Origin of the sequence: Robiginitalea biformata HTCC2501, from assembly GCF_000024125.1 — a bacterium.
GTDB lineage: Bacteria > Bacteroidota > Bacteroidia > Flavobacteriales > Flavobacteriaceae > Robiginitalea > Robiginitalea biformata.
The window spans coordinates 1,209,868-1,267,538 of record NC_013222.1; the positions used below are offsets into that span (position 1 = coordinate 1,209,868).

Below are 57,671 nucleotides of genomic sequence, written 5' to 3' on the forward strand. Positions count from 1 at the left end.
CGGAACAATTTCCCCAGGTACAAATTGTGTTTCATAATCATATAGTGTTCCCGTAAAAGCATTATGGAAATCCCGGCAGGTGTTCAGGCTGCGGGTCCCGGTAACCTAGTCAAAGGGGAATCCCGTCCAGAGGCGGAATAAAAAGGCATATAGGACCACGAGGAACATGGCGAAACTGAACCAGGCAAAAATCCGGAAATAATTGCGCACGATCATGTTTCCGAGGTTCTTAAAAGCTTCCAGGTATATTTCTTTCAGGAGTAAAACTGTTTTCATAAAATAGGCTATTACGGATTAAAATTTGGTTGAGACAAAGCTTAAAAGTTTTCAGCGGAATTCCCGGCATTCTGGATTTTCGACGGATTTCTCTCGATTAATTGCAGGGAAGTTGTAATTCAACGGGAATTGCCGCAGTTGGCCGGTGCCCTGTCAATGCCCCCTGCTTCGGCCTTTGGAGGATTTCATCGGTGAAATGCAGGATCGCAGCCGGAAAGTGGGATTCTCCGTAAACCATCCGGGCGGACAGAAATTCGGACAAAAATTCGGATAGAATAACGGGCAGAAAAAAACCGATGCCTCCCGGCACCGGTTTAACCAAACTAACTCAATTCTGGCTTAGCAATTGAATGAGACCCAAATATCCCGGTTTTTTGATTGAGGCGTATTACGGGGGCGTGAAACTTAGGTTGTGGAATTGTAAAGGGTTGGGAGGAATTCCCGGGGAATTGCCAACGGATCAGGCGCGCTGGTTTCAAAACCTTAAAGGACCCGAAACTTTTTAATAATCCCTTATTGACATCCTGTTTATGTTAAATTGGGAATATTGAAGTTATCCAAATATGTTCTATGGCTAAAAGAGACGTCGAGCTCGTCGTCATTTCCGATGTACACCTGGGGACGTACGGGTGCCACGCAACCGAGCTGCTCGCCTACATGAAATCCATCCGCCCGTCCCGGGTGATCCTCAATGGGGATATCATCGATATCTGGCAATTCTCCAAGCGGTACTGGCCCCCGGCTCACATGAAGGTAATCCGGCAACTCGTGGACTGGGTTTCCAGGGGGGTTGAGGTGTATTACGTAACGGGTAACCACGACGAGATGCTTCGAAAATTTGCCGGGTCGTCCCTGGGGAACTTCCGGGTAGTCAATAAGGTGGTGCTGGAGTTGGACGGCAGGCGCGCCTGGTTTTTCCACGGGGATGTATTCGATATTACCATGCAACACTCCAAGTGGCTCGCTCGGTTGGGGGCCATTGGGTATGACGCCTTGATCCTGTTGAACCGCGGGGTGAATTATGTGAGCCTGAATATGGGCTACGGAAAACTCTCCATGTCCAAACGAATCAAGAACAGCGTCAAGTCGGCCATTAAATTCATCGATAATTTTGAGCTTACTGCAGCCGAAATCGCCGTAGAGAACGCGTATGACTATGTGGTATGCGGGCATATCCACCAACCGGTTATCCGGCGGATCGAGGCGTCGGAAGGTTCGGTGGTTTACCTGAATTCGGGGGATTGGGTTGAGAACCTGAGCTGCCTGGAATACGACCAGGGTGCCTGGAGGATCTACCGGTACGAAGATGACGTGCGGATGCAGGAACGCGCCCGGGAGGGTTCCGATGCCCCTGCGGCCTTTGAACACCCTCAAACCCATGCCGAACTCCTTCGGGAACTCATGGCAGAATAAGTATTGATGCGCATCCTTTACGCCATACAGGGAACCGGAAATGGCCATTTGAGCCGGGCCCGGGCCATTGTTCCGGAATTGCTGCGCCAGGGGGTATCCCTGGATTTGCTCGTGAGCGGGACCCAGGCAGACATCCCGCTTCCGTACCCGGTTAAATTCCGTTTCCGCGGCCTGAGTTTTATTTTCGGGAAACAGGGTGGAGTGGATTTTTGGCGGACCTACCTCAAGGCCAATTCCATGCGGCTTCAACGGGAAATCCGCCAGTTGCCGGTAGCGGACTACGACCTGGTCCTCAATGACTTTGAGCCGGTATCGGCCTGGGCCTGCAAGCTTCGGGGGGTTCCCTGCTGGGGGGTCAGCCACCAGGCAGCCGTCCTTTCGGCTGCGGCTCCCCAGCCGGAAAAGCCAGACCGCATCGGACGTTTCGTCCTTTCCCGGTATGCACCGGTATCCCGGCAGTTCGGTTTCCATTTCAAGGCCTATGAACCGGATATGTATACCCCGGTCATCCGCAACGGCATCCGCCATGCAACGCTTTCGGATTCCGGCCATTACACGGTTTACCTCCCTGCCTATTCAGACAGCCGGATTCTCCGCGTTCTTTCCGAGATTCCCTCGGTTAGCTGGCAGGTATTTTCCAAACACAGTCACCACGCCTACCGTTTCGGAAACGTTTCGATTCAGCCTGTGTCCAACCAGGCCTTTTTGGAGAGTATTACCTCCTGCCGGGGAGTCTTGAGCGCCGCCGGGTTCGAAACCCCGTCCGAAGCCCTTTTTATGGGAAAAAAACTCTGTGTCATCCCCATGCGGGCGCAGTTGGAACAGCAATGCAATGCCGCTGCCCTGAAAGCCATGGGTGTACCGGTACTCGCCGGCCTGTCGGCCAGGGAACTGCCCCGGTTGCAGGCCTGGGTGATGTCGGACAAACGGCTCCGGATGGATTACCCGGACCAGACCCGGGAACTGGTCCATCGCATCCTGGCTACCCGGACGGCCCCGGTTTGGGCGTAGCGGGGCGCCACCCGGCATCGAGCCCGCAGATTTCCCGCGCCATCGCCTCCAGGTCCATACCCAGTTGATCCCGGCTAAACCGCAGCACGAGTTGGCGTTCCCGCTCCGGCAGCGCTTCAAACCCCAGCTGGGCCCCGAGGATCATCCCTGCAACGGCGGCAACCGTGTCGTTATCCCTGCCGTAGTTGACAATAAACTGCATGGTTTTCATAAAGTCGCCCTGGCCGAATTCCAGGCTGGCGATCAGGATCTGCCAGATTTCCCCGGCGTGGAAGGCGTGGGCCTTCTGGTCGCGTTCTAGGTTGGAATAGATAAATTCCTGCTGCCGCCAGCCCTCCGGGCCCTCCGGATAGCCCGTGGGCACGAGTCTCAGGAGGGAATCCCTGGAAAAGTCTTTCGGCAGGGGCCGCAGCAACCGCGCCCGCTTGACGTAGTTCCGAGCGGAAAGAGCCAGTGTCAGGGAAATCCGCCCCACGAGCCGGCTGTCCTCAAAGCGATACGGGTCAATGAATACCGCGGTGTTTAGCAGGGAATCCGTCTGGCTGGTATTCATCGCCATCCGGGTCATGGCCGCTACCAGGGCCGAGATGTCCCGGGCGTATCCCAGATCGAACAGGGCGTGGTCATAAGCCAGACGGTAGGCAGCTTCCGGGTTTTCCGCCACCAGGCCCAGGGCCGGGGTATAGAGCATGCCGGCGCAGGTCAGGTCGCCCCCGTAAAACCGGTCGCGGGCCAGGTTGTAGGAATCCGGTCCCGCCTGGTAGGCCTGGGCAACGCGGGCCCATTCCCGGATCCAGTCCACGCGTTCCAGGGTGCTGTCGATGGCATCCGTGGACTCCAGCAGGGATTCATCCCCCAGATCCGATACCGCGGCTTCGTAATAATCCGTGAGCATGCGGGCAAATGCCCGGGGGGCCAGTTCGTTGCGGTTTTCCCCGATGTAGCCTGCCATCAGGGCTTTCCACCGGGTGTCGTCCGTGGTGGCCCCTGCCTGGAGGTTGTGGTCCCAGGTCCCTTCGGGCGACTGGGGGCGGATGGCCGGGGTAATCCCCTGTACATAGCCATAGGTCTTTCGGATATCCTCCCGGTGCCACATCTCGGTGGAGGCCCCCATGGCATCGCCAATGGCCGACCCCGCCAGGGCGCCGAGCACCTTGTCGTAATATCCCAGGGAATCCGGCAGGCCTATCGTACTCCCATAGGAAGATTTGATTGGGGACGGGATATCCGTCTCGCGGGAAGGCTCCGTTTTGCAGGCGGCCAGTGCCAGCAGGGCCGTGAGCGTGTATAAGGCCAACCGGGGAGTAGTGCAGGTTTTAGTTTCCATAGAGTACGAGTTTGCGGGCCGTCTCCAGAAGGTTGCGTTTTTCGTCCAGGGAACGTTCCAGGGGAAGCTGGGCCAGGCCGATCAGCCTGCGCAGGATTTCCGTGCCGGCTACCCGCCCCGTGAGCTGGGGGTCAGCGGGGTTCGGATACAAGTCCAGCACCCGGCGCCATGCGTCCGGATCATTGGTGGCCATCACCAGATGGGCTGCCATCACTCCCAGGTCGAATTCGGGGAAGCCCGCAAAGCTGAATTCCGGGTCGATGATGTACGCCTTGCCATCAGCCTGCAGCCAACTGCCGGGGTAGTAGTCGCCGTGGAGCAGCGTGTCGCCCTCGCTGAGGTAGCGCTCGCCGAGTTCAGTAATGTTGCGAATCAGCGCCTGGTCGTTTAGGTAAGGGGCCGCCAGGGCGGCGAGGCCGGGCTGAACGTCGTCCAGGGAAAAGCCGTTATCCTCCCGGAAGGGCAGGACAAAGATATGCTGGTGGTTGAGTTGGCGGAGTTCCAGGTTGTCCGGGTAGTCCGCAGGGAGCGTACAGGCGTGGATCCGGGCCAGGGCTCCGGCCAGGGCCTGCAACGTTTCCGCGTCGGGTTGCCGGGTCCGGTAGAGGAAGGTCATGTCTTCCGCCTTGCCCAGGTCTTCCATCAACAGGAGGTGGGACGGCTCGTGAAAGCCGTATATGGCCGGCAGGTGGTCTTGGATGCCCGCCCCCTGCACTTCCCGGTAAAAGCGGTATTCCGTCCGGATCCGCCCTAAGGGGGCCGGGATGTCCGGGTATTTTTGCACATACGGACGGGACTGCTTTAATATCAGGGACCGGCCGGTGGTGGCAAGCCGCAGGACCACGTTCATATTGCCTTCCCCGGCCCGGGAAACTTCACGGACCGACTCCCCGTCTTCCAGCCAGCCCAGGCCGGACAGGAAGGCGGAGATCTCCTGGGGTTCGGAGTGGATATCGAATGCTTTCAAGGGTGTTGAATTTCCCCGAAAGATAGGAAGAATCCGGCTCCTTCCGGCAGGTGTTTCTGCAGGTTAGTCAAAGGCGAATCCGGTGGCCAGCCTGAAGATAAAGGCGTAAAGCACTACAAAGAACATCGCCAGGCTGAACCAGGCAAACAGCTTCAGGTAGTTGCGTACGATATAGTTTCCCAGGTTGCGGAAGGCTTCCTGGTAGATTTCGCGGATAAGAGATACAGTTTCCATAACGATAGTATTTGAGGGTTTTGATTAGGAAACAATCCAGAGCCGGGCCAAACCTGCCGGGAGGGCGGAATTTTCGATGAAGTGTAGGGGAAATGGGGTGAGAGGGGGGTTTTGGGTGATAAGATGTATTTATATTCGGAAGAATTCAACTTTAATTCAATTTGCATCAAATGGCATTTATCAAAAAGGAAGAAATAAAAGAAAATAGCTAAATGTTAATATCCGGGGTCAGCATTTATATCACCACAATTTACCAGATTTGGTTTTGCTTGATTCCATGATGGGGTATTTGCACTAAATCCAGTACAATTAGTGACCTCCATAACATCCCAACTACTTAAATCTTGATTAAATACTACCGCATTGGCAAACATAGATTGCATGTCTTTGACTTTTGAAACATTCCAACTTGATATATTTTGATCAAAGTTTGAGACATTTTGCCCTGTTGAAATATTATCAAAACCTTGAAACATACCAGCCATACTTGTCACTTGAGAAACATCCCAGTTTGAAATATTCTGGTTGAAAGTACTTGCATAAAACATTCCAGACATATCGGTTACTTTACTAACATTCCATGATGAAATGTCTTGATTAAAATCACTTGCTGAGAACATATTGGACATATCCGTGACGTTGCTTACGTCCCAATTAGAAATGTCCTGATTAAATGGGTTTCGAACCCAGTCGCTACCTCCTATACCACCTGTGTTTCGACTCCCACCAGAAAACATTCCAGACATGTTCGAAACATTGCTGACATCCAGATAAGAAATATTTTGATTGAAATTAGATGCGTGGAACATGTAGGATAAATCAGTTATATTACTTAAATCCCATTGATCAAAGTTTGGAATATTTGAAATTGTTGTGCCATCAAACATATGGGCTAAGCTGCTAATATTGTTTAAGTTGGGTACATCACTAGCCGTTAAGGAAACACGGGGAAAATTGAGGGCTCGCTCCAAGTTTTCCCATTCAATATCTCCCCACTGCTTTATGATATATCCCCCACGATGGGTCAACCCATAAGAAGAAGGTGCGTGGTAATAAAGTCTAGGAAAATCCCCAGTAATTTTTACGTCACGATATTCACCAGGCTCATAAGAATGGCTAATATCCCCTGTTACATTTGTATCTACATGTCCGTCACCCCAATCGACTTTATAATTATAGCTATAATTGGGATCGGTTGGTATTGTAAAAGTATAACCATCTTCATCAGGGCAACAACCCCATACGCCCTCAGGGTCATAATACTGAGGGGAAATTATAAACGGCCTTTGATCCGACCCAACCTCTTCTAAAGTTTTTGTAGAATATTCCGGTGAGAATTCTGTGTTTCCATACTGATCTTCGACATAGATTTGCCAGTAATAGGTGGTGTTAGGATTTAATGGAAATGGGTTGTTTCCTCCGACGGTTTGAATATGCCGGGTGAGGAAGCTGTTTTCAATATTGGTTGATCCTACATAGACCCCGGAGGCTGTCCCAAACCGGATGTATCCTTTGCTTCCTTCATTGAGTCTCCAGTCAACAGTGAAGGATGTTTCGGTAATATTGGTTACCTCGATGGAGGTGATACTGGGCGGGTCATTATCATTTTGGCTAGCCGAGCAGCCATATGCATCAATTGTTGATCCGGGGGCGGTATCTGGACATTGGTCCTGGCTGTTGGGGACGCCATCACCATCATCGTCGATCTGACTTTCTGAGCACCCCTCGGAATTTACTGTTTCCCCAGTTGGTGTTCCGGGGCATTGATCCAGGTCATTGCTAACGCCATCATTGTCTGAGTCCTTTTGACTCTCCGAACAGCCGTTGGCATCCACGGACTCTCCGGCGGGTGTGCCGGAACAATTATCCCGATCATCGGTTACGCCATCGGCATCAGAGTCTTTTTGGCTGTCCGAACATCCATTGGCATCAACTGATTCTCCGTTAGGGGTATTCGGGCAATCATCGTTATTGTCGTTAACCCCATCATTATCACTATCTTTCTGGGAGTCGGCGCATCCATTGGCGTCCACTGTAGCTCCGTTGGGGGTATTGGGGCATAGGTCATCCTGATCCTGAACTCCATCACCGTCGGAATCTTTCTGACTATCGGAACAGCCATTCTCGTCTACACTTTCCCCTTCCGGTGTTCCCGGGCACTGATCCAGGTCATTGGTAATCCCGTCACCATCTCCATCGGTTTCAGATTCTGAGCAACCAAACTCGTCGACTTCTTCACCTGCAGGTGTATCGGCACATTGATCCTGATCATCGGTAACTCCGTCTCCGTCGGTATCTTTTTGACTGGAAGCACACCCATTTTCATCCACATTGGCTCCTGCCGGTGTATCGGAGCATTGATCAAGCTCGTCAATTACCCCATCCGCATCAGAATCGAGCTGGGATGAAGAACACCCAGTTTCATCAACGGTTTCACCATCAGGGGTACCCGGACATTGGTCCAGGCTATTCACCACTCCATCTCCATCAGCATCTTTCTGGCTCTCAGAACAGCCATTGCCGTCCACTGTTTCACCTTCCGGTGTATCGGGGCATTGGTCTAGGCTATTAACAATTCCGTCCCCGTCGTCATCTTTCTGGGACTCAGAACAACCATTCTCATCAGCATTTTCGCTCTCGGGAGTGTCCGGACAAAGATCATCGGCATCACTAACACCATCACCATCGGAATCGACTTGGGATGAGGAACATCCTTTATCATCTACCTGTTCACCTTGTGGGGTATTAGGGCATTCGTCCCGGTCATTGGGGACACCGTCACCGTCCAGGTCGATTAGAACAAATTCTGCAATGAGGTCCACATCAGCTGTAATCCTGAAATTAAGTGGGTTGGAGTTGCCGGTTATATCACCGCTCCATTTGCTGAAACTATACCCTTCGGCAGGGATTGCCGAGATTGAGAGCTGTTCGTCCTCATCGAAAGTCCCGCCGGATGGATTGACCGAGCCAGCACCCTTGGGGGTAATGCTAATGGAGAGTGAATATTTTACAGGATCTTCTTCTTTGGTGCAGCCCAGGTATAAACCAGAAGCTATCACCAAAAGAAAAATGGGCAGGCGTATTTGCTTTCTCATACAAGTTTGGTCGAAAGCAGGAGAAATCCAAGCGAGATACCGCGGAAGAATTAGGGGATCGGAAAGATAGAAAACCTCCCAGAGGAAAGAATAAGGGAATCCGTAAACGGATCGAAATAATATATGAATGGTATAACTTGAATGAAAACCTCAAAGTACTCCGGGAGATACCTCAGTGCGTTCGGTGTTCCTTTGGCCCCCTGCCTGAAGTGCGAAATGGGGTGAGAGGGGGAGGATTTAACGATGACTTAATGATTTTGTGTTTATAACAAGTTAGTTTCAGGGAAAATTATATTGGTATGAAAATCATCACTTACACGCTCGGCTTTTTTGTTCTCAGCCTGGCTGCTATATGCGACCCGAACGAATATGAACGATGCGATTGTACCGTTCAATCTTTTGTGGCTGACCCTGAAGATCCGGATAATTATCTGCTCGATAGAGAGGTTCGCAAGGAGCGGATTTGCATTGAATCCCGGGATACGGTTTATCTCTCGCCTACCGAAAAGGAGGTTACTTTTGATTGCAGATAGGGGATTTGGGGTTTCTGGTTGAAGTGGGGGAAGGAGATACCTCGCTGTCGCTCGGTGTTCCTGACCGGTCCCCCGCCTGAAAATGCCAAAACCCTCCGCTGGCGTGCCAGCGGGTGTTTTTTGATTCCCGATCCCTTATGAAAGCAAGCTTTCAACGGTCTCAGGAAACAAAAAACCCACTCCTTTCGGAGCGGGTTTTGGCGCTTTAAGTGGTACCTCCAGGAATCGAACCAGGGACACACGGATTTTCAGTCCGTTGCTCTACCAACTGAGCTAAGGTACCTCATTTGAGCTGGCCTTTTTTTGGGGTCGCGGAGGACCCTGTAAAGGCGGGGGCAAATATAATTTCAAATCCGGGAATAACCAACAAATTCCGAAAAAAAGCGGGGCGTTTTTTTCGATTTCCCGATCTTTGAAGTATGAATCTGGTCATCGATGCGGGGAATACACAGATCAAGCTGGGCGTCTTCAGCGAGGGGCGGCTTTTGCATGTGGAAACCACGGTGGAGGATTCTTTTACGGACCGGATCAAATCCCTTTTCAACAGCTACCCGGGCATTGGCCATGCCATCCTGGCCTCGGTGGGCCACCTGGAGAAGTGTTATACGGATGCGCTCACGGTGTTCTGCCCGGTGCATGTGGTGGGTGCGCGCACGCGGCTTCCCTACCGGAATTCCTACGCCACCACCCAGACGCTGGGGGCGGACCGCATGGCGCTGGCCACGGCTGCCTTCTACCGCTTCCACAAGGAGAATTGCCTGGTGATCGATGCGGGCAGCTGCATTACCTACGACTTTGTGAACGATTACGGCGAATTCCTGGGCGGGGCCATTTCCCCGGGCCTGAAGATGCGCTACCGGGCCCTGAACGCCTTTACGGCGCGCCTGCCGCTGCTGGAGCCGGAAGAACCCCTGGACCTGGTGGGGAACGCCACGGTGAGCAGCATGCACAGCGGGGTGGTAAACGGCCTGTTGTTCGAGCTGGACGGGGTGATTGACCAATATAAATCGCGCTATTCAGATTTAACAGTTATTTTAACAGGAGGCGATGCGCAATTTTTGTCTAACCGGTTAAAAAATACCATATTTGCCCTTCCTAATTTTCTACTGGAGGGCTTAAACCAGCTGCTGGAATACAACAAAAGTTAGATGGTAAAACGATTGGTTCTCGCAATAATCGGTATTGCGATGTATTCAGCGTCCGCGCAAAACGGCACGCTTTCTCCTTACTCTTCCCTGGGCATTGGCGATTTTCGGTCTGTCAACAGCATCGAGAACCAGATGATGGGAGGACTCGGCGTCTACACGGACAGCATCCACCTGCAGCTAAACAACCCGGCCTCCCTCGGGAAGCTCGGCCTTACTGCCTATGCCGCCGGATTTTCGCACAAGGAGGTTCGCCTGGAGACTTTTGCCGAACAGCAGCGCCCGTCCGTTTCCAATTTCGAATACCTGGGCCTGGCATTCCCGCTTATCGCCCAGAAAGCCGGGGTGGCGCTGGGGATCAAGCCGTATAGTTCGGTGGGATACGACCTGGAGCAACTCCAGACCGTGCAGGGGGTCACCACGGCCAACCAGTTTACGGGCGAGGGGGGTATCAACCAGGCATTCCTCTCCGCGGGGTTCCGCCTCCTTCCCAGGCTGAACATCGGGGCTACGGTGAATTTCCACTTCGGCCGCATCGACCTGACCCGGGTGCAGGTAACCGACGGCATCGCCTACGGGACCCTGGACAGCCGGACCTCGGACATCAGCGGTTTCGACTTCAACTACGGCCTTACCTGGGAACCCATGGTCAGCAGCAAGCACACGCTGTTCACCTCGGTCCGGATCAATACGCAGACCAACCTGGTATCCTCCAACCGGCAGCGCATTTCCTCCTTTGTCCCGCTGACCGGGATTGAAATTGAGGGAATCGACGTAAATCTGGACCGGGACAACCTGCGGTTTACCGAGATCAAGATCCCCACCACCTACACCCTGGGGCTGGGATACGGGGAAGACAAACACTGGTTTGTGGGGGCCGAATACGGCATCCAGCAATTCAGCGATTTTGAGAACCGGTTCCTGGAATCGGCCAATGTGGTCTACGAGAACGCCAGCAGCTTGGCGCTTGGCGGATTCTATGTGCCGGATTACACCTCCATCGATACGTATTTAAACCGGGTTACCTACCGGGCGGGACTGCGCCTGGACAATACCGGGATGGTCATCAATGACAAGGCGCTCGAAAACTTTGGCATAACATTTGGATTAGGTTTACCCCTCGGAGCCGAAAGCGAATTTTCGAATCTGAATCTGGGATTCGAACTCGGAAGGAGGGGCACCACGATGAATGGCCTGGTGAGGGAAAGCTATTTCAAAGTGAGTCTGGGCCTCTCATTCGCGGACAGATGGTTCCGGAAGAGGCAGATTAATTGATAAAAAATTAGTAATTTACCACCCCTCTAATAATGACATATAAAATGAAAAAGGATTTTTACTTGATGATCATTGCGGTTTTCGGGGCCTTCGGAATGGTATTCGGACAAGCCCAGAATCCTGAATGTATGACGAATTTATCCATTTATGCGGAACACGCCAAGGTGAAGAATTACGAGGCGGCCTATACCCCGTGGAAGATGGTTTATGAAAATTGTCCGGGAATCAACAAGGCGAATTTCTCTTATGGGGAGCGCATCCTCGACTATAAGATCGAGAATTCCACCGGGGCTGAAAAAGAGGGTTATATCCAGGACCTTCTGGCGCTTTACGACAAGAGCACCGAATACTTCCCCAAGAACTATTCCCCTGCGGAAATCGCCAGCGATAAGGCCTCCTTGCTGTACGACAACAAAAAGGCCACGGACACAGAGCTCTATGCGATGCTCTCCGATGCTTTTAAAAAGGACCGCGAGAATTTCGACAACCCGAAGGCGCTCTACCTCTATTTCTCTTCCCTGGTAAACCTGCACAATGCGGGCAAGCAGGAATTGCAGGAGGTCTTCAACGTGTACGACGACGTGACGGAAAAAATTGAAGAAGAGAACGAAAAATACCTGGCGCAGATCAACCGGCTGTTGCCGAAGGATTCGCTGGGCACACTGACCTCCAAGGAAAAGCAGCAACTCCGCGCGTACAACAGCTACTCTGAAAACTACGGAAAAATTTCCGGGAGTATCGATTCCAAACTGGGAAGCCTGGCGGATTGCGACAACCTGATCCCGCTCTACGAGAAGAACTTCGCCGAGAAGAAAGACGATATTACCTGGGTGAAACGCGCCGTGGGCCGGATGTTCTCCAAGGAATGTACGGACGACCCGCTCTTCCGGAAACTGTTCGAAGCCCAGCTGGCCCTTGAGCCGTCGGCCAGTGCGTACCTCTACGGGGGTACCCTCAAGGCCAAGGACGGCGACAACCAGGGGGCGATTGCCGATTTCGACAAGGCAGCCGGCCTGGAAACCAATGCCAAGAAAAAGTCCGACATCCTGTATAAGGCGGCTACCATTGCCCGGAAATTCAGCAAGTCACAGGCCCGCAGCTATGCCCAGAAGGCGATCAATGCCTACGGCGCCAACGGGAAGGCCTATCTGTTGATAGCCAACCTGTACGCCTCGAGCGCCAATGACTGCGGAAGTACGACATTTGAAAAGCGCGCCATTTACTGGAAGGCCGCCGACCTGGCCCGCCAGGCAGCACGGGTAGACCCGTCCCTGAGCAGCACCGCTAAACAGGCAGCCGCCAGTTACAGTGCCAAGGCGCCGTCCAAAACGGATATTTTCCAATCCGGCATGGCCGGGAAGACCGTGTCTTTCTCCTGCTGGGTAGGTGGCAGCGTGAAGGTGCCCAATTTGTAAGACTCTATGAAACCGAACATATCCGGTTTGATGTACATTGCCATGGCTTTTGCCGTGGCAATGTTCGTTATGGCCTGCGAAGACCGGTATAAGCGCGTCGGGGACGAGGCGGCGGAGCCCGTCTACCCCCAGGGCGTATCCCACGACTTTTCGCTTACCTATACGGAAGCCCCGGAAGGCATGTCCAACCAGGATACCAGTGCCACCCGGGTTATTGCCGTTTTGCGAAGCCCCTTAAGCGAGGATTTCACCAACCTGCAATTCCAGTACCGCACCTTCCCGGAAGGGTTGCGGGTGGAGCATTACGACGAGCAGGGCCGGCTCAGCACCATCGAGGCGGATTACGCCATCATCTATGCCCAGACGAATGTTTTTGACCTGCAGGGGCACGTGGTGATGGAGACCCACGACGGGAAGCGCCTGGAGGCCGACCAGCTTTTCTGGGACCGGAACAACGACTGGATATTTACCGAGGGCCGGTTTACCCTGACCAACCCGGAAGAGGGGACGCTCCTGAACGGGACCGGAATGGACTTTAACCGGGATTTTAGCTATTTTAACGCTCACCAGACCGGCGGCCAGATGGAAGTGCCGGAAGAAGAAGACCCATCATGATCAAAATCCTCAAGTACACCGAATACATCTACCTGATTATTGCCATAATTGCCACTTACGAGCTTTGGCAATTCTGGAATGTGGACCGCAACCGCGCCTACCTCTTCCTGTTTTTTGCCCTGGTATCCCTGGGGATGTTCCTCTTCAGGCGGCGGTACCGGAAGCGCTTTGAGAGGCGCCGGGATGAGGAGAACTCCTAACGGTTCCGGCCAGGTATGATAGCCATCATCGTCATTTCGCTTATTTGCTCGGCCTTTTTCTCGGGGATGGAGATCGCCTTTGTGTCGGCCAACCGCATCCATATCGAGATAGAGAAAAAGCAGCAGGGGCTGTTGGCGGGGGTCTTGTCGCGGCTCACTGCCAAGCCTTCCAAGTTTATCACCACGATGCTTATCGGGAACAACATCGCCCTGGTGGTGTACGCCTATTATATGGGGGAGTTGCTCATGGGCTGGTTCGGGCAGCTGCTCCCCGCGGACAATGCATTTTTGCAGGCGCTGCTCACCGATTTTGCCCTGATTACCCAGACGGTGATCTCCACGCTGATCATCCTGGTGACCGCCGAATTCCTGCCCAAGGTCCTCTTTCAGATCTACTCGAATTCCCTGCTGAAGCTGCTGGCCGTCCCGGCTTATTTTTTCTATATCCTGTTCTGGCTGCTGTCCGAGGGGGTTATGTTTATATCGGATGTCATCCTCAAGTTGCTGTTCCGGTCGGACGGGGACGAGGTGCAGATGTCGTTCACGAAGCTCGAACTCGGGGACTACATTACCGAGCAGATGGAGACCGTGGAGGAAGAAGACGAGGTGGATTCCGAGATCCAGATCTTCCAGAACGCCCTGGAATTTTCTGAGGTAAAGGCGCGGGAGGTGATGGTGCCCCGGACAGAAATCACCGCCGTGGAACTGCACGAAAGCCCCAAAAACGTCACAAAACTGTTTACCGAAACCGGGTATTCCAAAATCCTGGTCTTCAAGGATACCATCGACAACATCATCGGCTACATCCATTCCTACGAGCTGTTTAAAAGGCCCAAGACCATCAAGAGCATCCTGTTGCCAGTGGAATTCGTACCCGAAACGATGCTTATCCAGAATATCCTGAACGTCCTCACCAAGAAGCGCAAGAGCATGGCGGTGGTCCTGGACGAATACGGCGGCACCTCGGGGATCCTGACCGTGGAGGACATTATCGAGGAACTGTTCGGGGAAATCGAGGACGAACACGATTCCACGGACCTGCTGGAGGAAGTCCTGGGCGACAAGCAGTACAAGTTTTCGGCCCGGCACGAGGTGGGCTACCTCAATGAGCAATACAAACTGGAACTCCCCGAGAGCGACGAATACGGGACCCTGGGGGGGATGATCCTGAACGAAACCGGGGAGATTCCCAAGAAGGATTCCGAGATCCGGCTGGGCCGGTTTGTGTTCCGAATCCTGGAGGTGTCCAACAACAAGATCGACCTGGTGACCCTGGAGGTGCTGGATGCGGATTGACATGCTGCGGTTTACGGTTGTTTTTCCCTTTTATTATTGGTTGGAAAATGGTAATTTCGCCCACTGATTTAAACAACCCATAGCATGGCGATTTTAGAGAATATCCGCAAGCGCACCACCGTGCTCATCCTGATCATCGGGATGGCCCTGTTTGCCTTTGTCGTATCCGACGTACTGACACGGGGTGGCTTCGGTTCGGATAAAATAGGTTCGGCCGTTGGCGAAGTCAACGGGGAGCCGATATCCATAGACGATTTTCGCGCCCGGATGGAAGCGGCCGAAGGCAGTTTTGGCCCCCAGGCTACCTCCACCCAGATCGTGAATTCTATCTGGGACCAGACGGTTCGCACGGCAATCCTCGGGCAGGAATTTGAAAAACTCGGGATCGATATCCAGCAGGACCAGATCATGGACCTGATTCGGAATAACCCGAATTTTACGCAGAACCCGCAGTTCCAGGATGCAAACGGCAACTTTGACGAGGACGCCTTCCGGAATTTTATCACCGAACTGCGCGTCAACCAGCCCCAGCAATACCAAATGTGGCTCCAGACCGAAGACGCGCTTATCCAGGCAGCCAAGGAACAGACCTATTTTGACCTGATCCGGGCCGGGGTGGGGGCAACCCTCAAGGAAGGGGAGCTCGATTACCGCCTGGCCAATGACAAGGTGGATATCCGCTATGTCCGCGTTCCCTATACATCCATCCCGGACAGTACGATCTCCGTATCCAAGGAGGAGATCGCGGCCTATATTAAGGAAAACCCGAGCGAATTCAAGCAGGAAGCCGCCCGCGATTTGCGCTATGTGTATTTTGAGGAAAAAGCGAGTGCCGCGGACGAAACAGCCATTGAGGAATCCCTTCGCGCCCTGTTGGAAGACGAGGAAGAATACCGGGAGGACCTGGATTCTACCGTGGTCAACCCGGGCTTTTTGAATACCGATGACATGCTGGCCTTCCTGGATCGGAATTCGGACACCAAATACGACACTATTTATCGGGCGAAATCCGAACTGCCTACTCAATGGGCGGACACCCTGATGGCCCTGGAAACAGGCGAAACTTTTGGCCCCTACCGCGACGGGAACGCCTTTAAGGTTTCCCGGATGATGGACCGGAAGGAAAACGGCTCCGTGAAGGCGAGTCATATCCTGATTAGCTATGCGGGCGCCGAACGCGCCAACCCTTCGGTTACCCGTACCCAGGAGGAGGCCCGGGAACGCGCCGAGGAGCTCCTGGCAGAAGCCCGCCGTTCCGGCGCGCAGTTTGCCCAGCTGGCCCGCGACAACTCGGATGGGCCCTCCGCACCGAATGGCGGGGACCTGGGGTACTTCCAGGAAGGGGTCATGACCGACGCCTTCAACGATTTTGCCTTCGGGAACGCCGTAGGTACTGTTGGCCTGGTGGAAACCGAATTCGGCTATCACGTGGTTAAAGTGGACGACAAGCGGGACGTAGTCCGCCTGGCAACCCTTACCCGTGCTATTGAGCCGTCGGAAGAAACGATCAATTCGCTGTTCACCGAGGCGACGAGCCTGGAAATGGCCGTAAGCGATAGCCCGGAAACCTTCCGCAGCATCGCCGAGGAAAAAGGCTACCAGGTGCGCCCGGTAAACAAAGTGCGGACCATGGATGAGAACCTGCCCGGGTTGGGCGCCCAGCGCCGGATTGTGCAGTGGGCCTTCAACAGCGATACGGAAATCGGTGATATCCGCCGCTTCGACGTAGCCGGCGGTTATGCCATCGTCCAGCTGACCGGCACGTACAAGGAGGGAACGATGAGCGTGGAGGATGCCTCCGTTCAGGTACTCCCCAAACTCCGCAAGAAGGCGAAAGCCCAACAGATCCTCGCCGCGAACCAGGGAAAAAGCATCGAGGAGATCGCCTCGTCGAATGCGGTTGCCATTTCCACGGCCACTGCACTGAACGTGAAATCGCCCACCATTCCGGGTGCGGGCCGCGAACCCCTGGTAGTGGGGATCGCTACGGTCATGGACCAGGGCGCCACTTCCGATTTGATCGAAGGGGAAACCGGGGTGTTTAAACTGGAGGTGACCGGAAAGACGGAAGCCCCGGAGCTCGACAACTACGCGCCCTATGCGAACACGCTGCGCAGCAGCCTCGGGCCGCGGGTAGCCGCGGAGGTCTACCAGGCCCTTCGCGATAAGGCGGAAATCGAGGACAACCGGTCTATTTACTACTAGGGAGCACCGGAATTTACAAAGGATACAAATCCCGCACCCGAAAAGGCTGCGGGATTTTTTATGTGCGTACCAATTGGGCGTATCCCAGGCAGGTTTCGTAGCCCCTGGCCCGGAAATAAGTTTCGGGCGATGACCCCCCGGCGGCCAGGATAAAATCCCCGCCCCAGGCCCCCAGGCTCTTCACACTTCCGTCAAAATCCGGGAAAAGGCGTTCCCCCACCGGGCGAAGCCCCAGCCAACCGGATACCAATTCCTCATGCCGGTCCACGGCACGGCGGAAGTCTTCCAGGTCCCCGGCCGAGGCCATCGCCGCGGCCAGGCGGGACACCTCTTCCAATTCGGATGAGGGCGGTTTTCCCTGTTCCCGATAGCGGCGGATGCCTTCCCGGCTATCCTGTTTCTGGTTCAGGTAGATAAACTTCAATTGCCCGGCAAAGGGGGGGTGAAATGCAGCGGGTTCCACCAACCGCCCCCCGGGCATCTGCCGGTAAAAAATCGGTCCGTCCGCAGCGGCACAGGCTATGTCATACCCGCTGCCCCCGAAGGTTTTTGCCAGCAGGTCATAGGGGTCGGCCCCGGACCATGCAGCGATGTTTGCAACCAGGGTAGAAGAAGTGCCAAGGCCCCACTCCCTGGGGAATTCCAGGTGCGTCTCCACCCGGCACCCCGCCAGTCGGTTTAAAAAACCGGGTTGCAGCGCCCCGGCTGCCTGCAGCAAATACAACAGGCGTTCCCGGGGGTCGGAAGGGAAGTCCTTTGGGGCCAGGGGTTTCAGGATTTCATCCCGCGTAAAGCGCACTTCCAGCCAAACGGATCCATCCATCTCCCGGCCAATCCATTGGAGGGCGCCCCGCTCCCCGTCACGTATGCTGAGCCGCTGCCCGGGCCCGGTGGGTACTGCCAGGGCCAGTGCGCCGTCCAGGACAGCGTATTCGCCGGACAACAACAATTTCCCGTGGGCCAGGTAGTCGGTTTTCATCCGGGGTTGCGCAATTTTTTCAGGCGTTCGGTAACCGCGCTGTGGCTCACCGTATGCGTTTTAAAGTAATCGATCAGCAGGTCTTTTTCCTCCGGGCTCGCCCCTTGTTCGTTCAGGATATTCAACAGGTGCATTTTCATATGTCCGCGCTGGATGCCCACCGTAACCAGGGAGCTGAGCGCCCCGTAATTCTGTGCCAGGCCGGCCGTGGCGGTGATCTCCATGAGCTCGGGCGCCGTGGGGTTGCCGAGGATTTCCAGGGCCAGGCGGACCATGGGGTGGAGTTTGGTGAGGCCGCCCACAGTTCCCAGGGCCAGGGGCACTTCCAGCCAGAACCGGAATTCCCCCTCCGAAATATCCGCATGGCTCAGGCTCCGGTATTTGCCACTGCGGCACGCATAGGCATGCACCCCGGCTTCCACGGCGCGGAAGTCGTTCCCCGTGGCAATTACCACGGCATCGATGCCGTTCATAATCCCTTTGTTGTGGGTCACGGCCCGGAACGGGTCGGCCTCGGCGATTTTGACGGCCTGGATCATCCGGCGGGCAAAGGTCTCCCCGTCCATCCCGTTGTCCTGACCCAGGTCGGCCACCGGGCAGCTCACCGTTGCCCGCACCCGGCAGTCCGGGACGTAGTTGGAGAGGATACTCATCAGGATTTCCAGAGGGGCCTCCTCCCCTTTGAAGCCGGGATACGTCCGGGCCTCTTTTTCCAGGGTAGTTGCAAATTGTTCCAGGCAGGAATTGATGAAATTGGCCCCCATGGCATCCCGGGTCTCAAATTCACAGTGCAATTGATAGTAGCCCGGGAGTTCCTGGCGTTTGTCCCGGAGGGCAATGGCGTGTATCCCGCCCCCGCGCCGTTCCATGTTGCGGGTCAGCCCTTCGGATTCCTGCATCAGGGCGGGCATGGCCGACTCGATAAAAGCCTTCAGGGTATTCGGGTCCCCGTTATACCGAAAGTGCACCTGCCCGACTTTCCGCGTGCCCAGGACTTGGGTCTTAAACCCGCCCCGGCTGCCCCAGAATTTCGCCGACTTACTGGCCGCAGCTACCACGGAGCTCTCCTCGATGGCCATCGGGATGGCGTACAGCTTTCCATTGATGTTAAAGTTCGGCGCTACCCCCAGGGGCAGGTAAAAATTACTCAGGGTATTTTCGATAAACTCGTCGTGGAGTTGCTGGAGCGCCGGGTCGGCATGCCAGTACGATTGGAGCAGGTCTTCGGTGGCTTCCGGGCGGGCCGTATACCGCCGGGCAATCCAGCGGATTTTTTCTTCTTTGGTAAACCGGGAGAATCCTTGTACGGGATCGGTCATGAAACAGGTGTTCTGGGGCTAAATATACGGAATCACCCTCAAAGAACGGGCGGGTTGCGGGGCGCCCGGCCGGGTTGAGAATTTGGCCCTATTCTTGTGCTTTCTGGCAAAATATTCATAAACTTGAAAGCTTATAAACTATTTGACGTTCCTATGAGATTCCGAACCGGGTTTTTACTGCTTTGGCTCTTGGCGACTCCCGCATTGCAGGCGCAGAAAAAACAAATTACCCTTGAGGACATTTGGGGAGGCACCTTCCGTACAGAGGGCCTTGAAGCGCTCCGCTCCACAAAGGACGGGCAGCACTATACCGTATTGAACCAGGACAGGGACCGGCAGGTGGCTGCCATCGACAAATACGATTACCGCACCCGCCAGCAGGTGGGCACGCTGCTCCGCACGGATCCGGCCCGGGGAATCCCGTATTTTACCGGCTACACCTTCAGTGAGGACGAAAACAAGGTGCTGATTGCCACCCAGGTGGAACCCATCTACCGGCGCTCGCGCCTGGGGGTCTACTACGTCTACGACCTGCAACAGGAACAGCTCACGCAAATCTCGGAGAGGAAAATCCAGGAACCCACCCTTTCGCCGGACGGCAGCAAGGTGGCCTACGTGGACCAAAACAACCTGTATGTCCTGCACCTGGAGTCCGGGGAATTGCTGCAGGTAACCGAAGACGGGCAGCCGAATGCCATCATCAACGGGGTCACCGATTGGGTCTACGAAGAGGAGTTTGCCTTTGTCCGCGCTTTTGAGTGGAATGCGCGGGGCGATAAACTCGCCTACCTCCGGTTTGACGAACGGGACGTCCCCGAATTTTCCATGGACGTGTACGGGAGCGACCTGTACCCGTTCCCGCATCAATTCAAATACCCGAAAGCCGGGGAGGCCAACGCAGTGGTGAGCCTGCATATCCACGACCTGGATTCCGGGCAGACCCGGGACGTGGACCTGGGAGAAGCCTACTACATCCCGAGGCTCCAGTGGATGCACCACCCGGACCACCTGAGCGTACAGACCCTGAACCGCCACCAAAACCGGTTGCGCCTGCATCGCGTGGATGCCGCCAGCCTGGAAACCACCCTGCTGCTGGAGGAGACCGATGCGGCCTACGTGGACGTGACCGACAACCTGACCTTCCTCCCGGACGACCGCTTTATCTGGACCAGCGAAAAGGACGGCTATAACCATATTTACCTGCACGATACGGACGGTGCGGAACTCCGGCAACTCACCAGCGGCCCCTGGGAAGTGACGGCCTACTACGGCTACGACGCGGACGAGGGGCGGATTTACTTCCAGTCCACCGCCGAGGGGTCCATCCTCCGGGATATCTACAGCGTTTCCGATCGGGGCCGGGGCCTGAAAAGGCTCAGCCAGGGCACCGGGACGCACCAGGCCACCTTCAGTGCCGACTTCAGTTATTTCATCGACTCGTTCAGCAATGTGGATACCCCGTCGGTGTATACGCTGCACGACGCTTCGGACGGGGAGCAGCTTGCCGAGCTGCAGAACAACCGGGAGCTCCTGGGCCGCCTGGAAGGGTTTGAAATGGCGCCAAAGGAATTCGGCACCCTCGAGGTCAACGGCTACGAACTCAATATGTATATGATCCGGCCGGCAGACTTTGACCCGGAAAAAAAATACCCGCTTTTCATGTTCCAGTACAGCGGCCCGGGCTCCCAGCAGGTGGCCAACCGCTGGCACGGGAGCAACGACTACTGGCACCAGATGCTCGCGTCCGAAGGGTATATTATCGCTTGTGTGGACGGGCGGGGTACCGGCCTCAAGGGGCGGGACTTCAAAAAAATCACCCAGAAGGAACTCGGGAAGTACGAGGTGGAAGACCAGATTGCCGCGGCAAAGTTGCTGAGCGAGCGGCCATACATCGACCCGGACCGTACGGGGATCTGGGGATGGAGTTACGGCGGGTTTATGTCTTCCAACTGTATCCTGAAGGGCAACGAGACCTTTGAACTGGCCATCGCCGTGGCCCCGGTAACCAGCTGGCGGTTCTACGACACCATCTATACGGAGCGCTACATGCAGACCCCCCAGGAGAACCCGGGCGGGTATGACGAGAATTCCCCCCTGTTTTTTGCAGACCGGCTGAAGGGGGACTACCTGTTGGTGCACGGTTCGGCCGACGACAACGTACACGTGCAGAATACGATGCGTATGATCGAGGCGCTGGTCCAGGCGAACAAGCCATTTGAGTGGGCCATCTATCCGGATAAGAACCACGGGATTTACGGGGGGAATACCCGCCTCCACCTCTATAACAAGATGACTCGATTTGTTTTGGAAAACCTGTAGAAAAACTAACCGATAACCAACCCGCATATGGAAACACGCGCCGAATTCATGGAAGAGAAGCAGCTCTTCGGACACCCCAAGGGCCTATTTTACCTCTTCTTCGCCGAACTTTGGGAACGCTTCAGTTTTTACGGGATGCGCGCCCTGCTCACCCTGTATATGGTCAACGTCATTTTCGAAGCGCTGGCCGAGAGGGACTACGCGGCGGCGGCCGTTTATTCCAGCTACGGATCGCTGGTGTACGCCTCCACGGTCATCGGCGGGCGGATTTCCGATACGATCCTCGGGATGCGACGCTCCATATTCCTGGGGGGTATCCTGATGGCCCTCGGGCATTTTGTACTCGCGGTGGAACACAATGTTGCCTTTTACCTGGCGCTGGCCCTGATCGTCGTGGGGAACGGGTTTTTTAAGCCGAATATTTCCACCTTCGTCGGCTCGCTCTACAAGGACGGGGACCCGCGGAAGGACTCCGGCTTTGTCATTTTTTATATGGGGATCAACATCGGCGGCTTCGTTGCCCCGCTGCTCTGCGGTTGGCTGGGCAGGGAGTTCGGCTGGCACTACGGCTTCGGCCTGGCCGGGATCGGGATGTTGACGGGCCTGATCTTTTTCTGGAGCGGGATCCGGAATAACGTCTTCGGGGACAAGGGGCGCGCCCCGAACCCGGCGGCGCTGGAGAAACGCCTGATTGGCCTGCCCCAGAAAACGATGGTGCCTCTGATCGCAGCCCTCTCGGCCCCGGTCGTGGCCATGTTGCTGGCATTTTACCGGCCCCTTGGGGAGGCGGGGACCCTGCTGGAAGACCAGAACATCGTAAATATCATCTTCAAGGGCATCGCCATTTTTATCCTCGGTTACCTGGGGCTGATCATGTACCGGGCCACCCTGGATGAGCGCAAAAAATTGTTTATGGCCGTGCTGATCACCTTGTTCATGACCATCTTCTGGGGGTTCCATGAGCTCTCCGGCAGCGTGATTACGTTATTCGCGGATCGGAATGTCAACCTATCGGTCATCGACGCGGCCCAGACAAACGCCCTGAATTCCATGTGGATCATTATCCTGTCCATCCCCATATCCATGCTGTTTACCTGGCTGTCCAAACGGAACCTGAATCCGCGGACGCCCTATAAATTCGGTCTCGGCCTCGCCTTTGCCGGAATCAGTTTTTACATCCTGGCCCTGAGCGGGGGCAGTGCGGACGAAAACGGGATGGTGCCCTTTTCCTACCTGCTGATCATGTACTTCCTGATCTCGGTAGGGGAGCTCTTTATGTCGCCCGTAGGCCTATCCAAGATCACCGACCTCTCCCCCAAGCGCATCGTGGCCTTTATGATGGGGGTCTGGTTCCTCTCCTCGGCGTTTGCCTTCCAGGTAGTGGGCTTTATCGGGAAACAACTCGCCATCGAAAGCGACGACCCGGATGTCCGCGGATTGGAAACCCTGGATGTTTACACCGGCGGCTTTGAGCTGATTGCCATGTATGCCCTGGGGGCTGCAGCTATCGTCCTGGTAACCGCCCCGCTGATGAAGCGGTTGATGGGGAACGTCCACTAGCTACTTGCGGTTGATGGGTCACGTCCACTGGGCACCCCAGGGATTGCGGGGTATCGGAATGCAGGACACCGCGTTACCGGATGCTGCCTTACGGGATAGCGCTTCGGTACGCCCCATGCACCGCCGTGTTGTGGAAGGGGATTCCCCGCTTCCTGCAACTCGCTTCCCAGCGATTGATGGTACTCCGGTAATTGCTGCCGTCTGCAATGACCTGGCGGGGTTGTAAGTCGTCCAGGAGCTGCCCCGGGCGGACCGCGGGCGAACCGGTCAGCAGCACGATATGGGGTGGCGCCCCCGTACCCTGGTACCGCCCCGTACTGTCTACCACCCGCAGTCGCAGCCGGCCGATCTGAAACTGCGGGCAGAGGCTGTCCCCGAGTACCTGCCGGAGGCGTTCCCCGGTGGAGAAATCCGAGAGAAACCCCTCCCAGGCCTTTAGGTTGTTCGAAAAGATACGCGCTTGCGCCCCCTGCCGGAGTATCAGGGCGCTTTCCCCGAACCGGTGGGGGATGAGCCATTCCTGTTGTCGCCCGCTATGCCAGCCGGCCCCTACGCTGTAAACCTGCAGGGCCAGCAGCAGGGCCCCTGTTCGCTTCAGCCACCGCAGATCACGGCTGCGGGCCCATGTGCCCAGGGCAACCAGGGCGGCCAGGCTCAGGGCCAGTTGCACCCCGTCCCAGGGAATTTCCGTAATCAGAAAACCTTCCTGACCACCCACCCAGCGGACCACCCCGTTAAAGAGACCGAAGAAGCGGTCTGCACCCCAGGCCACCCAATCGGGCAAAGGGGAGTAGCTGGCCAGCCCCAGCAGGAGGAAACCGCTGGCGAGCACCACGCCCATGACGGGTATAAGCAACAGGTTGGACAACCAGAAAAGTGCGGGGAACTGGTGGAAATAATAGAGGCTCAGGGGGAGTACGCCGAGTTGGGCGGCCCCGCTGACGCAAAGCAGCTGGCCGATCTTCCTTCCCGCGCCGCGTTTCACCGGCCAGGACCTGTAGAGCCACGGGTAGAGGGACAGGATGGCCCAGACGGCCAGGAAACTCATTTGGAACCCGGCCTGGAACAGCCAGAGCGGCTCGATCAGCCCGAGCATCACCAGGGCTGCCAGGGCCAGGAAATGCAGGCTGTCTGCCTGCCGGTTGATCAGAAGTGCATAGGAGACGACGGAGCACATGACCGAGGCCCGAACTACAGAGGGCCCGAAACCGGCGAGGGCGGCATACCCCCACAGCATGCCGAGGCCCAGCAGGAAATGGGGCCGGCGCCCCCCGGGCAATCGGCGCAGCGGCCACAACAGCCAACTGCACAGGGCTGCCACCAGGCCCACATGCAACCCGGAGACGGCCAGCAGGTGAACCGCGCCGGCGCGCTGGTAGGCTCCGTAGAGGTCCTGGTCCAGGCCGGATCGGTCGCCGAGGATCAGGGCGCGGATCAGCCCGGCGACCTCCGGGTGGAAGCCCGCAGCTCCCAGGCTTTCGATCAGGCGGTGGCGGAGGCGGGCAACTGTTCGTCCAAGGCTACCCGCGCCCCGGGGGTTCGCCGGGAGTACACGGCTCCCGGCATCCGGCCGGAACCGCCCGTGGATTCCGCGGGTCCGCAAATAGGCGGCAAAGTCAAATTGGTGCGGGTTGCGGGCCGGAGGTACAGCTTCCGGTTTCCCATAGGCCAGCAGGGTGGCCGCGGGTTCCCACTTCGCGAGCGTGTCGGAAACAGGTACCTGCAAGAGGATCCGGCCGTGACAGGGCTTCCCGTCCCGGGCTACCACAGACCCTTCCCAGCGCTGGTAAAAGGCCGTAGGCCGCAGGGGTTCCCGGAGGCGGATTTTCCAGAGGCCGGGGGTTTCCCAATCGGCATGCACATAGTGCCCGGGTTGTTTTTCCGGCATCCGGCCGGTGGCCACCCACCCGCCAAAGCAGTAAAAGGCCAGGACGGCCAGACCCGGAAAAGCCGGCGGGGGCCAACGGTGTTTCAATATCCAGGCGGTAGATAGCAGGATCAGGGAGGTGCCCAGGAGGGTGGCGAAATCCGGGAGGGAATCGGGCTGAAAAAGCCTAGCAGTGACGATTCCCCCGCACATCCCAAGGGCCAGAGTGACCGATGGGGTGCGCCAGGCGTTCATTTCAGAAGACGCGGGTTGCTTTTACAAAGGCGTAATTCCAGAACCCTTCCCGGAGGGAGGATACAATGACCCCCCTGGAGGAGGTGGAGTGGATGAATTTCACATCGTCCCCTGCCACTTCCACAACAAGGCCCACGTGGTTGATTTTCCCACCCCGGCGGGTCGTTTTAAAAAAGAGCAGGTCGCCCTTTTGCAGCTGGGGTACCCGGACGCGGCGGCCCTGGTCGGCCATATCCCGGGAAACCCGGGGGAGCGGGACGTTGTGTTGCTGGAAGGCTACATAGAGCAGGCCGGAGCAGTCCATGCCCTTGCGGGTGGTGCCGCCATACCGGTACCGGGTTCCCGTATAGGAGAGCGCCGTGCGAACGACGGCTTCGGCGGGTTCCGCAGCCGGGAGGCCGGGTTCCGCTTCGCGGGAGAAATCCCCCGGGGGCTCTTCCTCATGGGCTGTACGCGGGGCGTTTTCCGCAGCGGTTACGGAAACGGAGGGCCGGTCTTCGGCGTAGGTCGTTTTCTTTTTGACTACGCCGCAGCTCCCGAGCAAAAAAGCCAAAAGGCCTGCGGTAACGAATTGCCTCATGCGGAAATAACGGGGTTTGGTACCACTAAATTATATAAAACCGCGGAATGCTTCCACTGCGGGGGGGAATCCGCCGGAAATCTAGGTCTCCCGGCTGAAATTTACAATCAGTTCGGCTGCCTGCACGCTGGCCCCCGGCCCGCCGAGTTTCTCGCGCAGTTGCCCATAGGCCTTTAATTGGCTTTCCCTGCCCGGGCCCTTCAGGATGTTCCTGAGGGCCGCGGCCAGTTTTTGCGGTTCCAGTTCATGCTGGATGAGTTCCGGGACCACTTCCCGGTCCATGATCAGGTTGACCAGGGAGATATATTCCAGTCGGATCAGCCGCCGGGCGATCTGGTAGGAAACCCACCCGCCTTTATAGCAGACCACCTGGGGGACCCCCAGCAAGGCGGTCTCCAGGGTGGCTGTACCGCTGGTGACCAGGGCGGCATGGGCGTGTTGGAGGAGCGGATAGGTCTGATCGCGGATCAGGGTGGCCCCGGTGGTCAGGTAGGGCTCGTATTGTTCCGCCTCCAGGCTCGGCGCCCCGGCAATTACACACTGGTAATCCGGGAATTCGGGAATGACGGCCATCATCACCGGGAGGATCTTCTCTATTTCCTGTTTCCGGCTGCCCGGAAGCAGCGCCAGGATCGGTCGTTCCGGGTCCAGGTTGTTCCGTTTTCGGAAGGCAGCCGGGTCGGGGTCGGGCAGCCCTTCCATCGCATCGATGAGCGGGTGGCCCACAAAATGCACCGGGATCCCGTGCTTCTCCTCGTAAAAGGGTTTTTCAAAAGGCAGGATCGCGTAGATATGGTCGATGTCCCTGCGGATCTTCTTTACCCGGCCTTCCCGGGAGGCCCATACCTGAGGGGCGATGTAGTAGTGCGTCCGGAAGCCGTTTTCCTTGGCCCAGCGTGCAATCCGGAGGTTGAATCCGGAGAAGTCGATGAAGATCAGCGCGTCGGGCCGGAACCGGGCAATGTCCTTTTTGCAGAATGCGATGTTCCGGAAAATGGCCGGCAGGTGCCGGAGCACTTCCAGAAAGCCCATAAAGGAGAGCTCCCGGTAATGGCGGACCAGCGTCCCGCCCGCCTGTTCCATGCGGTCGCCCCCCCAGCACCGGATATCCGCTTCGGGATCCCTGCCGCGGATACCGCGGATGAGGTTGGAACCGTGCAGGTCCCCGGAAGCTTCCCCTGCGATGATGTAATATTTCACGACTAGGATATCTTGTAATAGAGGATCACCAGGGCGGTGATTACCGTTGCCATCAGCACGCCGCGGGCGCGGTAATCGCGCCTCAGGCGCAGGAAGCCGAAAAATGCGGCCAGGTTCAGGATGGCCCCCAGGGCCAGCAGGCTGCCCACGTGCCCCTGTGCTACGGCAGCTTCATAGGTTTCAGTAATCCCGAGGTCCGAGAAGAGCAATATATAGAGCAGGACCCCCAGTACATTGGCGATGATCCCGACGGCAAATCCGATGGCTATTTCCTTGCGTTTATTCATAGAGTTTCCAGTTGCTGATGGGTTGGATGGCATGGTGGGCGGTGAGGTCGAATTGAACGGGGACCACGGAGACCAGGTCGTGGGCCAGGGCCCATTCGTCCGTATCTTCCCCCTTATCGAGCAATTCAAACTCGCCGGTAAGCCAGTAGTAGTCCTTGCCGTTTGGGTTCGTCCGTTTGTCGAAGCGCTCTTTCCAGTTGGCCCGGGCCTGCCGGCAAACCCGAATGCCCCTGGGCGGGACGCCGTTGGTTGCCGGGATATTCACATTGAGCACCACCCCGTCCGGGAGCCCGTTCTTCAGGGTTTCCGCTGCAATGGTTTTAACCGCTTCCGCACAGGGCTTAAAATCGGCTTCCCAGGAGTAATCGCAAAGCGAAAAGCCGATGGCCGGCACCCCTTCGATCCCCGCCTCGATGGCCGCACTCATCGTGCCGGAATAGATGACATTGATGGAACTGTTAGACCCGTGGTTGATCCCGCTGACGCAGAGGTCGGGCCTGCGGGGCAGGATTTCCTGCAGGGCGAGCTTGACGCAATCGGCCGGGGTCCCGCTGCAGCTGAACTCCCTGGGAGCCCCCGCTTCCCGGTCGATCACCACTTTTTTGGAATAGAGCGTATTGTCCAGGGTGATGGCATGCCCCATACCGGATTGCGGGCTGTCCGGGGCTACAACCACTACCTCGCCCAGGCCGCTCATATACCGGATGAGGTGGCGCAGGCCGGGGGCCGTGATTCCATCGTCATTGGTTACTAATATGAGCGGTTTGGGCATGGACTATACTTTATCTGGCAAAAATACGTTTTTCAAACATAGAACTCCCAGCACCCCCGTTAACAAAAAATTAGCGGCGCGCATCCTGACTGGCATGGTTTTTTCTGTATCTTAGGGAGTTCAATGACCGAAAAAACGGGGGGTTGTGCATTTTCCATGCCTTTTCCCCGGTAAAAAAAATGACATAGATGAAAAGGAATTTCCTGCTTGCTTTCCTGGTTCCCCTGATTGCAGTTGCATCCTGTAGTTTTACCAGTAAATCTTTTGAATCGGACGACAAGGACAAACTACTCCTGGACCTGATTACCTACGTACTCGAAAAAGGGCATTACGAGCCCAAAGACATCAATGACGACTTCTCGGTGAGCGTCTACGAGGATTTTATCGACGTACTCGACCCTACAAAACGCTACTTCCTGGAGTCGGACATCGCGGAATTCGAACAGTATAAATTCCAGATAGACGACCAGATAAAGAATACGGACATCAGCTTTTTTAACCTGGTGTACCAGCGGCTCATGGAGCGCATGCAGGATGCCCGCAACATGTACGGGGAACTGCTGGACGAGCCCTTCGATTTTACGGCGGACGAATCCATTGAAATCGACTACGACAAGCAGGAATACGCAGCTTCGGAGGCGGAGATGCGGGAGCGTTGGAGAAAGCAGCTGAAATATGCGGCCATCGGCACCTACGATTCAAAAATCAGCCTGAGTGCCGAGGCGGGTGACGGTGAAGGTGCGATTTCGCCCGAGGAGGCCGAGAAGGAAGCCCGGGAATCCACCCGCCAGACCCTGGACGAATATTTCGACTTTGTTGAAGACCTGGAACGCAAGGACTGGTTTGTACAATACCTCAATACGATCGTGGACGAATTCGATCCGCACACCTATTACTTCGCCCCGGAAGACAAAGAGCGTTTCGACGTCAGCATGTCCGGGAAGTTCGAGGGGATCGGGGCCCGGTTGCAGCAAAAGCCCGAAGGGGCCAAGATTGTGGAGATCATCTCCGGCGGGCCGGTCTGGAGGGACCAGCGCCTGGAAGTGGGGGATGAAATCCTCAAGGTAGGCCAGAAAGACGAGCCCCCGGTGAATATCGTCGGCATGCGCCTGGACGATGCCATCAAACTCATCAAGGGCCCGAAAGGGACCGAAGTGGTGTTAACCGTAAGGAAAGTGGACGGCACTGTGGAAGAAGTGACCCTGGTACGGGATGTGGTGGAACTGGAAGAATCCTTTGCCAAGTCTTCTACCGTCATCAAAGACAACCGGAAGTACGGCCTGATCAACCTGCCGAAGTTCTATGTGGATTTTGAGGATTACAACGAGCGGAACGCGGCCACCGATGTCGCCCGCGAAATTGAGCGTCTCAAGGAAGAAGGGGTGGAAGGCCTCGTGCTGGACCTCCGCGACAACGGCGGCGGCTCCCTGAAGACCGTGGTGGAAATGGCCGGCCTGTTTATTAAGGATGGCCCCATTGTACAGGTGCGCTCTTCTGCCCGCGACAAAGAAATTTATGAGGACCGGGACGAACGGATCCAGTGGGACGGCCCCCTGGTGATCCTGGTGAACGAATTATCGGCCTCTGCCTCCGAAATACTGGCAGCTGCCATGCAGGATTACAAGCGGGCCGTGGTGATCGGCAGCAAACAGACCTTCGGCAAGGGGACCGTTCAGAACGTAATCCCCCTGGAAAACATCGTCCGCAGCAACGAGCACGGCGACCTGGGGGCCATTAAGCTGACCACCCAGAAATTCTACCGCATCAACGGCGGCTCCACCCAGTTGGAAGGCGTCAAGAGCGACGTGGTGGTTCCGGACCGCTACAGCTACATCGACCTGGGCGAACGCGACCAGCAGAATCCGCTCAAGTGGGATAAGATCAGCCCGGCCAATTACGAACCCTGGGAGGGGTATATCGATTACGAGGAAACCATTGCCCGTTCGGCGGCGCGTATGGCAGCTCACCCGCAGATTGCCCTAATCGAGGAAAACGCCCGTTGGCTGAAGGAACAGCAGGAAGAAACCGTGGTGCCCCTCAGCATCGCGGACTACCGCAAGCGGGAAGAGAAAAACAAGGAGCGTTCCCAGTATTTCCGCAATAATATGAAATACGACTCCAAGCTCACCTTCAGTTCACTGAAATACGAGCAGGAGCTCTTTACCCAGGATTCCGTGCTTCGCGAAAAACGCGATCGCTGGCACCAGAACCTCGCCCGGGACGTCTACGTGGAGGAGGCCATCAATGTGCTGGAAGACCTCAAGTTGAACCACTTCAAGAAGGATAAACTGGCCAGTCGCCTGGACGACTGATGCAGTTGATAAATAAGAAGAAGCCCCGGTGCATGGCGCGCCGGGGCTTTTTTTATGCCGGGTTTTTGAGCCGGGAGGCAAAAAGATCCCGCAGTTTCCGCATTTTCGGGTCGATGACTACCCGGCAATAACCCAGCTCGGGGTTCCGCCGGTAGAAATCCTGGTGTTCCGGATCTGCTTCGTAGAAATTGGAAAGGGGAGAGACCTCCGTGACGATTGGGTCGTCGAAGTACTGCTGCATTTCGGCAATCACTTCCCGTGCCACTTGTTCCTGTTCGGCATCGTGGAAGAAGACCACGGAGCGGTACTGGGTTCCCCGGTCGGCCCCCTGCCGGTTCAGGGTTGTCGGGTCGTGGGTGCTGAGGAAGACCACCAGCAGGTCCCGGAAGGATATTTCCTCCGGGTTAAAACGGACCCGGACAACTTCGGCATGCCCCGTCAGGCCGGAGCACACTTCCCGGTACGTCGGTTTTCCGGGGACCGTCCCGCCGCTGTAGCCGGATACTACCGATTCCACCCCCCGCAATTCCTGGAATACCGCCTCGATACACCAGAAACATCCGGCACCCAGCGTGGCTTCCTGCAACGATTTAGTCGGCATCACCAGCTGATTTATCCAGCTCTAAAGCCAGGGAATTGATGCAGTACCGCAAGCCGCTGGGGGGCGGCCCGTCAGGAAACACGTGCCCAAGGTGCGCCTCGCAGGTGTTGCAACGCGCCTCCACCCGGACCATGCCAAAAGAGGTGTCCCGGATATACCGTACGGCATGCTCCTGCACCGGCTGGGTAAAACTCGGCCAGCCCGTCCCGGAATCAAACTTGATGGTGGAGTCGAAAAGCGGGGTGCCGCAACAAACACAACGGTACATACCCGGGTCATGGGCCGTGCAGAGTTCTCCGGAATGGGGTGCCTCGGTCCCATGCGCCCGGGTAATCCGGTACTGTTCCGGCGTCAGTTGCGCTTTCCACTCGGCATCCGATTTTACGACGCTGCGGTCCGGTTCCGGGTTGCCTTTGGTGGCGAAATGGATGATGTCTTTCCAGGTAAGTGCCATGTATGCTTTGTATTTGATAGTTGCAGGTGCCCGAATTGGTCGGAATCGGACGGATTCCCTTACGCCCGTACAGCCTGAAGCTGCAAATTACCCTAAATTTGGTGCATGTCCCTGACCCAACGGCAAAAAAACCGGCTGATCTATTCCGGGTTGATGCTCCTGTGCCTGGTGGGCTTCTGGTGGTTCGAGAATTTCTACACCGAAGATCCGTATCCATCCCCACCCGGGAGCGCCACGGCCCCGGCATTCCGGGAAGCCTGGCTTCCTTCGGGGGCAAACGGGGAGCGCATCCGCCACGACCATTACCTGCTGGAATACGCCGAAAGCTACGAACAGGCGGCCTGGGTGGCCTATGTCCTGGATCCGTCCCACCTGACGGATGACGACCGGGACCGCCCGTATTTTGTAGAGGACCCGGAGGTTTCCACCCATTCGGCCGACTGGCGGAATTACCGGGGTTCCGGGTACGACCGCGGCCACCTGTGCCCGGCCGGAGACCGGCGCTATTCCCTGGCGGCGTACAACCAAACCTTTTATACGAGCAATATCAGTCCGCAAAACCGGGAATTCAATGCCGGGACATGGAATGAACTGGAGATGCAGGTACGCCGCTGGTGCCGTCGCTACGGCCGGTTATACGTCCTGACGGCCGGGGTGCTGGAACCCGGCTTGGACCGGATTGGCGAAGAAGGGGTGGCGGTGCCGCGCAGTTTTTATAAAATTGTGGCCCGCGAGGGGTCGGACGGCCCGGTTGTGGTCGCCTTTTTAATGCCCAATCAGCCCCTTGAGGGCCCGTTGCAGAAATTTACGGTCCCGGTAGACCGCATCGAAGCGATTACCGGACTCGATTTCTTCCAGGGGCTCCCGCCGGAATTGCAGGAAAGCCTTGAATCGCGTATGGGTGCAAAAGATTGGGAATTCCGGTAACAGCGGGGTTTCCACGCCGTAAAACACCCGGGCCACTCAGGACCACTCCTTGAGCCGATTGGCGTCGAGCCGGAGGAAAATAAACAACAGGATGGTGAATCCGATGAGCCCGGACCCCCCGTAGCTGAAAAACGGCAGGGGGATCCCGATGGTTGGCAGCACCCCGATCACCATGCCGATATTGATAAAATAGTGGATCAGCAGGATGGAGATCACCCCGTAGCCGTACATCCGGCTAAAGGGGTTTTTCTGTCGTTCCGACAAGTAGACCAGCCGCAACAGCAGGATGGTGAAGAGGATCACCACTGTGGCCGTGCCGATAAAGCCCCATTCCTCGCCTACCGTGGTGAAAATATAATCGGTGTGCTGTTCAGGAACGAAATCGCCCTTGGTCCGGGTGCCCTCCAGGAACCCCTTCCCGAAAAACCCGCCGGATTCGATGGCCTTCTCGGACTGGTACGTATTGTAACCGATGGTTTTTCGGATTTCCTCGAGTTTGTCGGGGTCTTTTTCCAGGCGCAACCAGAGGCTGAAACGGTCGCGGTGCCGTTGTTCGAACACGTTCTCAAAAACGAAGTTTACGGAGAGGGACAGGACGATGGCGGCTGCATAGACGCCAACCAGCGGGAAGACCGGTACCTTCAGAGACGGCTTTTTCACCATGAAGAACCCGATGATCAGCAATGCCAGGCCGATAGCCACCCACACGGTGCCGAACATGAGCGTGCAGACAAATACGAGGATGGCTGCCAGGGCCAGGCCCAGGTAGCCGAGCGGCAGGCCCTCCCGGAACAAAACAAAGACGAGGGAGAAGAATACCAGGGCGCTTCCGGGGTCGGGTTGCGGGATAATCAGCAGGGCCGGGATGGCGATGATCAACAGGGCAAACAACTGGTGCCTGCGCTGCTTGATGTCCGTCTGGATATCGCTCAGGTATTTGGCCAGGGCCAGGGCGGTGGCGGCCTTGGCGAGTTCGGAAGGCTGCAGGTTGAAGAAGCCCAGGTTGTACCAGGAGGTGGCGCCGGCAATGGTTTTTCCAAACACGAACAGGCCCAGGAGCAGTACCAGGGAGACCACATAGAATACGCTGGAGAACCGTTCGTAAAAACTGGCCTCCAGGGCCATGATAACGGGGATGATTCCCAGGGAGAGGAGGATAAAGACCATTTGCTTGCCGTACAACTGGCCCATATCGAAAATCGAGCTCTCGGTTTCGTTAAATGTGCTGGAATAGATGTTCACCCAGCCGATGGCCACCAGGAGCAGGAACAGGAACACCGTCAGCCAGTCTACCCTCCGGAGGGCCCCGCTACCAGACATATTCGTTGATCTCAAATTCCTCCCCGCTGTACGGCTTGGCGTATTCGTGCTCCAGCGTCTTCTCGAGCATCCGTTTTTCCAGGTCCGTCCGGCTGATTTCGCCCTTGAGGTATTTTTCGATCAGCAGGGAGGCGATGTGGCCGGCATAGCGCGCCCCGTAGTACCCGTGTTCAATGTAGACAGCCAGGGCAATTTTTGGATTGTCCACCGGGGCAAAGGCGACGAAAATGGAGTGGTCGGTGAGCTGGGTCCGCACCCCGTCTATTTTTGTGTAGTTCTCTACAGTCCCGGTTTTCCCGGCAATGTCCACCCCCGGGATTCTCAGCCATTTGGCCGTGCCTTTTTCGTAGACGTCTGCCATCCCCCGGATCACCGGTTCAAAATGCTGGGGGTCGATTGTCGTGTAATGTTTTTCGGTGAATTTCGGGATATCGATGGACTGCCCCCCCACTTCCTTGATCAGATGGGGCGTGTAAAACCAGCCGCGATTCGCAATGGCCGCGGTCATGTTGGCCAGTTGGATGGGCGTGGCAGCTACCTCGCCCTGCCCGATGGAGTTGGAAATGATATAGGTGGAACTCCACCTTCCGTCCCCGTACACCCGGTCGTAGTATTCCTTGTTGGGAATCCGTCCCCTCGCCCCGGTGGGGAGGTCGTACCCCAAAAAGTCCCCGAGGCCGAAGCTCCTCATATGCTTCTCCCAGACGTCCATGGCGGCATCCGTGGTTTCGAAATTGTCGTAGAATTTCCGGAAGGTCCCCGCAAAATAGGCGTTGCAGGATTTGTAGATGCCGCTATTCATCGTCCGCAGGCCACCCCCGCAGTGGCACCCCCGCAACTTGTTTCCCACGTAAAAGCCGTTGTAGCACCGGAAGGTGGTTTCCGGGGAAATCACCCCTTCCTGCAAGGCGACCAGCGCATTGAGGGTCTTAAACGGCGACCCGGGCGAGGGTTGCGCCAGGATGGCCCGGTCCCAGGTAGGCTTGGAGATGGTGTCGTAATGCAGGGCGCTGTAATTCTTGGAGCGCTCCCGTCCCACCAACAGGGCGGGGTCGTAGGTAGGCCCGGAAATCAGGGCCAGGACTTCGCCCGTGGCGGGTTCGATGGCGACGATGCCGCCCCGCTTGCCGTTCATCAGGCGTTCCCCGTATTCCTGCAACTGCTTGTCCAGGGTAATGCGGATTTCCGTACCAGGCTGGGGCAGCGTATCCAGCGCCCCGTCCTTGTAAGGGCCGATCTCCCGGTTAAACCGGTCTTTCTGGATGACTTTTACGCCTTTACGGCCGCGCAGGATTTCCTCGTATTGTTTCTCGATGCCGGTCCGCCCCGTGAGTTCGCCCTGTTCGTAATACGGGTTCTTTTGCAGGTCCCATTCGTTGACCTCGCTGATATACCCGAGTACATTGGCCGCAGCCTTTGTCCGATAGTCCCTCAGGGAGCGCTTCTCGATGTAGAACCCCTTGTATTTCCGCATCTTTTCCTGCAGCCCGGCATAGTCCTCCTTAGACAACTGGGGCACCATTACCGAGGGCAGGCGGGGAGAGTACACCCGGGCCTTTTCCAGCTGGGAGACAAACCGATCCCGGTCGATTCCCAGCAGGGAGCAGAATTCCAGGGTATCCAGGGGCTCCACCTCCCGGGGGATCACCATCACGTCATACGCGGGCTGGTTGGCCACCAAAAGCTCGCCGTTCCGGTCGTAGATGTAGCCCCGTTCCGGGTAGTCGTATACCACCTTGATGGCCGGGTCTTCCAGGATCTGGTCCGGGGAAAAACGGAAAAGCTGCAAATAGGACAGCCTGCCGATAAAAGTCAGCCCGATCAGGATAATGATGGAAGACAGAACCAGCTTCTTCATCTTCGGCGGATGCGGTTATTAATTAGTATCTATTGCGGGTGGCAGCGAGGTTTCGGATCACTCCCTTCGGATGGCAAACAAAGTTGCCAGCAACACCGAGAACACGAACGTGCTGAGCCCCGTGAGAACCACCCGTTTCAAAATTAACAGCAAATTCGACAAACTAAAAATTTCGAACGCAAAGAATACCAGGTGGTGTACCACTACCAATAACGCTAAAAACGTGAATTGTTGTACCCGGGTGGAGTTGGAAAGGCGGAAATTCTGGAATTCCATGTTGACCCCGAAAACAAACCGCATGAGCGGATATCGGAGGAAGGCCGTTGTCAGGGCGGCAATCGTATGCAGGGCCATGGTGTCCGAGAACAGGTCTACCGCAAAGCCCAGCAGGAAGGCGGCCAGTACGAGCGTGGTGCGGTTTTCCCGGACGGGGTACCAGTAGAGGAACAGGACATAGACCATCGGATTGACATACCCGAAGAGGTTCATGCGGTTAAAGACCAGTACCTGGACCAGGACCAGCGCAATGAATCGGATACCGGTAAGCAGGTAGTTATAAGTCATTGGCCACGTCGGATTCCAGTTGGAGGATTTCATCCCGATCCCGGTTGCGGATCAGGTAGACTTGTTTCAGGTTGGTCATGTCGTTGAACAGCCGGACGTCAATCTGGTAAAAGCTCTGCGATTCGGTCAGGGAGAATGCCTCGATGGTGCCGATCGGGATGTTTTCCGGGAAGATACTCGACATGGCCCCGGTGACAATCGTATCCCCTTCGCGAAGCGGCACCAAACGGGGGATGTCCTCGAGTTGCACGAGTTGGTAATCCCGGCCGTCCCAGGTCAGCGAGCCAAAGTAATCCGTCCCGGCGATCTTGGCGTTGATATTCGATTTGGCGTTGAGGATACTCTGCACCGAGGCGTAGTTCCTGCTGGCTTTTTCCACAATCCCGAGGATGCCCCGGGAGGTGATCACCCCCATGTCCTGGGAGACGCTGTCCGAGCGCCCCTTGTCGATGGTGATGTAGTTGTTCGCCTCGGAATAGCTGTTTTTGATGATGGAGGCAGTCATCACCTGATAGTGTAATTCGGCAGTATCCAATTCCATGGAATCCCGGGTTTCGGAATTGAACAACAGCATGCGCAACCTGCGGTTCTCCTCCAGGAGCTTGTCGTTCTCCTGCTCCAGCCCAAAGTAATCCGTCACGGAGTTGGAGGCATTGTAAACCGACCCGGTGAGCCAGTTGGCCGAGTTGAAGTATCGGGAACGGTGCAGGGCGTTGTTTTGAACGGTTAGCAAAAGGGCTACAGCCAGCAGGAACAGGTAAAGCAGGGAGGATCGGTTCCGGAGGATGAAATTGATTATCCGCTGCATGCTGCTTTATTGAACTGCCGGGGCCCGGCCCCGGCCCGTTTTATTTGATGAGGATGCTCTTGTAGCGCTCCAGGTTTTTCAGGGCGATCCCGGTGCCCCGGACCACGGCGCGGAGCGGGTCCTCAGCAATGTAGACCGGCAGGTCCGTTTTCTGGGAAAGCCGCCGGTCGAGCCCGCGGAGCATCGAACCGCCACCTGCCAGGTAGATCCCGGTGTTGTAGATATCCGCCGCCAGCTCGGGCGGGGTTTGCGACAGGGTTTCCATCACGGCGTCTTCCACACGCAGGATCGACTTGTCGAGCGCCTTGGCGATTTCCCGGTAGGAAATCGACACCTGTTTGGGTTTCCCGGTCAGCAGGTCGCGGCCCTGTACGGACATCTCGTCCGGGGGCGACTGCAGGTCTTCCGTAGCCGACCCGATTTGGATTTTAATGTTCTCGGCCGTGCTCTCCCCCACATAGAGGTTGTGCTGCGTCCGCATGTAATAGATAATGTCGTTGGTAAAGACGTCCCCGGCAATTTTAACCGATTTGTCGCAGACGATCCCCCCGAGGGCAATCACGGCAATTTCGGTGGTCCCCCCTCCGATGTCGACGATCATGTTCCCCTTGGGCTGCATGATATCCAGTCCGATCCCGATGGCAGCCGCCATGGGCTCATGGATCAGGTAGACCTCCTTGCCGTTGACCCGCTCGGCGGATTCTTTGACGGCGCGCATCTCCACTTCGGTAATCCCCGACGGGATACAGATAACCATGCGCAGGGCAGGCGGGAACCATTTCTTCTTCAGGGCCGGGATGTTCTTGATGAACATATTGATCATCTTCTCCGAGGCGTCAAAATCGGCGATAACCCCGTCCTTGAGCGGCCGGATGGTCTTGATGTTCTCATGGGTTTTCCCCTGCATCATGTTCGCCTCTCGGCCCACTGCGATGATTTTCCCGGAAATCCGGTCCCGGGCCACGATGGAGGGGCTGTCCACCACCACCTTGTCGTCGTGTATGATCAGGGTGTTGGCGGTACCGAGGTCAATGGCTATTTCCTCGGTCAAGAAATCAAAAAAACCCATTGGCTAGCTGTTTGGTTTCCCGTCGAACGGGCAAATTTTATCGATAAAAGTAGTAAAATTAATGCTTAAAATGACGCGTGCCGGTCATTACCATCGCAATTCCATTTTCGTTGCAATAATCGATACTCAACTGGTCCTTGATTGAGCCCCCCGGCTGGATCACGGCAGTTACCCCGGCCTTCCCGGCAATTTCCACACAATCCGGGAACGGGAAGAAGGCATCGCTGGCCATCACGGCCCCCTGGAGGTCAAAGCCAAAGCTGCCAGCCTTGTGGATGGCCTGGTTCAGGGCGTCCACGCGGGAAGTCTGGCCGGTTCCGCTGGCGCAGAGTTGCCGGTTTTTTGCCAGGACAATTGTATTGGACTTCGTATGCTTGCAGATGCGGGATGCAAAAAGCAAATCGTCCAGCTCGGAGGAGGTGGGGCGTTTCCCGGTTACGTAGTCCAGGTCTTCGGCCTGGTCGGTTTTGGAATCTTTCTCCTGGTAGAGGATGCCGTTCAGGCAGGTGCGGACCTGGCCTTCAGGCAGCGGCAGGGGTTTCTGAACCAGGAGGATCCGGTTTTTCTTCCCTTTCAGGATGGCCAGGGCATCCGCATCAAACGCGGGGGCGATGACCACTTCGCAGAAGAGTTCGTGGACCTGGGTGGCCGTGTCGGCATCCATCGGGCGGTTGCAGATGAGGATGCCCCCGAAGGCGGATACGGGGTCGCCTGCCAGGGCATCCCGGTAGGCATCGCTGAGCGTGTCCCGGGTGGCCAGGCCGCAGGCGTTGTTGTGTTTCAGGATCGCAAAGGTGGGGTCGTCTTCCCGGAATTCCTCCATCAGGTTCACCGCTGCATCGATATCCAGGAGGTTGTTGTAGGAGAGTGCCTTGCCGTGCAGCTGGTCAAAGAGGGCCTCGAAATCCCCGTAAAAAATGCCCTGTTGGTGCGGGTTTTCCCCATAGCGCAAAACGCGCCCTTCCGGGACGCTGATTTTCAGGGATTGCTTCCCCGCCTCCCGGTTGAAGTAATTGAAGATGGCCGTATCGTAATGGGAAGAAACCTGAAACGCGTTGGCTGCAAAGGCCTGCCGTTGTTCCAGGGTAGTGGTTCCGCTGCCTTCCTCGAGCACCTCCAGCAGGGGGGCGTAATCGGACATGGCCGACACGCAGAGAACGTCTTTGTAGTTTTTGGCGGCCGCCCGGATGAGCGAGATGCCCCCGATGTCGATTTTTTCGATGATCTCCTGGCGGGAGCCCCCGTCGGCAACTGTTTTTTCGAATGGATAGAGGTCCACGATCACGATGTCCATCCGGGGAATCTCATACTGTTCCAGTTGCTCCCTGTCCGATTCGAGTTCGCGCCTGCCGAGGATGCCTCCGAAGACTTTCGGGTGGAGCGTTTTAACCCGGCCGCCGAGGATGGAGGGGTAGCCTGTGACATCTTCTACAGCCGTAACGGGGATGCCCAGTTTCCGGATAAATGCCTCAGTGCCGCCCGTGGAATACAGGGCGATGCCGAGTTCGTGCAATTTGCGGACCACGGGTTCGAGCCCGTCCTTGTGAAAAACCGAGACCAGGGCCGAAGCCGCTTTTCGGGAAGTACTCATCTGTGCTGGATTATAAGGGTTTAGGTGAGCAAAAGTACGTTCTTTGCCTTGAACATGCCGGCCGGTTTATCAACAAAACCGGGAAAGTTTTAAAGAATGCGCAAGCCTCCGGGGCCAGCGAAGGCCTCACAGGATCTTGGATACTTCCGCACAGATCGTTTCCAGGAATTTTTCGTCTTCCGGGCCAAAGGGGTCCGGGGTGTGGGAATCGATATCGATCTGCCCGATATTTTCCCCGTCCACAAAGATGGGCACGACGATTTCCGCCTTAACATGGATGCTGCAGGCGATATAGTTGTCCTGGGCGCCGACGTCCGGCACCACGAAATTTTCGTTGCTCAGGGCTACCTGCCCGCAAATCCCCTTGCCAAAAGGGATGATCGTATGGTCCGTAGGGTCCCCTGCATAGGGGCCCAGTTTCAGTTCGGGCCGGTCCCCGTTCCGGAAGTAGAAGCCCACCCAGTCGTAGTGCGGGACGCGGTCCTGCAGCAGGTCGCAGACTCCTTGCAAACGGGCTATCGGGGGTTGATTTGTATCCCGGAGGATTTCCAGGGCATCTTGCAATAGGGATTCGTTCATTGGGCTTGCTGATTAAAGGCCGACAAGTTACAAAATCGGGTATAAAAAAACCGGCAGATCGGGCTGCCGGTTTTTGTGAATTCCCAAAGGGGAATGGTTTCAGTCGGAAACGGGTTACATCATGCCGGGCATGCCGCCGCCTCCGCCCATGGGCGGTCCGGCAGGGGCGTCCTCCTTGATGTCCGTCAGGGCGCATTCGGTGGTCAGGATCATGCCTGCAACCGATGCGGCATTTTCCAGGGCAATACGCGTCACCTTCTTGGGATCGATGATCCCGGCCTTCATCATTTCCACGTATTTCTCGCTCTTGGCGTCGTAGCCAAAGTCTCCTTTCCCCTCGTGTACCTTGGCAACTACCACGGAGCCTTCGCCCCCGGCGTTTTCCACGATGGTGCGAAGCGGGGACTCGATGGCCCGGGCGACAATCTGCAGCCCGGTGGCTTCGTCGGCGTTTTCGGTTTTCACCTTGGACAGTACCGAAAAGGCGCGTACCAGGGCAACGCCCCCACCGGCGACAATGCCTTCCTCAACGGCGGCACGGGTGGCGTGCAACGCGTCGTCCACACGGTCCTTCTTCTCTTTCATCTCCACTTCGGAAGCGGCCCCTACGTAGAGGACGGCCACCCCGCCGGCCAGTTTGGCCAGGCGTTCCTGCAGTTTCTCGCGGTCGTAGTCCGAGGTAGTGGTCTCGATCTGCGATTTGATCTGGTTGACACGGGCCTTGATGTCCTTGGCAGAACCGGAACCGTTGACAATCGTCGTATTGTCCTTGTCAATGGAGACCTTTTCGCAGGTGCCGAGCATATCCAGGCTGGCGTTTTCAAGGGTGAAGCCGCGCTCCTCAGAGATTACGGTTCCGCCCGTCAATATGGCGATATCTTCCAGCATGGCTTTGCGGCGGTCGCCGAATCCGGGAGCCTTCACAGCGGCGATCTTCAGGCTGCCGCGCAGTTTGTTGACCACCAGGGTGGCCAGGGCTTCCCCATCCACATCCTCTGCGATGATCAGCAGGGGCTTTCCGGACTGTGCTACCGGTTCCAGCACGGGCAGCAGGTCCTTCATGGTGGAAATCTTCTTGTCAAAGAGCAGGATGTACGGGTTGTCCAGCTCGGAGATCATCTTCTCGGAGTCCGTTACGAAATACGGGGAGAGGTATCCGCGGTCGAATTGCATTCCCTCTACCACGTCCACATACGTGTCGGTTCCTTTGGCCTCCTCAACGGTAATCACCCCTTCCTTGCCAACTTTGTTGAACGCCTCGGCGATCAGTTCCCCGATCGTCTCGTCGTTGTTGGAGGAAATGGCGGCTACCTGCTTGATCTTTTCGCTGGAGTCGCCTACTTTTTTGGCTTGCTTGGCAAGGTTCTCGACGATTGCCTCTACGGCCTTGTCAATACCGCGCTTGAGGTCCATGGGGTTGGCGCCGGCTGCCACGTTCTTGAGGCCTTCCTTGACGATGGATTGTGCCAGGACAGTGGCAGTAGTGGTTCCGTCGCCTGCCAGGTCATTGGTTTTGGAGGCAACCTCCTTGACCATCTGGGCACCCATGTTCTCCAGGGCATCTTCCAGTTCGATTTCCTTAGCTACGGTAACCCCGTCCTTGGTGACCACCGGGGCCCCGAAGGATTTGCTGATGATTACGTTCCGGCCTTTTGGCCCGAGGGTTACTTTAACGGCGTTGGCCAGGGCGTCTACCCCGCGCTTCAGCCCGTCCCTTGCTTCAATATCAAAAGTTATGTCTTTTGCCATAATGCGAATGTTGATTTTTGGATTCAGCCGGAGTCGGCCCCGCGGGCCGGCCGGCCGTGGTGTTTAATTTATATGATTGCTAAAATATCGCTCTCGCGCATCATGAGGTAGTCGGCCCCGTCGAATTTCAGCTCGGTGCCGGAGTACTTGCCGTACAATACGGTGTCGCCCACCGAAACGGTCATTTTTTCGTCCTTGGTGCCCGGGCCTACCGCAACGACTTTGCCTTTCTGCGGTTTTTCCTTTGCCGTGTCCGGGATAATGATCCCCGAGGCCGTCTTGGTTTCGGCTTCCATGGGTGCTACAAGGACCCGGTCCGCCAGTGGTTTGATGTTTACTTTAGCCATATTGATCGATTTTTTAGATTTTAAGTTTCGCCCTTCCACAGGGCAGAAATTGTGCCATGCGGCAAAAACTGACAGTTTGTGAAATGAAAAATGCCAGCTTGTCATACAAACTGGCATTTCCCATAGTTTCGGGTGTGTTTTTACTGTAGCGTATCGAGCGGGCTGGCAGGTTCGCCGGCCGGCGCTTCGGGGATGGACTCCAGGTCCCCCTCGGGTACAGCTTCAATGCCGTCTTCCTGCAGGAGTCTCGATTCGGCCTCCTGGAAATTGGTTTTCAGGGTCACATTGGAGAGCAGGATCAGGACGATCAGGACCGTCGCCAGCGTCCAGGTACTCTTGTCCAGGAAGTCGCCGGTTTTCTTGACCCCGCCAACCACCTGGTTCCCGCCACCGCCAAAGGAGGAGGAGAGGCCCCCGCCTTTCGGGTTCTGTACCATGATCACCAGCATCAGCAGCAGGCAGACGATAATGATCAGGACCAGGAATATGGAAAATGTGCTCATTATTTCTTGGGTTTATCTTTCCGCAGTTTTTCCACCGCTTTAATTTGGTCCGCAAAGAAACCACTTTTTTCCGGATATTTCAAACTTAAGATCCGGTAGGCCTGTATCGCTTTTTTGTGCTTTCCCTGTTCCAGGTAAACCCGGGCCAGGGTCTCGGTCATCAGCTCTTCCTTGTCGATTTTAACGGACTGGGAAATGTTTACTTTTTCCGCTTCGGCGGCTGCCTGCGGGACGATTTTCGGGTTGTCCCGGATAAAGCGGTCTATCCGGTCGAATTTCTGTTTCCGCGACGCGTCTTCAGCCGGTTTCGGGTCGGGATTCGCCGGCGACGCGGCGTCACCCCCCGGGGCTTTGGACGCTGCGTCCTCATCCCCTGCAGCGGGGGTAGTTGGCTCTTTGCGCTTGCCGGGCCCCAGGCTGGTGATCTGCAGCCACTCCGAGAAGGAATAGCGCTCTCCCTTGTGAAAGTCCAGGGGGCGGCCCATCCCCAGTTTTTCACGGGCCGCTACCCGATCGGCCTCCAGTTCCCTGTCTACCTCCGGGTCTTTGGAGCGGAAGAGTTTCGGGTCGAGGATTTGTTCGGCTTCCGCGGTGGACCGGGGTAGTGCCCCGTCTTCCCCCTCGTCCACCATCCCGGCATCCCTTCCGGGTTCAGGGGCCACCTCCTCGGATTCGATTTCCCGATCCGACAGGGAAGTCTTGCCCGAAATCGCATCCGCAATTTCATTTTGCAGGAAGGCTTCGGAAGTGATGAAATCGAAGAGTACTTCCCGGTCGGCCGTACAGGCAGCCGTGACTTTCAGGGCCTGGTTGTATTTGTAGCTGTTGAGGTTCCGCAGCCCCTTGAGGTGGAGGGCCCGGGCCGCCTGGAACCAGGGGTAGGTTTTCAGGACTTCTTCGAGCTGCCGGGTCTGGACGGGGGTTTTTAATTTCCCGGGTTGCTGCAGCAGGTATGTGAAATCGGGTACTTGCATCTCCTACCAGTTAGCGAGGGATCGGGTGAATATGTCCTGGTTGATCCGCTCAAAGATCTCCTGGTGGGCGGCGTCCCGGATGCTGGCCAGCTGGGTGGCAGCCGGGTAATCGTAGAAGAAGGAAAACCGCTGTTCAAAGTCCACGTTGTCTTTGGTTCGGTTGAAAAAGCGCACGTTGACGGTCATCGTCAGCCGGTTTTGGGCAGCGCGTTGCTCCGCAGTGGCAGACATGGGCTGCACGCGGTACTCGACGATTTCCCCCTCGTAAACCAAATCGGCATTGGAGCCTACCAGGTCCAGGTTGGTCTGGTTGAGGATCAGGTCCTGGAGGGAAAGCGTGTAGTCCCGGTCGAGGCCCGGGTGGAAAACCGACCCGGGGCTCTGGGTGGCGTAATTCTGGAAATAGTTCACCTGAAAAGTCTCCGCTTCGCCGACGTCCCCCCCGGTAAAGGAGTAGGCCCCGCAACCCAAAAGTACCAGGGCCAGGAGGGCCAGGCCAAATTGCTTCATCCGCTTCATGCTAGAGGTCGTATTGCTTGATCTTGCGGTAGAGGGTCCGCTCGGAAATCCCCAGTTCGGCAGCCGCGGCTTTGCGCTTGCCTTTGTTCCGCTCCAGGGATTTTGCGATCAGTTCGATTTCCTTTTCCTGTAAAGATAGGGTTTCTTCCTCTTCGATTTCCTCCGCAAAATGGTACTTGTCCTGGGGTGGGGCGGCAGGGGGTGTGCGCTCGGGTTCCTGGCCGGCAGGGGGCAGGATGGCCACGGCGGTTTCCTCATCCAGGATCTCCCCGTCCTCGGACCCGTAAATCTTGCGGATCAGTTGTTCCTGTTCTTCCTGGACTTTTTCACTGTTGTCGTGTTTGAGCATTTCCAGGGTGAGCTTCTTCAGGTCGTTCAGGTCCGACTTCATGTCAAAGAGTACCTTGTAGAGGATTTCCCGCTCGTTGGAGAAGTCGCCTTCGCGCCGCCGTTGTTCCACCACGGCCGGAAGCCGGCTCCCGCCGGATTCGGGCAGGTAGGACCGGAGCGTCTCCGCCGACACGGAGCGGTCTTTCTCCAAAACGGAAATCTGCTCGGCGATATTCCGGAGCTGCCGGATGTTTCCCGGCCAGCGGTAGTTCTCCAGTACGGGCACGGCGTCGTCTTCCAGGCGGATGGTCGGCATCTTGTATTTCTGCCCGAAATCCGAGGCGAATTTCCGGAACAGCAGGTGGATGTCGTTCCGGCGGTCGCGCAGGGCGGGGATATGGATTTCCACGGTGCTCAGCCGGTAGAACAGGTCTTCGCGGAACTTTTCCTTTTCGATGGCTTCCCGCATATTCATATTGGTCGCGGCCACAATCCGCACGTCCGTGGTCTGGACCCGGGAAGACCCCACTTTCAGGAATTCCCCGTTCTCCAACACCCGCAGCAGCCGCACCTGGGTGGTCAGCGGCAGTTCGCCTACCTCGTCCAGGAAAATCGTCCCCCCGTCGGCCACTTCAAAGTAGCCGCTCCGGGTCTGGGTGGCCCCGGTAAACGCCCCTTTCTCGTGCCCGAAGAGTTCGCTGTCTATGGTGCCTTCGGGGATGGCCCCGCAGTTTACCGCAATATACTTGGCGTGCTTGCGGTGGGAGAGCGAATGGATGATCTTGGGGATGGATTCCTTTCCCACCCCGCTTTCGCCCGTGACCAGCACGGAGATATCCGTGGGGGCAACCTGGATCGCTTTTTCCAGGGCCCGGTTGAGCTTTACATCGTTGCCGATCAGCTCAAAACGCTGTTTGATGGCTTGTACGTTCTCCATTTCAGTTCATATTGGAATAACCGGTTGCCGTACCCAGGAGCGTGGCCGAAGTGCAATCCTCGATTCGCACATTGACGAATTCGCCCACCCGGTAGTTTTCTTTCGGGAAAACCACCACGGTATTCTGGGTATTCCGCCCCATCCAATGGGCATCCGATTTGCGGGAGGGGCCTTCGATAAGCACTTCCTCCACGCGGCCGATATGCGCCTGGTTGCGCTCCAGGCTGTGCGCCTGCTGCTTGTCGATGATTTCCCGCAGTCGCCGTTTCTTCACCGCATCGGGGACGTCGTCCGCCATTTTCCGGGCTGCCAGCGTTCCGGGCCGCTCCGAATAGGCAAACATGAAGCCGAAGTCGTATTTTACATAGTCCATCAGGGACAGGGTCTGCTGGTGGTCTTCCTCCGTTTCCGTCGGGAAGCCGGCAATCATGTCCTGGCTGATGCCGCAATCCGGGATGAGCCGCCGGATATTGTCGATAAGCCCGAAATATTCCTCCCGGGTATGCAAACGGTTCATGGCTTTCAGGATCCGGTCGCTACCGCTTTGCACGGGCAGGTGGATATAGTTGCAGATATTGTCGAAGCGGGCCATCGTCTCAATGACGTCCAGGGTCATATCCTGGGGGTTCGATGTCGAAAAGCGGAACCGCATGCCCGGGTAGGCCGTGGCGGCCATCTCCAGCAACCCGGCAAAATTCACGGCTGTGGCTTGCTGCATGGGGCTCGCCTTGTCAAAATCCTTTTTGAGGCCCCCTCCGTACCAGAGGTAACTGTCTACGTTCTGCCCCAACAGGGTCACCTCCTTATAGCCATTGGCCCACAAATCCCCGACCTCCCGGAGGATGGATTGCGGATCCCGGCTGCGTTCCCGGCCGCGAGTAAACGGGACCACGCAGAACGTGCACATGTTGTCGCACCCCCGGGTGATGGAAACAAAGGCGGTAACCCCGTTGCTGCCCAGGCGGACCGGCGATACATCCGCATAGGTTTCCTCTTTGGAGAGGATGACATTTACGGCGTTCTGCCCGCTGTCTACTTCCCGCACCAGGTTGGGGAGGTCCTTGTAGGCATCCGGGCCCACCACCATGTCCACGATCTTTTCCTCCTCCAGGAACTGGCTCTTCAGCCGTTCGGCCATACAGCCGAGCACCCCCACCTTGACGCCGGGGTTGCTCTTTTTCAGGCCGTTGAAGTGGACGAGCCGCTTGCGGACGGTTTGTTCGGCCTTTTCCCGGATGGAGCAGGTATTGACCAGGATCAGGTCTGCTTCCTCCAGGCGGCTGGTCGTATTGAATCCTTCCTGGCCCAGGATGGACGCGACGATTTCGCTGTCCGAAAAATTCATCTGGCAGCCGTAACTCTCGATATACAGTTTGCGGGCATTCCCATCCTTGCCCCGCATTTCCAGGGCCGTTCCCTGTTCCGCTTCATTTATTGTCTTTTCCATGCATCTGAATTTCCTTCTCACCGGAAGGGCAGCAAAGATACTAGGAACTTGGGAATATGACAATTTGGCAGCGTTTAAAATTTCCTAAAAAAACGCAACCTGAAACGCCCCTGCGTATCTTTGGGATAACAGCCCTTTAAACCAATTGCCCGATGAAAACCTCCCGCCTCCTTCTGATCCTGGCAGGCTTCCTCCTGCTGAATTCCTGTGAAAAAGACAATGATTCCGAATTCGCCGACTACCTGGTGGCCACCCCGCTGACGATGTCCGTGGAACAGTTCGAAGCGGCGGTGGACATCTTCCCGCCCCAACCCCTGACAGTTTCCGGAAAAATCTACGCCTTCGGCGACCGGATCTTCGTCAACGAACCCTTCAAGGGAGTCCACCTGATCGACAACCGGGACCCCTTGGCCCCCCGGAAGACCGGGTTTATCAATATTCCCGGGAATGTCGATATCGCCGTCAGGGACAACTACCTGTTTGCCGACAGCCTCTCGGACCTGGTGGTGCTCGACATTTCCAACCCGGACAACATCCGTCCGGTGGCCCGGTTAAAGGGCGTCCTGCAGGACCACGTGCCCTGGCCGTTTGAGGCAGACATCGTGGAGTACGACGGTTGGAATGCCCAGGATGAGATCCTGGTGGGTTGGGAAATGCGGACTGAGCGGCTGTCGGTTTCCGAGGTCGAAGGCAGGAACCGGGGGCAGGTAGATTTCCTGGAAGCGGCCGCGGACAATGCCTCCGGGACCGGACAGGGCGGTTCCCTAGCGCGGTTCAAGATCGTTGAAGACTTCCTTTACGCCGTGGACAGCCACACCATTAATGTATTCGATATTTCCAACCTCGAAGCGCCGGTGGCCGGGGACGATGTATTTGCAGGGTTCGATATCGAGACCATTTTTAACCGGGGGGACCACCTCTTTCTGGGCAGTATGCGCGGGATGTACATTTTCGATATTTCCAACCCTGCAGCTCCGGCCTTCGTCTCAGAATTCCAGCACGGCACGGCCTGCGACCCGGTGGTGGTGGACGGGGACTACGCCTTTGTAACCCTGCGGGGCGGGAATGGCTGCGGTGCCACGGAAAGCGGTTTGTTTATTGTGGACATCAGCGATATCCACACCCCCGAGCTCCTCATCAGCTATCCGATGGACGAGCCGTACGGCCTGGGTATCCGGGGCGAGCAGCTTTTTATTTGTGACGGGGCCTCCGGCCTGAAAGTCTACGACAAGTCCAACGTGACGGACCTGCAGCAACTGGCCGTATTCGACGATGTGAATCCGTACGATGTGATCCCGCTCGAGGACCACCTGCTGATGGTGGGGGAGGGATTGCTCAGCCAATACCGCTACACGGAAGCGGGCCTCGAATTCCTCAGCGCGCTGACCCTGGCTGATTGAGAGTACCCTATCGCTCTGTGCCCGGAAACGATGACGTTTCGCAAATGATTTACCTCTCCTGTTCGCCCCGGAGTTGCTTCCCGAATTGTTCGGCAAACTGGTAACCGAACCTATAGGGAGGGTAAACAGCTGCAGCTTTACTGGGGCAACTCTAACAAGATATAATATATTGATATTTCCTGTAAGGCCGGGTTTGGTTTGCGGCCCTTCGGGAAAGGATACCCGCCGCCGGGAATGTCATTTTCCGCATCCCCCGATACGGCCGGCAGGTGCGGATATTAAAAAATTCGGCTACTTTTGTGATCCTAATTTATAAGGAATGGCAAAAAACCTGGTAATCGTGGAGTCGCCTGCAAAGGCAAAAACCATTGAAAAATTCCTGGGGAAGGACTTCAAGGTAACCTCCAGTTTCGGGCATATTGCCGACCTGCCCTCGCGGGAACTCGGGGTGGATGTAGACAAGGACTTCAGTCCGAAATACGTGGTCGATAAGGAGAAGAAGGCACTGGTCAAGAAGTTGAAGGAACTCGCCTCGAAGGCGGAAACCATCTGGCTGGCCAGCGATGAGGACCGGGAAGGGGAGGCCATTTCCTGGCACCTGGCCGAGACCCTGAAACTGGACGCCGACAAGACCCGGAGGATTGTCTTTAATTCCATTACCAAATCGGCTATCCAGAAGGCCATTGAGAACCCGAGGAAAATCAACTACGACCTGGTCAACGCCCAGCAGGCGCGCCGGATCCTGGACCGTCTGGTAGGGTATGAATTGTCGCCCGTCCTCTGGAAGAAAATCAAGCCGGGCCTCTCCGCTGGCCGGGTGCAGTCGGTGGCCGTACGCCTGATTGTGGAACGGGAGCGGGCCATCGAGGAATTCGAACCGCAGAGCAGCTTCAAGGTTGCCGCCGAATTCCGGACGGAAAACGGGGCCACCCTGCCCGCCAAACTCAATGAGAGCTTCGATACCGAAACGGAGGCTCAGGAATTCCTGGCGGGGCTGGCCAACGCCTCCTTTGCCGTGGACAGCCTGGACACCAAACCTGCTAAGAAATCCCCGGCTGCGCCGTTTACCACTTCCACCCTCCAGCAGGAAGCTTCCCGCAAACTCTATTTTTCGGTCTCCCGTACCATGCAGGTCGCCCAGCGGCTCTACGAAGCGGGGCTTATTACCTACATGCGTACGGACAGCGTGAGTTTGTCCGGGGAGGCCATTGCGGCTGCCAAGGAAGAAATTGTAGGGAATTACGGGGAAAAGTACAGCAAAGTCCGGAAGTTCCAGTCAAAATCCAAAGGGGCCCAGGAGGCGCACGAGGCCATCCGTCCCACCGATATGGGGCTGCAGCGCCCCAACGTAGAGCGCGACCAGGCCCGGTTATACGAGCTGATCCGCATGCGGACCCTGGCCTCGCAGATGAGTGACGCCCAGCTGGAGCGCACCCAGGTAAAGATCCGCAACGACCGGGACGACCGCCTCTTCAGCGCGAACGGGGAGGTGATTAAATTTGACGGGTTCCTGAAAGTGTATCTGGAAGGCAAAGACGAAGAGGACGCCGAAGAACAGGACGGCATGCTCCCGGCCATGCAGGTAGACGAGGCGCTGACCAACAACTACATCACAGCCACCCAGCGGTTTACCCGACCGCCGTACCGGTATACGGAGGCTTCCCTGGTCAAAAAGCTGGAGGAACTCGGGATTGGCCGCCCCTCCACGTATGCCCCGACCATTTCCACGATCCAGAATCGCGGGTATGTCGAAAAAGGCACAGTGGACGGCACGGAGCGGGAGTACCTGCAACTCACCCTGGAAGGAGGCGGCGTGAAGCGGAAGGAATTGAGCGAAACCGTGGGATCGGACAAGGGCAAGCTCGTGCCGACGGATATCGGGATGATCGTCAACGATTTCCTGGTGAGCCATTTTGCCAATATCCTGGATTACAATTTTACCGCCAAGGTGGAAAAGGACTTTGACGACATTGCCACAGGGGAGGAAGACTGGCAGGATGTGCTTCGGGATTTCTATAAGGATTTCCACCCGAATGTGCTCGATGTCGAGGAGAATGCAGACCGCGCCAGCGGGGAACGCGTTTTGGGAACCGACCCGGAGACCGGGCGGCAGGTGGCCGTGCGTTTGGGCCGGTTTGGCCCCATGGTACAGATCGGGACAGCGGACGAGGAGGAGAAGCCCCAGTTTGCCAGTTTGCTCCCGGACCAGTCCCTGGCCACCATCACCTATGACGAGGCGATGGAGTTATTTAAGCTGCCCCGGAAACTGGGCACCTTTGAAGGGGATGAGGTGGAGGCCAATGTGGGCCGGTATGGCCCGTATGTGCGCTACGGCAAAAAATTCGTTTCCCTGGACGAGGGTGAAAGCGTCTTTGACGTGGACATGGAGCGGGCTGCCGAGCTGATCCGCGCCAAGAAAAAACAGGACGCCCCGATTGCCTCCTATGAGGATAAGCCGGTGACCAAGGGCAAGGGCCGGTTTGGGCCGTTCATCAAATGGGACGGCATGTTTATCAACGTTCCCAAGAAATACGATTTCGACAACCTGAGCCAGGCGGATATCGAAGAACTGATCGAAGCCAAGAAGAAGAAAGAGGCCGAGAAGCTCGTCCGGGAGTGGCCCGAGGAGGACATCCGGATTGAGAAGGGCCGCTGGGGACGCCATACGGTGATCAAGGGCCGCAAAAAGGTAGACTTGTCCAAGGACGTGGACCCGCAGGCGGTGACTCTCGAGGAAGCACAGGAACTGCTCAGCAAGAAGAAAACGCGTAAAAAATCCTAAAAACAGACCCGGGGTTCTATGGCATTCGATTTCTTACTTCCGGTTCCCCAGCGCGTATTGGCCCACTGTGAATTGCTGCCCGCCCAGGCACTGGGACGCACCATTTACAAGCATACGGAAAAGGAGGGGTTGCCCGTCCTGGCAGGGGCCACCTTTGCCCTCCTGGGCGTGTACGAATCCCGCAATGCCTTTATCAAGAAAACGAGCCGCCTGGAACTCGAGGAGATCCGCATGCAGTTTTACCGGCTTATGGAGGGGAACTGGAATGGCACCATCATCGATTTGGGGGACATCGACGAGGGGGAGACCGTTAAAGACACCTATTTTGTGGTCCGGGAAATCATCGCCGAGCTGCTCGAGGAGAAGATCATCCCGATTGTGATCGGCGCTACCCAGGATATTACCTACCCGGCCTACCGGGCCTTTGACAAGATTATCGACATGGTCAACCTGGTGGCCGTGGACAGCCGTTTCGACTTCGGGGCGGAGGAGGAACTGATCTCCTCCAATTCCTATATGAGCAAGATCATCACGGACAAGCCCAACAACCTGTTTAATTTTTCGAATATCGGGTACCAGAGTTATTTCAATGCCCAGGAGGAGATCGACCTGATGGAGCGGCTGTTTTTCGACGCCTACCGCCTGGGGGAAATTACCTCCGACGTGGGCCTGGCCGAACCGGTGTTGCGCAATGCGCACCTTGTCAGTATTGACGCCCGGGCCATCCGGGCCTCCGAAATGGGTCTGCCCGACACGTTTTCGCCCAACGGTTTCACGGGGAGGGAGATCTGTGCCATTGCCCGGTATGCGGGTATGGGCGACAAGATTTCCGCCTTCGGGATCTTTGAGATGGAAAACAACGTCCAGTCCTTCCAGCTGGTCGCCCAGATTATCTGGTATTTCATGGAAGGCCACAACTTCCGGGTGGACGAACAACCGGACAGCGGCAGCAAGGATTTCAACAAGTTCATCGTCCCCTGCCAATCCGAACAACTTCACTTCTACAACAGTACGCTTACGGGGCGCTGGTGGGTGGAGGTCCCAAACCTCCTCGGCGCGCATACTAAACCCGATTCGCCGGCGTTATTACCATGCACCGAACAGGACTATCTGGACGCCTGCGATCAGAATATTCCGGACCGGTGGTTTAAAGCCTATAAAAAAGGTTTTAACTAAAGCCGTTTAATTGCACGAGATTAGGCCGGTACGTACAATAAATTATTCAATTTTCTGTTTTAGTGAATAATCGAAGATAGTACCGTACAGTCTTAACCGAAATTAACCTAAAGTATGAAGAAGCTATTGTTAACGTCTATAGCGTTTGTTTTTTTGCTCAGCAGCTGCGGTTCCAAATCCAAAGGGGAACTGGTAGGCGTTAAAGGCAAAAAGTGGTACCCGGAAAAACCCTACGGGATGGAACTGATTCCCAGGGGTGCTTTCATTATGGGAAAGAGTGAAGAAGACATGGCCAATGTAATGAACGCTCCTACCAAAACAGTTACTGTCCGGTCCTTTTATATGGACGATACGGAAATTACCAATAGCGAGTACCGGCAGTTTGTAGAGTGGGTCAAGGATTCCATTGTACGGACCAAGCTGGCCATCCTGGCCGACGAGCTGGGGATGGGTCCGGAGGATGACGGAATCGGCCGTTACGCCTTTAAGGATGCAGATACTGCCAACCTCTCGGTTTATGACAAGTACATGCTCGATAACTACGCCGGTTTTGGCGAGGACTATTACGAGGGCCGCGCCCTGAACAAGGACGAGGACCTGATCTGGGATACCCGGGATTACCCGGACGTCTATTACGCAGAGGTGATGGATTCCATGTACCTCCCGGAGGAAGAAACCTACAACGGGCAGCGGACTATCGACGTGACGAAACTCAACTACAAGTATACCTGGATGGATATCGAAGCTGCCGCCCGCGCCAAGGAAGGCCGCCGGAAGGACTTCATCCGTCAGGAAATCACCGCGATCTACCCGGATACCACGGTATGGATCCGCGATTTTGAATACTCCTATAATGAACCGATGCACAACGATTACTTCTGGCACGATGCCTACAGCGACTATCCGGTTGTAGGGGTATCCTGGAGCCAGGCCAAGGCGTTCTGCAACTGGCGGACCAAATTCAAGAACGACGACCAGCGTGCCCGCGGCAAGCAATTCGTCAACCAGTTCCGCCTCCCGACGGAGGCCGAATGGGAATACGCGGCCCGCGGAGGCATCGAAGGGGGTACGTATCCCTGGGGTGGCCCGTACGTGATCAGCGACACGGGTTGCTTTATGGCGAATTTCAAGCCCCAGCGCGGGGACTATGCGGCCGATGCCGCCCTTTACACCGTGGAGGCCAAATCTTATGAACCCAACGATTTCAACCTGTACAATATGGCCGGTAATGTATCGGAGTGGACAAACTCCAGCTACTACCCGGGGTCCTATGAATACGCTTCAACCATGAACCCGAATGCCGACAGCCAGAACAATACGCGGAAAGTGATCCGGGGCGGTTCCTGGAAAGACGTGGCGTATTTCCTGCAGGTGAGTACCCGGGATTACGAATACAAGGATTCCGCCCGAAGCTACATTGGCTTCCGGACCGTCCAGGATTACATGGGGGAGGAAGATTCCACCCAGTAAACCGCTTTTTAACACCATGCTTATCAAACCTTAACCCAATACTTATTTAACTTTAAACTTCTTTTAAATTCTTAATTATGGCACAGTCAAAATCAACAAAAAAGCTCTTTAACATGGCCTACGGCCTGGGTGCTTCGGTGGTAATCATCGGGGCGCTGTTCAAGATCCTGCACTGGGAATTCGGCCCGCTTACCGGTGGGTTGCTCCTCGCAGTCGGTCTGATCACGGAAGCCCTCATTTTTGCAATCAGCGCATTTGAGCCGGTGGACGACGAATACGATTGGTCTTTGGTCTACCCGGAACTCGCCGGAGCCCAGAGCAACAACCGTAAGAAACAAGCCGAAGAAGCCCAAGAGGCGGAAGGACTCCTCTCCAGGAAACTGGATGAGCTCCTCAAGGAAGCCAACATCGACGCCAGCCTGTTCAGCAGCCTGGGCGAGAGCATCCGCAACTTCGAAGGCGCTGCCAAGGGGATTGCCCCTACGGCCGATGCTATTGAGCACACCAAGAAATACTCCGAAGAACTTTCCCAGGCCGCTTCCCAGATGGAATCGCTCAACAGCCTGTACAAAGTTCAGCTCGAGAGTGCCAGCCGCCAGGCTTCCATCAACGAGGAAGTGGTGCAGAACGCCGGTGCCCTCAAAGAGCAAATGGAGTCCCTGGCCAGCAACCTGTCTTCGCTTAACGGCGTTTACGGCGGCATGCTGACTGCCATGAACAGAAACTAATTAGGTTGTCGTTCTAAATCCCAAATCAAAGTAACTGTTAACAACTAATTAGATATAATGGCATCAGGAAAACAAACGCCACGTCAGAAGATGATCAACCTTATGTACTTGATCTTCATTGCGATGCTGGCATTGAATATGAGCAAGGAAGTGCTGGCTGCCTTCGGTCTTATGAACGAAAAGCTGGAGACTTCCAATTCCAAGGCCACCGAAAACAACGAAGCGTTTTTGGCGAGCCTGGAAACCAAAGCGTCGGAGGACGCTGCCAAATATGCGGAGCTCTATCAGGACGCTCAGCAGATTAAGCAGCTGTCCCAGGAGTACTACACCTACCTCGAGGATTTGAAGGCGAGCATGGTGGAGGACATCGAGGACCCGACGGATTACACGGTAATGGACAAGTCCGATTACCTGGACCAGAAATTCTTCCAGGGCGATAACCTGGCCCCCCAGGGCAAGGAGTTCATGGAGCGCATCGAGGCCTACCGCACCCAGGTGCTGGGCATCCTCGGCGACGGCTTCCCGGAAGTTCAGGACGCGGTGAAGACGCGCTTCAAGACCGGAGATGAAAACGGCAAGGTAGAGCGCCGCGACGGGGTCAAAGTAGACTGGATCAACTACCACTACGAAGGCTTCCCGCTGATCGCTTCCCTGACCAAGATCACCTCCCTGCAATCCGACATCAAGGCCACCGAGGAGGCGGCCCTGAAGGCGATGCTGCAAGGCGAGCTGACTTCCCAGGTGTCCCTGACGAATTTCTCCACGCTGCTGGAGTCCGAGAAATCGGCCTTTTATGCCGGGGAGAAGTTTAACGGAAGCATTGTCCTGGGTAAAACCGACAAGACCGCCAAGCCTGTACGGGCCGAACTGACCCTGGACGGGCGCAAGCTCGCCGAAGGGAAGGATTACCAGCTCAAGGAAGGCGGCGTGGAAATGCTGATCGGAGCCGGCAGCCCCGGCGACCACGAGATTGCCGGTACCCTGATCTATATGCAGGACGGGGAGGAGACCGAGGTGCCTGTTAAAAACAGCTTCTCCACAATCTCCAAGCCGAATGCGGCTGTGATCTCTGCCGACAAGATGAACGTGGTATACCGCGGTGTTGCCAACCCGATGACGATCTCCATCCCGGGGATCCCGGACAACAAAGTGTCTGCTTCGGCCCCCGGCCTGAGCAAGCGCAGCGGCAGCAACTACGTGATGAACCCGGGTACGGGCCGTACGGTAACCATTACCGCTTCCGGTACGCTGCCCGACGGCCAGCGGATCTCGACCAACAGCGAATTCCGCATCAAGGATATCCCGAGGCCTTCCGGTACCATCCGGGGTGAGAGCGGCAGCGTGAAAATGCCCCGCAACAACCTGGAAATCGCCACCATCGGCGCCATGCTGGAAGACTTTGACTTTGACCTGAATATGGCCATCAGCGGCTTTAAGCTGAAAGTTCCCGGACAGCCCACCGTTGAGGTGAACGGCAACAAACTGGACGCGCGTGCCAAGGCAGCGTTGCGTCGGGCCGGGCGGGGTGATGCCATCCAGATCTTTGATATCGAGGCGTACATTACCAACAACCGGAGTTATAAGTTGAAGAAGGTATCTCCCGTGGTTGTGGAGATCACCAACTAGATTGAGAATTTAATTGAAAATCCGCGCAGCTCGGCACCAGGCCGGCTGCGCGGTAATTAAAGACCTAAATACTACAATACAATGAATTGGAAAAAAGCACTAGTACTCGGGGCGGTTGCCGCTCTTCCGGTGTCCGGGTGGGCGCAAGCCAACATCCTGAACGCCAAGAAGCCGGAAGAAATCGGCATGCGAACCGAGGCCCAGAAGGCGATGGATAACGATGCGCCCCTGGATTACGGATACGTGGACGACCGCGATATCCTGTGGTCCAAGACCGTATGGGAAGTCATCGACCTGGACGAGCGGGTGAATTTCCCGCTGTACTACCCGACGGACACCGTGGATATCGGCTCGGACCGCCGCTCCCTTTACGATGTTCTGATCAAGAATATCAAAAACGGGAAACTCACCGACGTTTACGTGGATTCCTATTTTACGGAGAAGCGGAACTTCAGCGACCTGCAGGCGACCCTCCAGAAGGTGGATACCACCGACCTGGGGTACGAGCAGGTAAACGCCGGGGAGCAGGTTTCGGCCGAGTACATCAACCGCCGGAACATCACGGCAGCCGACATCGAGGAATACCGCATCAAGGGGATGTGGTACTTCGACAAGCGGCAGGGGGAACTCAAGTACCGCCTGCTGGGGATTGCCCCGGTTGCTCCGGACGTGAACTTCATCGACGACGATTCGATGGCGCCGGAGGATGCGCTGGTGCCCCTGTTCTGGGTTTGGTACCCGAGCGCCCGGCAGATCCTGCACGAGGCCAAGGTATTCAACCAGGGAAATTCGGCACAACCGCTTTCCTTTGACATGTTGCTCAACGCCCGCAGGTTCAACGGGATGATCTATAAGGAAGACAACGTGCACGGAGACCGCGAGATACGCGATTACATTGCCGACAACGCGCTGTTCCAGCTCCTGGAGTCGCAGCGTATCAAAGAGCAGATCCGAAATCGCGAACAAGATATGTGGGCCTATTAAAAACGCCCTTTCCAATTCACATGTAGGACAGCCCCGGCCAGATAAGCCGGGGCTGTTTTTTTATCCGCCTTCCCTACCTTTGCAGCTATGTTTGATTACCTGATTGTCGGCTCGGGCCTGGCCGGGGTGGCCATGGCCGAAACCCTCCGGGAACGGGGCCGCACTATTTGCCTGTTCGACGACGCCTCCCGCAAGGCGTCCCTGGTGGCGGCGGGCCTGTACAACCCCGTGGTGCTCAAGCGGCTGAACCTCACCTGGAAAGGGGAGGAGCTCATGGATTTTTCCCTGCCGTTTTACGAGAAGCTCCAGCAACGGCTAAAGGGGCATTTCGATGAAAAGCTGCCCATCCTCAGGCGCCTGGCATCGGCGGAAGAACAGAATGCCTGGTTTGAAGCTGCAGACCGGCCGGGCTTGTCCCGCTTCCTGTCCACACGCCTGGTTCGAAATGTCCATGATGGCTTGCAGGCCCCC

At 56.4% G+C, this 57,671-nt stretch carries 51 protein-coding genes and 1 tRNA gene (2 of these 52 only partly in view); 22 read left to right on the top strand and 30 right to left on the bottom strand.

Features of this window, described 5'->3' with window-relative positions; translation table 11 throughout:
• Positions 1–35, bottom strand: the start of a protein-coding gene (locus tag RB2501_RS16435) for a hypothetical protein (RefSeq protein ID WP_262500409.1). It extends 97 nt beyond the left edge of the window; only the first 35 of its 132 coding nucleotides appear in the window; the start codon lies at positions 33–35; its stop codon lies off the left edge, out of view.
• A gap of 70 nt (positions 36–105) precedes the next feature.
• The gene (locus tag RB2501_RS16205; protein WP_015753739.1) at positions 106–276 is read right to left on the bottom strand and encodes a DUF6747 family protein; all 171 of its coding nucleotides are present in this window, start codon (positions 274–276) and stop codon (positions 106–108) included.
• A 570-nt stretch (positions 277–846) separates the two neighbouring features.
• On the opposite strand from RB2501_RS16205, the gene RB2501_RS05355 reads away from it, so the two are divergent.
• Positions 847–1,689 (top strand): UDP-2,3-diacylglucosamine diphosphatase, encoded by an 843-nt coding sequence (locus RB2501_RS05355; protein WP_015753741.1) that lies wholly within the window; start codon positions 847–849, stop codon positions 1,687–1,689.
• A gap of 6 nt (positions 1,690–1,695) precedes the next feature.
• Positions 1,696–2,700: a glycosyltransferase family protein gene (locus RB2501_RS05360; RefSeq protein WP_015753742.1), complete on the top strand. Its 1,005-nt coding sequence runs from the start codon at positions 1,696–1,698 to the stop codon at positions 2,698–2,700.
• On the opposite strand, the gene RB2501_RS05365 is transcribed toward RB2501_RS05360, so the two are convergent.
• The 4 genes from RB2501_RS05365 to RB2501_RS16480 form a co-directional block, all read right to left on the bottom strand.
• Positions 2,672–4,027, bottom strand: coding sequence for an ADP-ribosylglycohydrolase family protein (locus RB2501_RS05365; RefSeq protein WP_148214296.1), 1,356 nt, complete (start codon positions 4,025–4,027; stop codon positions 2,672–2,674). The genes RB2501_RS05360 and RB2501_RS05365 overlap by 29 nt on opposite strands.
• A complete protein-coding gene (locus RB2501_RS05370) occupies positions 4,017–4,994 on the bottom strand; it encodes a phosphotransferase (RefSeq protein WP_015753744.1) in 978 nt (325 codons plus the stop codon). The genes RB2501_RS05365 and RB2501_RS05370 overlap by 11 nt, the downstream gene beginning before the upstream one ends.
• A gap of 63 nt (positions 4,995–5,057) precedes the next feature.
• Entirely contained in the window at positions 5,058–5,228 is a 171-nt protein-coding gene (locus RB2501_RS16210) for a DUF6747 family protein (protein ID WP_015753745.1), read from the bottom strand.
• Positions 5,229–5,443: 215 nt separating this feature from the next.
• Positions 5,444–8,323: a BspA family leucine-rich repeat surface protein gene (locus RB2501_RS16480; RefSeq protein ID WP_015753746.1), complete on the bottom strand. Its 2,880-nt coding sequence runs from the start codon at positions 8,321–8,323 to the stop codon at positions 5,444–5,446.
• A gap of 299 nt (positions 8,324–8,622) precedes the next feature.
• On the opposite strand from RB2501_RS16480, the gene RB2501_RS05380 reads away from it, so the two are divergent.
• Positions 8,623–8,856 carry a hypothetical protein gene (locus tag RB2501_RS05380; protein ID WP_015753747.1) on the top strand — a complete coding sequence of 78 codons (234 nt, stop codon included), beginning with the start codon at positions 8,623–8,625 and terminating at the stop codon, positions 8,854–8,856.
• 210 nt (positions 8,857–9,066) lie between these two features.
• Here the strand turns inward: RB2501_RS05380 and RB2501_RS05385 are convergent.
• Positions 9,067–9,139: transfer RNA gene (locus RB2501_RS05385), tRNA-Phe, on the bottom strand.
• 136 nt (positions 9,140–9,275) lie between these two features.
• Here RB2501_RS05385 and RB2501_RS05390 point away from each other — a divergent pair.
• The 7 genes from RB2501_RS05390 (at position 9,276) to RB2501_RS05420 (ending at position 17,007) form a co-directional block, all read left to right on the top strand.
• Positions 9,276–10,004 (top strand): type III pantothenate kinase, encoded by a 729-nt coding sequence (locus RB2501_RS05390; RefSeq protein ID WP_015753748.1) that lies wholly within the window; start codon positions 9,276–9,278, stop codon positions 10,002–10,004.
• Between the two features lie 39 nt (positions 10,005–10,043).
• Positions 10,044–11,276, top strand: coding sequence for a hypothetical protein (locus tag RB2501_RS05395; RefSeq protein ID WP_238528110.1), 1,233 nt, complete (start codon positions 10,044–10,046; stop codon positions 11,274–11,276).
• A 44-nt stretch (positions 11,277–11,320) separates the two neighbouring features.
• On the top strand, positions 11,321–12,691 hold the full coding sequence (locus RB2501_RS05400) for a tetratricopeptide repeat protein (protein WP_015753750.1): 1,371 nt from the start codon (positions 11,321–11,323) through the stop codon (positions 12,689–12,691).
• 6 nt (positions 12,692–12,697) lie between these two features.
• Positions 12,698–13,306 (top strand): LPS export ABC transporter periplasmic protein LptC, encoded by a 609-nt coding sequence (gene lptC / locus RB2501_RS05405; RefSeq protein ID WP_015753751.1) that lies wholly within the window; start codon positions 12,698–12,700, stop codon positions 13,304–13,306.
• Positions 13,303–13,506, top strand: coding sequence for a hypothetical protein (locus RB2501_RS05410; protein WP_015753752.1), 204 nt, complete (start codon positions 13,303–13,305; stop codon positions 13,504–13,506). The genes lptC and RB2501_RS05410 overlap by 4 nt, the downstream gene beginning before the upstream one ends.
• A gap of 15 nt (positions 13,507–13,521) precedes the next feature.
• Positions 13,522–14,802 (top strand): hemolysin family protein, encoded by a 1,281-nt coding sequence (locus RB2501_RS05415; protein ID WP_083760688.1) that lies wholly within the window; start codon positions 13,522–13,524, stop codon positions 14,800–14,802.
• 84 nt (positions 14,803–14,886) lie between these two features.
• On the top strand, positions 14,887–17,007 hold the full coding sequence (locus RB2501_RS05420; protein ID WP_015753754.1) for a peptidylprolyl isomerase: 2,121 nt from the start codon (positions 14,887–14,889) through the stop codon (positions 17,005–17,007).
• A gap of 58 nt (positions 17,008–17,065) precedes the next feature.
• Here RB2501_RS05420 and RB2501_RS05425 read toward each other — a convergent pair whose 3' ends face one another.
• Complete coding sequence (locus tag RB2501_RS05425; RefSeq protein ID WP_015753755.1) at positions 17,066–17,986, bottom strand: GYDIA family GHMP kinase; 921 nt, start codon at positions 17,984–17,986, stop codon at positions 17,066–17,068.
• Positions 17,983–19,305 (bottom strand): hydroxymethylglutaryl-CoA reductase, degradative, encoded by a 1,323-nt coding sequence (locus tag RB2501_RS05430; RefSeq protein WP_015753756.1) that lies wholly within the window; start codon positions 19,303–19,305, stop codon positions 17,983–17,985. Before RB2501_RS05430 ends, RB2501_RS05425 begins: the two co-directional genes overlap by 4 nt.
• A 153-nt stretch (positions 19,306–19,458) precedes the next feature.
• Here RB2501_RS05430 and RB2501_RS05435 point away from each other — a divergent pair, with 153 nt between their 5' ends.
• Both RB2501_RS05435 and RB2501_RS05440 read left to right on the top strand, forming a co-directional pair.
• Positions 19,459–21,624: a S9 family peptidase gene (locus RB2501_RS05435; protein WP_041327004.1), complete on the top strand. Its 2,166-nt coding sequence runs from the start codon at positions 19,459–19,461 to the stop codon at positions 21,622–21,624.
• Between the two features lie 27 nt (positions 21,625–21,651).
• Complete coding sequence (locus tag RB2501_RS05440; protein WP_015753758.1) at positions 21,652–23,184, top strand: peptide MFS transporter; 1,533 nt, start codon at positions 21,652–21,654, stop codon at positions 23,182–23,184.
• 88 nt (positions 23,185–23,272) lie between these two features.
• Here RB2501_RS05440 and RB2501_RS05445 read toward each other — a convergent pair whose 3' ends face one another.
• The 5 genes from RB2501_RS05445 to surE all read right to left on the bottom strand — a co-directional run bounded on the left by RB2501_RS05445 (position 23,273) and on the right by surE (position 28,145).
• Entirely contained in the window at positions 23,273–25,306 is a 2,034-nt protein-coding gene (locus RB2501_RS05445) for a ComEC/Rec2 family competence protein (RefSeq protein ID WP_041327005.1), read from the bottom strand.
• Between the two features lies 1 nt (position 25,307).
• Positions 25,308–25,886: a C40 family peptidase gene (locus RB2501_RS05450; protein ID WP_015753760.1), complete on the bottom strand. Its 579-nt coding sequence runs from the start codon at positions 25,884–25,886 to the stop codon at positions 25,308–25,310.
• Between the two features lie 81 nt (positions 25,887–25,967).
• A complete protein-coding gene (gene lpxB, locus RB2501_RS05455) occupies positions 25,968–27,086 on the bottom strand; it encodes a lipid-A-disaccharide synthase (RefSeq protein WP_015753761.1) in 1,119 nt (372 codons plus the stop codon).
• 2 nt (positions 27,087–27,088) lie between these two features.
• Positions 27,089–27,373 (bottom strand): hypothetical protein, encoded by a 285-nt coding sequence (locus RB2501_RS05460; RefSeq protein WP_015753762.1) that lies wholly within the window; start codon positions 27,371–27,373, stop codon positions 27,089–27,091.
• Positions 27,366–28,145 carry a 5'/3'-nucleotidase SurE gene (gene surE, locus RB2501_RS05465; protein ID WP_015753763.1) on the bottom strand — a complete coding sequence of 260 codons (780 nt, stop codon included), beginning with the start codon at positions 28,143–28,145 and terminating at the stop codon, positions 27,366–27,368. The genes RB2501_RS05460 and surE overlap by 8 nt, the downstream gene beginning before the upstream one ends.
• Positions 28,146–28,333: 188 nt before the next feature.
• Between surE and RB2501_RS05470 the strand changes: the two genes are divergently transcribed.
• Complete coding sequence (locus RB2501_RS05470; RefSeq protein ID WP_015753764.1) at positions 28,334–30,457, top strand: carboxy terminal-processing peptidase; 2,124 nt, start codon at positions 28,334–28,336, stop codon at positions 30,455–30,457.
• Between the two features lie 52 nt (positions 30,458–30,509).
• On the opposite strand, the gene msrA is transcribed toward RB2501_RS05470, so the two are convergent.
• Positions 30,510–31,058: a peptide-methionine (S)-S-oxide reductase MsrA gene (gene msrA / locus RB2501_RS05475; protein WP_015753765.1), complete on the bottom strand. Its 549-nt coding sequence runs from the start codon at positions 31,056–31,058 to the stop codon at positions 30,510–30,512.
• Positions 31,048–31,512 carry a peptide-methionine (R)-S-oxide reductase MsrB gene (gene msrB / locus RB2501_RS05480; protein WP_015753766.1) on the bottom strand — a complete coding sequence of 155 codons (465 nt, stop codon included), beginning with the start codon at positions 31,510–31,512 and terminating at the stop codon, positions 31,048–31,050. Before msrB ends, msrA begins: the two co-directional genes overlap by 11 nt.
• A 105-nt stretch (positions 31,513–31,617) precedes the next feature.
• Between msrB and RB2501_RS05485 the strand changes: the two genes are divergently transcribed.
• Positions 31,618–32,439: a DNA/RNA non-specific endonuclease gene (locus RB2501_RS05485; protein ID WP_015753767.1), complete on the top strand. Its 822-nt coding sequence runs from the start codon at positions 31,618–31,620 to the stop codon at positions 32,437–32,439.
• Positions 32,440–32,475: 36 nt separating this feature from the next.
• Here RB2501_RS05485 and rodA read toward each other — a convergent pair whose 3' ends face one another.
• The 14 genes from rodA to miaB form a co-directional block, all read right to left on the bottom strand.
• A complete protein-coding gene (gene rodA, locus RB2501_RS05490; protein ID WP_015753768.1) occupies positions 32,476–33,759 on the bottom strand; it encodes a rod shape-determining protein RodA in 1,284 nt (427 codons plus the stop codon).
• Positions 33,749–35,617, bottom strand: coding sequence for a peptidoglycan D,D-transpeptidase FtsI family protein (locus tag RB2501_RS05495; protein ID WP_015753769.1), 1,869 nt, complete (start codon positions 35,615–35,617; stop codon positions 33,749–33,751). The genes rodA and RB2501_RS05495 overlap by 11 nt, the downstream gene beginning before the upstream one ends.
• A 57-nt stretch (positions 35,618–35,674) precedes the next feature.
• Positions 35,675–36,181: a hypothetical protein gene (locus RB2501_RS05500; RefSeq protein ID WP_015753770.1), complete on the bottom strand. Its 507-nt coding sequence runs from the start codon at positions 36,179–36,181 to the stop codon at positions 35,675–35,677.
• Positions 36,171–36,989, bottom strand: a complete 819-nt coding sequence (gene mreC / locus RB2501_RS05505; protein ID WP_015753771.1) for a rod shape-determining protein MreC — start codon at positions 36,987–36,989, stop codon at positions 36,171–36,173. The genes RB2501_RS05500 and mreC overlap by 11 nt, the downstream gene beginning before the upstream one ends.
• A 40-nt stretch (positions 36,990–37,029) precedes the next feature.
• On the bottom strand, positions 37,030–38,058 hold the full coding sequence (locus tag RB2501_RS05510) for a rod shape-determining protein (protein WP_015753772.1): 1,029 nt from the start codon (positions 38,056–38,058) through the stop codon (positions 37,030–37,032).
• 58 nt (positions 38,059–38,116) lie between these two features.
• Entirely contained in the window at positions 38,117–39,649 is a 1,533-nt protein-coding gene (gene purH, locus RB2501_RS05515) for a bifunctional phosphoribosylaminoimidazolecarboxamide formyltransferase/IMP cyclohydrolase (protein ID WP_015753773.1), read from the bottom strand.
• 126 nt (positions 39,650–39,775) lie between these two features.
• Complete coding sequence (locus RB2501_RS05520; RefSeq protein ID WP_015753774.1) at positions 39,776–40,228, bottom strand: GAF domain-containing protein; 453 nt, start codon at positions 40,226–40,228, stop codon at positions 39,776–39,778.
• A 114-nt stretch (positions 40,229–40,342) separates the two neighbouring features.
• Positions 40,343–41,977, bottom strand: a complete 1,635-nt coding sequence (gene groL, locus RB2501_RS05525; protein WP_015753775.1) for a chaperonin GroEL — start codon at positions 41,975–41,977, stop codon at positions 40,343–40,345.
• A 68-nt stretch (positions 41,978–42,045) separates the two neighbouring features.
• Positions 42,046–42,324 (bottom strand): co-chaperone GroES, encoded by a 279-nt coding sequence (locus RB2501_RS05530; RefSeq protein WP_015753776.1) that lies wholly within the window; start codon positions 42,322–42,324, stop codon positions 42,046–42,048.
• 140 nt (positions 42,325–42,464) lie between these two features.
• The gene (secG, locus tag RB2501_RS05535; RefSeq protein WP_015753777.1) at positions 42,465–42,827 is read right to left on the bottom strand and encodes a preprotein translocase subunit SecG; all 363 of its coding nucleotides are present in this window, start codon (positions 42,825–42,827) and stop codon (positions 42,465–42,467) included.
• Complete coding sequence (locus RB2501_RS05540; RefSeq protein WP_015753778.1) at positions 42,827–43,801, bottom strand: hypothetical protein; 975 nt, start codon at positions 43,799–43,801, stop codon at positions 42,827–42,829. The genes secG and RB2501_RS05540 overlap by 1 nt, the downstream gene beginning before the upstream one ends.
• A gap of 3 nt (positions 43,802–43,804) precedes the next feature.
• Positions 43,805–44,320 (bottom strand): LptE family protein, encoded by a 516-nt coding sequence (locus RB2501_RS05545; RefSeq protein ID WP_015753779.1) that lies wholly within the window; start codon positions 44,318–44,320, stop codon positions 43,805–43,807.
• Between the two features lies 1 nt (position 44,321).
• The gene (locus RB2501_RS05550; RefSeq protein WP_015753780.1) at positions 44,322–45,587 is read right to left on the bottom strand and encodes a sigma 54-interacting transcriptional regulator; all 1,266 of its coding nucleotides are present in this window, start codon (positions 45,585–45,587) and stop codon (positions 44,322–44,324) included.
• Between the two features lies 1 nt (position 45,588).
• Positions 45,589–47,034 (bottom strand): tRNA (N6-isopentenyl adenosine(37)-C2)-methylthiotransferase MiaB, encoded by a 1,446-nt coding sequence (miaB, locus tag RB2501_RS05555; protein WP_015753781.1) that lies wholly within the window; start codon positions 47,032–47,034, stop codon positions 45,589–45,591.
• 152 nt (positions 47,035–47,186) lie between these two features.
• Between miaB and RB2501_RS05560 the strand changes: the two genes are divergently transcribed.
• The 8 genes from RB2501_RS05560 to RB2501_RS05595 all read left to right on the top strand — a co-directional run.
• On the top strand, positions 47,187–48,434 hold the full coding sequence (locus RB2501_RS05560) for an LVIVD repeat-containing protein (RefSeq protein WP_015753782.1): 1,248 nt from the start codon (positions 47,187–47,189) through the stop codon (positions 48,432–48,434).
• 319 nt (positions 48,435–48,753) lie between these two features.
• Complete coding sequence (gene topA / locus RB2501_RS05565) at positions 48,754–51,216, top strand: type I DNA topoisomerase (protein WP_015753783.1); 2,463 nt, start codon at positions 48,754–48,756, stop codon at positions 51,214–51,216.
• A gap of 18 nt (positions 51,217–51,234) precedes the next feature.
• The gene (locus RB2501_RS05570) at positions 51,235–52,392 is read left to right on the top strand and encodes a formimidoylglutamase (protein WP_041327007.1); all 1,158 of its coding nucleotides are present in this window, start codon (positions 51,235–51,237) and stop codon (positions 52,390–52,392) included.
• 114 nt (positions 52,393–52,506) lie between these two features.
• Positions 52,507–53,862, top strand: coding sequence for a T9SS ring complex lipoprotein PorK/GldK (porK, locus tag RB2501_RS05575; RefSeq protein ID WP_041327008.1), 1,356 nt, complete (start codon positions 52,507–52,509; stop codon positions 53,860–53,862).
• Between the two features lie 77 nt (positions 53,863–53,939).
• Complete coding sequence (porL, locus tag RB2501_RS05580) at positions 53,940–54,590, top strand: type IX secretion system motor protein PorL/GldL (protein WP_041327010.1); 651 nt, start codon at positions 53,940–53,942, stop codon at positions 54,588–54,590.
• Between the two features lie 57 nt (positions 54,591–54,647).
• Positions 54,648–56,216, top strand: a complete 1,569-nt coding sequence (gene porM / locus RB2501_RS05585) for a type IX secretion system motor protein PorM/GldM (protein WP_041327011.1) — start codon at positions 54,648–54,650, stop codon at positions 56,214–56,216.
• 81 nt (positions 56,217–56,297) lie between these two features.
• The gene (gene porN, locus RB2501_RS05590; RefSeq protein ID WP_015753788.1) at positions 56,298–57,200 is read left to right on the top strand and encodes a type IX secretion system ring subunit PorN/GldN; all 903 of its coding nucleotides are present in this window, start codon (positions 56,298–56,300) and stop codon (positions 57,198–57,200) included.
• Between the two features lie 87 nt (positions 57,201–57,287).
• Positions 57,288–57,671 carry the 5' end (the start) of an NAD(P)/FAD-dependent oxidoreductase gene (locus RB2501_RS05595; RefSeq protein ID WP_015753789.1) on the top strand. The gene runs 678 nt beyond the window's last position, so only the first 384 of its 1,062 coding nucleotides appear in the window; its start codon is at positions 57,288–57,290; the stop codon falls past the right edge of the window.

Excerpts from the sequence above, each read along its gene's own strand:
- RB2501_RS05430 (WP_015753756.1), bottom strand. The coding sequence starts at position 19,305 with ATGACCGATCCCGTACAAGGATTCTCCCGGTTTACCAAAGAAGAAAAA.
- RB2501_RS05495 (WP_015753769.1), bottom strand. The coding sequence starts at position 35,617 with ATGAAGAAGCTGGTTCTGTCTTCCATCATTATCCTGATCGGGCTGACT.
- mreC (WP_015753771.1), bottom strand. The coding sequence starts at position 36,989 with ATGCAGCGGATAATCAATTTCATCCTCCGGAACCGATCCTCCCTGCTT.
- porN (WP_015753788.1), top strand. The coding sequence starts at position 56,298 with ATGAATTGGAAAAAAGCACTAGTACTCGGGGCGGTTGCCGCTCTTCCG.
- RB2501_RS05355 (WP_015753741.1), top strand. The coding sequence starts at position 847 with ATGGCTAAAAGAGACGTCGAGCTCGTCGTCATTTCCGATGTACACCTG.
- RB2501_RS16205 (WP_015753739.1), bottom strand. The coding sequence starts at position 276 with ATGAAAACAGTTTTACTCCTGAAAGAAATATACCTGGAAGCTTTTAAG.
- RB2501_RS05560 (WP_015753782.1), top strand. The coding sequence starts at position 47,187 with ATGAAAACCTCCCGCCTCCTTCTGATCCTGGCAGGCTTCCTCCTGCTG.
- RB2501_RS05510 (WP_015753772.1), bottom strand. The coding sequence starts at position 38,058 with ATGGGTTTTTTTGATTTCTTGACCGAGGAAATAGCCATTGACCTCGGT.
- RB2501_RS05440 (WP_015753758.1), top strand. The coding sequence starts at position 21,652 with ATGGAAACACGCGCCGAATTCATGGAAGAGAAGCAGCTCTTCGGACAC.
- RB2501_RS05540 (WP_015753778.1), bottom strand. The coding sequence starts at position 43,801 with ATGCAAGTACCCGATTTCACATACCTGCTGCAGCAACCCGGGAAATTA.
- RB2501_RS16480 (WP_015753746.1), bottom strand. The coding sequence starts at position 8,323 with ATGAGAAAGCAAATACGCCTGCCCATTTTTCTTTTGGTGATAGCTTCT.
- groL (WP_015753775.1), bottom strand. The coding sequence starts at position 41,977 with ATGGCAAAAGACATAACTTTTGATATTGAAGCAAGGGACGGGCTGAAG.
- RB2501_RS05400 (WP_015753750.1), top strand. The coding sequence starts at position 11,321 with ATGAAAAAGGATTTTTACTTGATGATCATTGCGGTTTTCGGGGCCTTC.
- secG (WP_015753777.1), bottom strand. The coding sequence starts at position 42,827 with ATGAGCACATTTTCCATATTCCTGGTCCTGATCATTATCGTCTGCCTG.
- RB2501_RS05380 (WP_015753747.1), top strand. The coding sequence starts at position 8,623 with ATGAAAATCATCACTTACACGCTCGGCTTTTTTGTTCTCAGCCTGGCT.
- RB2501_RS05395 (WP_238528110.1), top strand. The coding sequence starts at position 10,044 with ATGTATTCAGCGTCCGCGCAAAACGGCACGCTTTCTCCTTACTCTTCC.
- porK (WP_041327008.1), top strand. The coding sequence starts at position 52,507 with ATGAAGAAGCTATTGTTAACGTCTATAGCGTTTGTTTTTTTGCTCAGC.
- RB2501_RS05360 (WP_015753742.1), top strand. The coding sequence starts at position 1,696 with ATGCGCATCCTTTACGCCATACAGGGAACCGGAAATGGCCATTTGAGC.
- RB2501_RS05420 (WP_015753754.1), top strand. The coding sequence starts at position 14,887 with ATGGCGATTTTAGAGAATATCCGCAAGCGCACCACCGTGCTCATCCTG.
- RB2501_RS05470 (WP_015753764.1), top strand. The coding sequence starts at position 28,334 with ATGAAAAGGAATTTCCTGCTTGCTTTCCTGGTTCCCCTGATTGCAGTT.
- RB2501_RS05450 (WP_015753760.1), bottom strand. The coding sequence starts at position 25,886 with ATGAGGCAATTCGTTACCGCAGGCCTTTTGGCTTTTTTGCTCGGGAGC.
- RB2501_RS05500 (WP_015753770.1), bottom strand. The coding sequence starts at position 36,181 with ATGACTTATAACTACCTGCTTACCGGTATCCGATTCATTGCGCTGGTC.
- RB2501_RS05570 (WP_041327007.1), top strand. The coding sequence starts at position 51,235 with ATGGCATTCGATTTCTTACTTCCGGTTCCCCAGCGCGTATTGGCCCAC.
- surE (WP_015753763.1), bottom strand. The coding sequence starts at position 28,145 with ATGCCCAAACCGCTCATATTAGTAACCAATGACGATGGAATCACGGCC.
- RB2501_RS05425 (WP_015753755.1), bottom strand. The coding sequence starts at position 17,986 with ATGAAAACCGACTACCTGGCCCACGGGAAATTGTTGTTGTCCGGCGAA.
- RB2501_RS05550 (WP_015753780.1), bottom strand. The coding sequence starts at position 45,587 with ATGGAGAACGTACAAGCCATCAAACAGCGTTTTGAGCTGATCGGCAAC.
- msrB (WP_015753766.1), bottom strand. The coding sequence starts at position 31,512 with ATGGCACTTACCTGGAAAGACATCATCCATTTCGCCACCAAAGGCAAC.
- rodA (WP_015753768.1), bottom strand. The coding sequence starts at position 33,759 with ATGTCTGGTAGCGGGGCCCTCCGGAGGGTAGACTGGCTGACGGTGTTC.
- RB2501_RS05485 (WP_015753767.1), top strand. The coding sequence starts at position 31,618 with ATGTCCCTGACCCAACGGCAAAAAAACCGGCTGATCTATTCCGGGTTG.
- RB2501_RS05530 (WP_015753776.1), bottom strand. The coding sequence starts at position 42,324 with ATGGCTAAAGTAAACATCAAACCACTGGCGGACCGGGTCCTTGTAGCA.
- RB2501_RS05410 (WP_015753752.1), top strand. The coding sequence starts at position 13,303 with ATGATCAAAATCCTCAAGTACACCGAATACATCTACCTGATTATTGCC.
- RB2501_RS05365 (WP_148214296.1), bottom strand. The coding sequence starts at position 4,027 with ATGGAAACTAAAACCTGCACTACTCCCCGGTTGGCCTTATACACGCTC.
- purH (WP_015753773.1), bottom strand. The coding sequence starts at position 39,649 with ATGAGTACTTCCCGAAAAGCGGCTTCGGCCCTGGTCTCGGTTTTTCAC.
- miaB (WP_015753781.1), bottom strand. The coding sequence starts at position 47,034 with ATGGAAAAGACAATAAATGAAGCGGAACAGGGAACGGCCCTGGAAATG.
- RB2501_RS05545 (WP_015753779.1), bottom strand. The coding sequence starts at position 44,320 with ATGAAGCGGATGAAGCAATTTGGCCTGGCCCTCCTGGCCCTGGTACTT.
- lptC (WP_015753751.1), top strand. The coding sequence starts at position 12,698 with ATGAAACCGAACATATCCGGTTTGATGTACATTGCCATGGCTTTTGCC.
- RB2501_RS05390 (WP_015753748.1), top strand. The coding sequence starts at position 9,276 with ATGAATCTGGTCATCGATGCGGGGAATACACAGATCAAGCTGGGCGTC.
- topA (WP_015753783.1), top strand. The coding sequence starts at position 48,754 with ATGGCAAAAAACCTGGTAATCGTGGAGTCGCCTGCAAAGGCAAAAACC.
- RB2501_RS05415 (WP_083760688.1), top strand. The coding sequence starts at position 13,522 with ATGATAGCCATCATCGTCATTTCGCTTATTTGCTCGGCCTTTTTCTCG.
- RB2501_RS16210 (WP_015753745.1), bottom strand. The coding sequence starts at position 5,228 with ATGGAAACTGTATCTCTTATCCGCGAAATCTACCAGGAAGCCTTCCGC.
- RB2501_RS05460 (WP_015753762.1), bottom strand. The coding sequence starts at position 27,373 with ATGAATAAACGCAAGGAAATAGCCATCGGATTTGCCGTCGGGATCATC.
- msrA (WP_015753765.1), bottom strand. The coding sequence starts at position 31,058 with ATGCCGACTAAATCGTTGCAGGAAGCCACGCTGGGTGCCGGATGTTTC.
- RB2501_RS05520 (WP_015753774.1), bottom strand. The coding sequence starts at position 40,228 with ATGAACGAATCCCTATTGCAAGATGCCCTGGAAATCCTCCGGGATACA.
- RB2501_RS05445 (WP_041327005.1), bottom strand. The coding sequence starts at position 25,306 with ATGAACGCCTGGCGCACCCCATCGGTCACTCTGGCCCTTGGGATGTGC.
- RB2501_RS05435 (WP_041327004.1), top strand. The coding sequence starts at position 19,459 with ATGAGATTCCGAACCGGGTTTTTACTGCTTTGGCTCTTGGCGACTCCC.
- porL (WP_041327010.1), top strand. The coding sequence starts at position 53,940 with ATGGCACAGTCAAAATCAACAAAAAAGCTCTTTAACATGGCCTACGGC.
- porM (WP_041327011.1), top strand. The coding sequence starts at position 54,648 with ATGGCATCAGGAAAACAAACGCCACGTCAGAAGATGATCAACCTTATG.